Origin of the sequence: Pseudomonas sp. B6002 (assembly GCF_013385985.1) — a bacterium.
Taxonomy (GTDB): domain Bacteria; phylum Pseudomonadota; class Gammaproteobacteria; order Pseudomonadales; family Pseudomonadaceae; genus Aquipseudomonas.
The window spans coordinates 49,893-103,690 of the sequence record NZ_JACAOY010000028.1 but is presented as its reverse complement, the minus strand read 5'-3'; the positions used below and the strand labels follow the sequence as shown (position 1 = coordinate 103,690).

45 protein-coding genes are annotated in these 53,798 nt (G+C 60.8%); 16 read left to right on the top strand and 29 right to left on the bottom strand.

All coding sequences use genetic code 11. The annotated features are described in order from the left end of the window. From HX792_RS27685 to HX792_RS27670, 4 genes are all read left to right on the top strand, one after another. Positions 1–2,166 (top strand): RHS repeat-associated core domain-containing protein (locus HX792_RS27685; protein ID WP_176999064.1); only part of this gene is annotated, 2,166 nt, incomplete at its 5' end. After that, positions 2,163–2,549, top strand: a complete 387-nt coding sequence (locus tag HX792_RS27680) for a hypothetical protein (protein ID WP_176999063.1) — start codon at positions 2,163–2,165, stop codon at positions 2,547–2,549. The genes HX792_RS27685 and HX792_RS27680, both read left to right, overlap by 4 nt. 691 nt (positions 2,550–3,240) lie before the next feature. Beyond that, positions 3,241–3,648 carry a hypothetical protein gene (locus HX792_RS27675; RefSeq protein ID WP_176999062.1) on the top strand — a complete coding sequence of 136 codons (408 nt, stop codon included), beginning with the start codon at positions 3,241–3,243 and terminating at the stop codon, positions 3,646–3,648. Positions 3,649–3,813: 165 nt separating this feature from the next. Further along, positions 3,814–4,197: a hypothetical protein gene (locus tag HX792_RS27670; protein ID WP_176999061.1), complete on the top strand. Its 384-nt coding sequence runs from the start codon at positions 3,814–3,816 to the stop codon at positions 4,195–4,197. Between the two features lie 3 nt (positions 4,198–4,200). Here HX792_RS27670 and HX792_RS27665 read toward each other — a convergent pair whose 3' ends face one another. Continuing rightward, positions 4,201–4,638: a DUF3995 domain-containing protein gene (locus HX792_RS27665; RefSeq protein ID WP_176999060.1), complete on the bottom strand. Its 438-nt coding sequence runs from the start codon at positions 4,636–4,638 to the stop codon at positions 4,201–4,203. A 93-nt stretch (positions 4,639–4,731) separates the two neighbouring features. Here HX792_RS27665 and HX792_RS27660 point away from each other — a divergent pair, with 93 nt between their 5' ends. Both HX792_RS27660 and HX792_RS27655 read left to right on the top strand, forming a co-directional pair. Further along, entirely contained in the window at positions 4,732–5,121 is a 390-nt protein-coding gene (locus tag HX792_RS27660) for a DUF2946 domain-containing protein (RefSeq protein ID WP_176999059.1), read from the top strand. 95 nt (positions 5,122–5,216) lie between these two features. Next, on the top strand, positions 5,217–7,343 hold the full coding sequence (locus tag HX792_RS27655) for a TonB-dependent siderophore receptor (protein WP_176999058.1): 2,127 nt from the start codon (positions 5,217–5,219) through the stop codon (positions 7,341–7,343). A gap of 141 nt (positions 7,344–7,484) precedes the next feature. Here HX792_RS27655 and HX792_RS27650 read toward each other — a convergent pair whose 3' ends face one another. Together HX792_RS27650 and HX792_RS27645 are read right to left on the bottom strand one after the other, a co-directional pair. Beyond that, positions 7,485–8,501 carry an ABC transporter substrate-binding protein gene (locus HX792_RS27650; protein WP_176999057.1) on the bottom strand — a complete coding sequence of 339 codons (1,017 nt, stop codon included), beginning with the start codon at positions 8,499–8,501 and terminating at the stop codon, positions 7,485–7,487. A gap of 132 nt (positions 8,502–8,633) precedes the next feature. Then, the gene (locus HX792_RS27645) at positions 8,634–9,083 is read right to left on the bottom strand and encodes a hypothetical protein (RefSeq protein WP_174244875.1); all 450 of its coding nucleotides are present in this window, start codon (positions 9,081–9,083) and stop codon (positions 8,634–8,636) included. 414 nt (positions 9,084–9,497) lie between these two features. Here HX792_RS27645 and HX792_RS27640 point away from each other — a divergent pair, with 414 nt between their 5' ends. The 3 genes from HX792_RS27640 (at position 9,498) to HX792_RS27630 (ending at position 10,422) form a co-directional block, all read left to right on the top strand. Continuing rightward, entirely contained in the window at positions 9,498–9,773 is a 276-nt protein-coding gene (locus tag HX792_RS27640; RefSeq protein ID WP_176999056.1) for a hypothetical protein, read from the top strand. A gap of 110 nt (positions 9,774–9,883) precedes the next feature. Further along, on the top strand, positions 9,884–10,114 hold the full coding sequence (locus HX792_RS27635) for a hypothetical protein (protein WP_176999055.1): 231 nt from the start codon (positions 9,884–9,886) through the stop codon (positions 10,112–10,114). Between the two features lie 71 nt (positions 10,115–10,185). After that, the gene (locus HX792_RS27630; protein ID WP_176999054.1) at positions 10,186–10,422 is read left to right on the top strand and encodes a DUF2789 domain-containing protein; all 237 of its coding nucleotides are present in this window, start codon (positions 10,186–10,188) and stop codon (positions 10,420–10,422) included. A 6-nt stretch (positions 10,423–10,428) separates the two neighbouring features. Here HX792_RS27630 and HX792_RS27625 read toward each other — a convergent pair whose 3' ends face one another. From HX792_RS27625 to HX792_RS27615, 3 genes are all read right to left on the bottom strand, one after another. After that, positions 10,429–10,632 carry a hypothetical protein gene (locus HX792_RS27625; RefSeq protein WP_176999053.1) on the bottom strand — a complete coding sequence of 68 codons (204 nt, stop codon included), beginning with the start codon at positions 10,630–10,632 and terminating at the stop codon, positions 10,429–10,431. Positions 10,633–10,747: 115 nt separating this feature from the next. After that, complete coding sequence (locus tag HX792_RS27620; protein ID WP_371319388.1) at positions 10,748–11,980, bottom strand: methyl-accepting chemotaxis protein; 1,233 nt, start codon at positions 11,978–11,980, stop codon at positions 10,748–10,750. A 544-nt stretch (positions 11,981–12,524) separates the two neighbouring features. Continuing rightward, entirely contained in the window at positions 12,525–12,929 is a 405-nt protein-coding gene (locus HX792_RS27615; protein WP_010564800.1) for a TraR/DksA C4-type zinc finger protein, read from the bottom strand. 373 nt (positions 12,930–13,302) lie between these two features. On the opposite strand from HX792_RS27615, the gene HX792_RS27610 reads away from it, so the two are divergent. Then, positions 13,303–18,054 carry a hypothetical protein gene (locus HX792_RS27610; protein ID WP_176999051.1) on the top strand — a complete coding sequence of 1,584 codons (4,752 nt, stop codon included), beginning with the start codon at positions 13,303–13,305 and terminating at the stop codon, positions 18,052–18,054. Between the two features lie 169 nt (positions 18,055–18,223). On the opposite strand, the gene HX792_RS27605 is transcribed toward HX792_RS27610, so the two are convergent. The 11 genes from HX792_RS27605 to iolC form a co-directional block, all read right to left on the bottom strand. Next, positions 18,224–19,246: an ABC transporter permease gene (locus HX792_RS27605; protein WP_026083090.1), complete on the bottom strand. Its 1,023-nt coding sequence runs from the start codon at positions 19,244–19,246 to the stop codon at positions 18,224–18,226. A gap of 25 nt (positions 19,247–19,271) precedes the next feature. After that, positions 19,272–20,825 (bottom strand): sugar ABC transporter ATP-binding protein, encoded by a 1,554-nt coding sequence (locus tag HX792_RS27600; RefSeq protein WP_176999050.1) that lies wholly within the window; start codon positions 20,823–20,825, stop codon positions 19,272–19,274. A 64-nt stretch (positions 20,826–20,889) separates the two neighbouring features. Further along, positions 20,890–21,819: a sugar ABC transporter substrate-binding protein gene (locus HX792_RS27595; protein WP_176999049.1), complete on the bottom strand. Its 930-nt coding sequence runs from the start codon at positions 21,817–21,819 to the stop codon at positions 20,890–20,892. A 48-nt stretch (positions 21,820–21,867) separates the two neighbouring features. Beyond that, the gene (locus HX792_RS27590; RefSeq protein ID WP_176999048.1) at positions 21,868–22,053 is read right to left on the bottom strand and encodes a hypothetical protein; all 186 of its coding nucleotides are present in this window, start codon (positions 22,051–22,053) and stop codon (positions 21,868–21,870) included. Positions 22,054–22,204: 151 nt separating this feature from the next. Beyond that, positions 22,205–23,233 carry a Gfo/Idh/MocA family oxidoreductase gene (locus HX792_RS27585; RefSeq protein ID WP_176999047.1) on the bottom strand — a complete coding sequence of 343 codons (1,029 nt, stop codon included), beginning with the start codon at positions 23,231–23,233 and terminating at the stop codon, positions 22,205–22,207. Between the two features lie 150 nt (positions 23,234–23,383). Beyond that, a complete protein-coding gene (locus tag HX792_RS27580; RefSeq protein WP_176999046.1) occupies positions 23,384–24,394 on the bottom strand; it encodes a Gfo/Idh/MocA family protein in 1,011 nt (336 codons plus the stop codon). A gap of 18 nt (positions 24,395–24,412) precedes the next feature. Continuing rightward, positions 24,413–26,344, bottom strand: coding sequence for a 3D-(3,5/4)-trihydroxycyclohexane-1,2-dione acylhydrolase (decyclizing) (iolD, locus tag HX792_RS27575; RefSeq protein WP_176999045.1), 1,932 nt, complete (start codon positions 26,342–26,344; stop codon positions 24,413–24,415). 148 nt (positions 26,345–26,492) lie between these two features. Beyond that, positions 26,493–27,314, bottom strand: a complete 822-nt coding sequence (locus HX792_RS27570) for a TIM barrel protein (protein WP_176999044.1) — start codon at positions 27,312–27,314, stop codon at positions 26,493–26,495. Between the two features lie 22 nt (positions 27,315–27,336). Further along, complete coding sequence (gene iolB / locus HX792_RS27565) at positions 27,337–28,125, bottom strand: 5-deoxy-glucuronate isomerase (protein WP_078742045.1); 789 nt, start codon at positions 28,123–28,125, stop codon at positions 27,337–27,339. Beyond that, positions 28,122–29,015: a myo-inosose-2 dehydratase gene (iolE, locus tag HX792_RS27560; RefSeq protein WP_176999043.1), complete on the bottom strand. Its 894-nt coding sequence runs from the start codon at positions 29,013–29,015 to the stop codon at positions 28,122–28,124. Before iolE ends, iolB begins: the two co-directional genes overlap by 4 nt. A 163-nt stretch (positions 29,016–29,178) precedes the next feature. Then, positions 29,179–31,116: a 5-dehydro-2-deoxygluconokinase gene (iolC, locus tag HX792_RS27555; protein ID WP_176999042.1), complete on the bottom strand. Its 1,938-nt coding sequence runs from the start codon at positions 31,114–31,116 to the stop codon at positions 29,179–29,181. Positions 31,117–31,400: 284 nt separating this feature from the next. Here iolC and HX792_RS27550 point away from each other — a divergent pair, with 284 nt between their 5' ends. Further along, positions 31,401–32,309, top strand: a complete 909-nt coding sequence (locus tag HX792_RS27550; RefSeq protein ID WP_176999041.1) for a MurR/RpiR family transcriptional regulator — start codon at positions 31,401–31,403, stop codon at positions 32,307–32,309. 120 nt (positions 32,310–32,429) lie between these two features. Here the strand turns inward: HX792_RS27550 and HX792_RS27545 are convergent, their stop codons facing one another. The 5 genes from HX792_RS27545 to HX792_RS27525 all read right to left on the bottom strand — a co-directional run bounded on the left by HX792_RS27545 (position 32,430) and on the right by HX792_RS27525 (position 39,578). Then, on the bottom strand, positions 32,430–35,534 hold the full coding sequence (locus HX792_RS27545) for an efflux RND transporter permease subunit (RefSeq protein WP_176999040.1): 3,105 nt from the start codon (positions 35,532–35,534) through the stop codon (positions 32,430–32,432). Beyond that, positions 35,531–36,757, bottom strand: a complete 1,227-nt coding sequence (locus HX792_RS27540; protein WP_176999039.1) for an efflux RND transporter periplasmic adaptor subunit — start codon at positions 36,755–36,757, stop codon at positions 35,531–35,533. Before HX792_RS27540 ends, HX792_RS27545 begins: the two co-directional genes overlap by 4 nt. Beyond that, complete coding sequence (locus HX792_RS27535) at positions 36,750–37,988, bottom strand: TolC family protein (protein WP_176999038.1); 1,239 nt, start codon at positions 37,986–37,988, stop codon at positions 36,750–36,752. The genes HX792_RS27540 and HX792_RS27535 overlap by 8 nt, the downstream gene beginning before the upstream one ends. A gap of 96 nt (positions 37,989–38,084) precedes the next feature. Beyond that, entirely contained in the window at positions 38,085–38,423 is a 339-nt protein-coding gene (locus HX792_RS27530) for a hypothetical protein (RefSeq protein WP_176999037.1), read from the bottom strand. Between the two features lie 261 nt (positions 38,424–38,684). After that, positions 38,685–39,578 carry a hypothetical protein gene (locus HX792_RS27525; protein ID WP_176999036.1) on the bottom strand — a complete coding sequence of 298 codons (894 nt, stop codon included), beginning with the start codon at positions 39,576–39,578 and terminating at the stop codon, positions 38,685–38,687. Between the two features lie 404 nt (positions 39,579–39,982). Between HX792_RS27525 and HX792_RS27520 the strand changes: the two genes are divergently transcribed. After that, positions 39,983–40,666 (top strand): response regulator transcription factor, encoded by a 684-nt coding sequence (locus tag HX792_RS27520; protein ID WP_003219726.1) that lies wholly within the window; start codon positions 39,983–39,985, stop codon positions 40,664–40,666. Then, entirely contained in the window at positions 40,644–42,035 is a 1,392-nt protein-coding gene (locus HX792_RS27515; RefSeq protein WP_176999035.1) for a HAMP domain-containing sensor histidine kinase, read from the top strand. Before HX792_RS27520 ends, HX792_RS27515 begins: the two co-directional genes overlap by 23 nt. 137 nt (positions 42,036–42,172) lie before the next feature. Here HX792_RS27515 and HX792_RS27510 read toward each other — a convergent pair whose 3' ends face one another. The 3 genes from HX792_RS27510 to HX792_RS27500 are packed head-to-tail and all read right to left on the bottom strand — an operon-like array spanning position 42,173 to position 44,430. Further along, positions 42,173–42,583 (bottom strand): SRPBCC family protein, encoded by a 411-nt coding sequence (locus HX792_RS27510; RefSeq protein ID WP_176999034.1) that lies wholly within the window; start codon positions 42,581–42,583, stop codon positions 42,173–42,175. Between the two features lie 28 nt (positions 42,584–42,611). Further along, on the bottom strand, positions 42,612–43,409 hold the full coding sequence (locus tag HX792_RS27505) for an SDR family NAD(P)-dependent oxidoreductase (RefSeq protein WP_176999033.1): 798 nt from the start codon (positions 43,407–43,409) through the stop codon (positions 42,612–42,614). 16 nt (positions 43,410–43,425) lie between these two features. After that, positions 43,426–44,430 carry an aldo/keto reductase gene (locus tag HX792_RS27500; RefSeq protein ID WP_176999032.1) on the bottom strand — a complete coding sequence of 335 codons (1,005 nt, stop codon included), beginning with the start codon at positions 44,428–44,430 and terminating at the stop codon, positions 43,426–43,428. 112 nt (positions 44,431–44,542) lie between these two features. Between HX792_RS27500 and HX792_RS27495 the strand changes: the two genes are divergently transcribed. Next, entirely contained in the window at positions 44,543–45,436 is an 894-nt protein-coding gene (locus HX792_RS27495; RefSeq protein WP_176999031.1) for a LysR substrate-binding domain-containing protein, read from the top strand. A gap of 377 nt (positions 45,437–45,813) precedes the next feature. Here the strand turns inward: HX792_RS27495 and HX792_RS27490 are convergent, their stop codons facing one another. From HX792_RS27490 to HX792_RS27480, 3 genes are read right to left on the bottom strand one after another with little or no spacing between them, the layout of a single operon-like run. Then, positions 45,814–47,106 carry an FAD-binding oxidoreductase gene (locus tag HX792_RS27490; protein WP_176999030.1) on the bottom strand — a complete coding sequence of 431 codons (1,293 nt, stop codon included), beginning with the start codon at positions 47,104–47,106 and terminating at the stop codon, positions 45,814–45,816. Continuing rightward, positions 47,103–48,191: a polyamine ABC transporter substrate-binding protein gene (locus HX792_RS27485; RefSeq protein ID WP_176999029.1), complete on the bottom strand. Its 1,089-nt coding sequence runs from the start codon at positions 48,189–48,191 to the stop codon at positions 47,103–47,105. Before HX792_RS27485 ends, HX792_RS27490 begins: the two co-directional genes overlap by 4 nt. 24 nt (positions 48,192–48,215) lie before the next feature. Continuing rightward, entirely contained in the window at positions 48,216–49,574 is a 1,359-nt protein-coding gene (locus HX792_RS27480; protein WP_176999028.1) for a glutamine synthetase family protein, read from the bottom strand. Between the two features lie 139 nt (positions 49,575–49,713). On the opposite strand from HX792_RS27480, the gene HX792_RS27475 reads away from it, so the two are divergent. Beyond that, positions 49,714–50,610 carry a helix-turn-helix domain-containing protein gene (locus HX792_RS27475; protein ID WP_176999027.1) on the top strand — a complete coding sequence of 299 codons (897 nt, stop codon included), beginning with the start codon at positions 49,714–49,716 and terminating at the stop codon, positions 50,608–50,610. A gap of 173 nt (positions 50,611–50,783) precedes the next feature. Next, the gene (locus HX792_RS27470) at positions 50,784–52,937 is read left to right on the top strand and encodes a TonB-dependent siderophore receptor (RefSeq protein WP_176999026.1); all 2,154 of its coding nucleotides are present in this window, start codon (positions 50,784–50,786) and stop codon (positions 52,935–52,937) included. A 258-nt stretch (positions 52,938–53,195) separates the two neighbouring features. On the opposite strand, the gene HX792_RS27465 is transcribed toward HX792_RS27470, so the two are convergent. Further along, positions 53,196–53,633, bottom strand: a complete 438-nt coding sequence (locus HX792_RS27465) for a carboxymuconolactone decarboxylase family protein (RefSeq protein WP_176999025.1) — start codon at positions 53,631–53,633, stop codon at positions 53,196–53,198. Positions 53,634–53,798 lie beyond the last annotated feature (165 nt).

Here is a 53,798-nt window from a genome sequence, read left to right as displayed (position 1 = left end):
CGCTATGACGACCTTGGCCGCCAGGTGGCGCGGGAGGATGAGCATGGCGCGCTGACCCAGTATCAGTGGGACAGCGTGGGGCGGTTGATTCGGGTAGTTCTGCCGGGCGGATCTTTTAGGGAATACAGCTACAACCCTTATGGAAAAATCACTTCTGAGCGGGATGAGTTAGGCCGCGTTACCCGCTACGAGTATGCGGATGGGCTGCATCTGATCAGTCGGCGCATCAATGCGGATGGCACCCAGGTCAAGTATCGCTACGACAACGCGCGGTTATTGCTGACTGAGATCGAAAACGAGGTTGGCGAGACCTACAAACTCGATTACCACCTAAACGGTCTGATCCAGCAGGAAGTTGGGTTCGATGGACAGCGCACGGCCTACGTCTACGACCTCAACGGCAATCTGCAGGAAAAGACCGAACACGGCGACGACGGCAGTCAGTTGGTTACTAAATACCAGCGCGATCCTGCCGGGCGCCTCGTAAGAAAAACCCTCCCCGACGGCAAAACCGTCGACTACACCTACGACCGCCAAGGCAACCTCCTCGGTGTCGAAGACGGTCACTGGGCGCTGGCCTACGAATACGACAGCCAAAACCGCCTCACCGCCGAACACCAGGGCTGGGGCACCTTGCGCTACGGCTACGACGCCTGCGGCCAACTCCAGCACCTGCGCCTGCCCGACAACAACCGTCTTGTTTTTAATCATGCCAAGGGCGGTCACCTCGCCACCATCGAACTCAATGGCGAAGTCCTCACCTCCCACCTGTTCAACGCCGGCCAGGAACACCAACGCCAACAAGGCCAACTGCTCAGCCACTACCACTACGACGACCAACAACGCCTGCACGCCCACACCGTCACCCAGCAGGAACACCACCTCTACGCACGCCACTACACCTACGACAAATCCGGCAACCTCACCCGCCTGCTCGACACCCGCAAGGGCCAACACGACTACGCCCACGACCCACTGAACTGCCTCACCCGCGCCGACCACTCCCAAGACCTGCAAGAACGCTTCTCCCACGACCCGGCCGGCAACCTGCTCATGCAAAACCGCCCCGGCCCGGACATCGTCGCGGGCAATCGGTTGATGATTCAGGGGGATAGGCATTACGACTATGACGCTTTTGGCAATCTGATCCGTGAGCGGCGTGGCAAAGGTCACCTGCTCGTCACCGAGTACCGCTACGACTGCCAGCATCGGCTGATTGGCATCACCCAACCCAACGGGCAGACCGCCAGCTATCGATACGATCCGTTTGGGCGGCGGATCAGCAAAACCGTTGATGCAATAACGACCGAGTTCTTTTGGCAAGGCGACAAGCTGATTGCCGAGCATCACAAGGACCGGCATCGCAGCTACCTCTACGAACCCGGTAGCTTCAGGCCGCTGGCTTTGCTGGAAGGCTTCGGCCCCAAACAAACCAAGCCCTTCCACTACCAACTGGATCACCTTGGAACACCACAGGAGTTGACCGCCCCCAACGGTGAAATCGTCTGGTCCGCCCACTACCGCGCCTATGGCGAAATCAGCCGTCTGGACGTCGGAAAAATCGACAACCCGCTGCGCTTTCAGGGCCAATACTTCGATCAGGAAAGCGGGCTGCACTACAACCGGCATCGCTACTACAATCCGCATATTGGTCGTTACCTGACGCCCGATCCGGTGAAGCTGGCGGGTGGGATCAATGCGTACCGGTACGTGCCGAATCCTACGGGGTGGGTGGATCCACTAGGATTGGCATGTGCTCCGTATGATTGCCCAAACCCTGTAGCGGGCACTAGGTGGATATTCAATCCAGACGTAGATATTGATAGACGTCATGAAATGGGTAACGCCTACGAGCAAATGCACCGAGGGGTTAAAGAAGCAATGCAAAGAACAGGCGCAGCCAAGGAAGAATTTGAAGTAACTAAATGGGGAAAAGACCAATATGGAAAATCTTTCCCGACTGAATGGCGTGTTTCGGAAGGACCAAATAAAGGCGCTGAAGTAAACATAGACGACCCAGCACTAGCTCACAGTACAAATGGCCCTCGCACACCTCACATTGGATACCAGGCAGCAGGTAAGCGCCGAACAGGCGGAACTACAAGAGGGCATATATTGCTGACACTAGTTCCCGTCAGCCGATCCCGAATTGGAGCCCCCAAATGAGTTATCTAGAAACAGAAATCGATGAAACCTTAGAAAATCTACAAATTAAAAATACAAAGTTCAACACCGATGAACTGAAGACGTTGATCACGTCCCTTTGCAAAATTTTTTTTGGAGGCGCTCAATATCTAGACCCAAACAGCCTAAAAATCAAACACGCCGAATATAATCCTAAATTTTGGCAAGAGGTCTCAAAACGCATATACAACGATCAGTTGATCCTCATTGTCGTCGACACTGCGTACAGGGCATGGGCGATTGAAAAAGCAGAACACATCGAGAACATCTTGTCGGAAACTACTGGATATCCTTTTTGGATAACCGATAAAAAGCTTTCGTTCTTGATCTACATGGACGATCATGACTGCGTGAGCTTTGCCTAGACCGAGCATTACAGGACCAATATTTCATATTCGCCAGAGCGCGCTCACCACAAAAATGTGCAATTTAACTTTTCACAACTCACCGAACCCTTCTAACAAGACGACCACCTGATTACCTAGCACTACTTAAGCCACATTCACAACCAGAACTGAAAAACAGGCAAAAAAAAAAGCAAATACAACAAATCTGCTGCGCCAACAAAAAAACATGAAGACAATCTGCGTCCCACTCACCTCGAAAGCCATGCACTTATTGGATACAGACTCCTGCCCTGACTCATTACTCGAAACAATCAACCTCACCTCCGAAGAATATTATCGACTCTTAAAATCCGGCGCAATAGACACTATAAATACTTCGCTTGGCAAAATAATCGATGAATACGAAGATGAAAAAATCGACACGCCTGAAGATCTCAAAAAGACACTAAGCATCTTAGAGGCACGAAAGACAGCTACCAACTCAGACATCATAAACAAAATAATAAGTTTAAATACCTTAGCAATACACAACCATACAGGGCTATTTTTCTTCTTTTAGCCCCCTACAACATCCATTTTACAACCACCTCAAAGCATCATCATTCGAACCATCAAACCACAAAATCAAAAATCGCTCAAAGGACTACGAACAAACTCACAATCGCCGGACCACTTAAAAAAACAATCTAATCAGCGACGAGATTTTACAATGAATTATTTCGACGAAGAAGTTATTAAGGACTTCCAAAACCACAATACAGAACTTATTATATTGACTGAGGCCGAATGCGACCTATTAATAAATGCAATCAGCAGCCTCCCTTTTTCCGGAATCCAGATCGCATGGAACTCCTTAAAAGGAAGCACCTATCTCGGAACAATGGAATCACCAGAAGCGCAAAACTCGCTTGTGGAAAAAATAATTTCGGCCAGCAATGACGATATTCTTATAATCGGGGACACTGCTGACAACGCCTATTCAATAGACGTCAAAAACCTGGCTCTAGCAGTCGAAATATTTTCGCAATTACCTCAGCACACCTTTATCACTCAAAAAAATCTCAGCTGGATAGCTTGCATATCATTTAGAGGCCACATCGATTTTTCGACGCTATAAGTTTTATAGCCACGTTACTTACTTAATTACTCTAAAAACACCTTAGACGTTTTAAGCCAGGTTAATCGCGAAAGGGTCACCATAAAAAACATGATATCCAAATTTTCAAACCAATTAAAAACCACGAACAACACTTTTAGAGCGCTCAACTATCGAAGAACTAAAGTGAACATACTAATCACTGCAGCAATACCGGCCGACGACGGTCTATCCGTGAGCTTCCACTCGCCTGCCGGAAGTGGCACAGGCACATGGATGGGCATCACACCCAAGATCGGCGATGAACTGGATGTAGAGTTCGACCTAGAGGAAGTCTTCTCATTGGGGAAAAACCTCATGCCCTCATCCCGAAAGACTCCCTCCATCACGGTCGAAAACAAAGTCACATACATAACCGCTGAACTTATCCAAGATGAAGACGGCGAGTACACCGCGCTAAAATTCGGCGACTCAATAATCCTTATCGAACTTGACGAACCACTCACTCAAAAAGTCGGCTTTGTTGAGGTGACGGCATCAAGAATCCGCCTCTACCCCACAAACACCTGAGCCTCACCCCCACGCCACCACCAACAACCCCACCCCCAACACCAAACACAACGGCGAATAAAAATACGTATCCAACTTCGCAAACCTGGACCCACTCACCTTCTTGAAAAACCCCACCAGCTCCGAATCCCCGATCGCCCTGGCAAACATGATCACGGCTATCGCGCTGATCCCCCACTGCAACGCGCCATGGGACACCGCCGAGAAATACAATCCAGCGCGCAGGCACACCAATAGCGCTATCGCCACCAGCCCCATCGCCACCAGAAAGGTGCCCAACGCCGAAGGCTTGAACGCTGGCCGTGGCCCTCGGGCGAATTCGCCGGGCAACTGGGGGATGGCAGCCAGGCTGCCGAGTTTGCCGCCTGCGGCCCAATACAGGTGCACCATGCTGATGCAGGTGAAAATCCCGACGATCCATCGTGCAATGACAAAGCTCATGGCTGGCTCTCCCTGAAAACGTGCGAATGAGGATAGTCGGCCTGAGATTTTTTGTAGGCATTTCGTCGGCCGCTGATGGTAAAGTGCCGCCCCATGAAAATCGCCCGTGCCGACCGCCCGCTCATTGCCTGGATGCTCTATTGCTGCGTCCTGTTCAATGTGTTCGCGTGCAGTATTGGTCATGGGCAGATGCTGGGGATGCAGCTCAATGGCATCGGCGGGCAGTTCTGTACGGTGGACCCGCGCACCCAGGCGCCGGTACAAAAGAACTCGACCGACGAGAACCTGCCGACGTTGTCGAAGGCGTTCGGTTGCCCGCTGTGTTCATCGGGTGGAATGGGCCCGGCGCTCAATACCAGCCTCAATGTGGCGGTGCTGCCACAACCCCACGCGCCACCACCTGCGGTGGTTGTGGCTGCCGACATCCCTGCCCGCTTCACCTGGCCCACGGCTCACCCGCGCGCGCCGCCTGTTTTTGCCTGACACCTTCGCTTTCTGATCAGCACTGACCACCGTTCCCGTTGGGGATTACGGCCGGCTGTGCGTTGTTTTCAAGCCAAGTTTTTCAGGATTCAACCATGAAACATCTCCCCCTGTTGGCGGGCCTGTTCGGCTGCCTGCCTGTTTGCGCCGTGGCCATCGAGTTGGCCCCCACGACCATTGATGGCGATCAAGCCACCGAACCCGGCCTGACCCTGGATCAATCCAGCGGCATGGCGTCGCGCCTCGGATTGAGCGTGCGGGAAACCCCAGCGTCAGTGGCTATCGCCAATCGAAATGACATCGAGCGCCATGGCGCCAAGACCTTCCGCGATGCGGCCAACACCCTGCCCGGCGTCAACGCGAGTGCGCCGCCGGGGTTTGGCGGGTTCGTGTCATACCGTGGCTTTACCAGCAGCCAGATCACCCAGATGTTCAACGGCATCAACGTCGCCACCGGCCTGGCACGTCCGGTGGATGCGTGGATCTACGACCGCGTCGAACTGGTCGGCGGCCCGTCCTCGCTGATCAACGGCGCCGGCTCTGTGGGCGGCTCGCTGAACTACGTGACCAAACTGGCCACCCGTGAAGAGCAAGCTGCCGAGGGCCAACTCACCTATGGCAGCTACGACACGGCCGGCATGGCCTTCGGCGTCAATCATGCCCTGACCGAACCGGGCGCCGAGGTGCAGCACTACGCGCGCCTGGATGTAAGCCGCAACACCAACCACAGCTACATTGATCGCGATCAGCGTGATGCCTGGAGCGTGGCGTTTTCCCTGCTCAGTGACTTGACCCCCGACCTGTCCCATACCCTGGCCCTGGAATACCAGGACGAGCACGAAGACAGCCCCTACTGGGGCACGCCGGTACTCAACCCCAAGGCCGGCGAGCTGAAGATCGACCGGCATAACCGCTTCAACAACTACAACGTCGCCGATGGCCGTTACGAACAACGCACTATCTGGGCGCGTTCGATCATCGATTACCGGATCAACGACAGCACCACCCTGAAGAACACCCTGTATCACCTGGACAGCCAGCGCGACTACCGCAACCTGGAAACCTACCAGTACAACGCCGACAACAGCGCGGTGAACCGCTCCACCGCCTACCAGGTGCGCCATCAGGGCGAGCAGAACGGCAACCAGTTCGAACTGCGTCACGACAGCAGCCTGTTCGGGCTGTCGACCACCTGGTCCGGTGGCTTTGAATACAAGGTCAACAGCACCACCAACAACCCGCTCAACGTACCGGGCAACAGCACGGTGGACCCGAACAATTACAACCCGGGGCACTTCTATGACATCCCGGGCACCAAGCCGGGCTTTGTCAGCGACAAGACCAACGAGGTCACCACCCGTGCGCTGTTCGTGGAAAATCGCCTGGGCCTGACCGATAAACTCTCCCTGCTCACCGGCCTGCGCTACGACGCCATCGACCTGGATGTGACCAATCACCGAACCGTAACCGCAACCAACCCACGGCACTTCACCCGCAGTTGGGAACCGGTAACCGGCCGCGTGGGCCTGACCTACCAATTCATCCCGACGGCCAATGTGTATGTGCAATACAGCACCGCCGCCGAACAGCCGAACACCACCACGCAAGTGTTCGACGTCTCGACGGGAAAACAGTGGGAAGTGGGCAGCAAGTTCGACTACCTGGACGGTCGTGGTTCGGCCACCGTTGCCGCCTACAAGATCGAGCGAAAGGACTTTGCTGTCACCGACCCACTGGACCCGACCAACAGCATTCCGGTGGGCGCGCAATCGTCCAAGGGCATTGAGTTGGCCAGCTCGCTGCGCATCACCCCGAGGCTATTGGCCGAAGGCAACTTCGCCTGGGTCGACGCCGAATACGATGACTTCAACGAGAAAATCGCCAGCGGCGCCGTGGTCTCGCGCAAAGGCAATACGCCGACCAATGTGCCCAAGCAGGTGGGCAACCTGTGGCTGACTTATGACTTTGCCGAGGACTGGCAAGGGGGTGTGGATGCGAGGTATGTGGCGCAGGTGTATGCAGACAATGCCAACACACAGACGGTGCCGGCCTACACGTTGTTCGGGACATTCCTGCGCTACAAGGTGGACTCGCACACTTCGGTGACCGGGCGCGTGCGCAACCTGACCAACGAGGTGTATGCCGAGTTTGCCCATGTGTCGCCGGCGTATTACCTGGGGTCGCCGAGGACCTTTGAATTGGCCGTGCAAACCAAGTTCTAAAACATACCACCCGGTCAATGTGGAAGCCGGGCTTGCCCGCGATGGCGGTATGTCAGGTAACAAATTTGTTGCCTGACTCACCGCCATCGCAGGCAAGCCAGCTCCCACAGTTGGAGCTCCACTGGGTGGTAATACCTGCAATTACTTCAAACTTGCTTCCACCTTCTGCGCCACATCCTCAGTCAACCACGCCTTCCACACCTCGGGATGCTCCTTGAGAAACACCTGGGCGACATCCCGCGGCGGTGTGTGATTTTCGCTCATCGCGGCCAACGCTTTATTCAACGGCCCGATGGGAAACTGAACCTTGGTAAAAAACTCGGCGATCTGCGGATGTTCCTTCTGAAACGGCGTCGACACACCAATGCTCAGCTTGGACGCCAACGAACGCGTCGGCCTCGGGTTGGGGTTGTCTGCATCGGTGAGCGTCTTCCAGGCATCGGCATCAAACGGTGGCTCTTCCAGCTGGATCAGCTTGAAGCGGCCCATCAGGGGAGTCGGTGACCAGTAGTAGAACAGCACCGGCTTGCCACGACGAATCGACGAGGCGATTTCGGCATCCAAGGCTGCGCCCGAACCGCTGCGAAAATTCACATAGCTGTCGTCCAGGCCATAGGCCTTGAGCTTCTGGGCGTTGACCACTTCCGAAGTCCAGCCGATGGGGCTGTTGAGAAAGCGCCCTTTGCCAGGGGACTCGGGGTCCTTGAACACGTCCTTGTAGCGCGCCAGGTCCTGCACGCGCTTGAGGTCGGGCGCCAGGGGCTTGAGGCCTTTGGCGGGATCACCCTTGACCACGTACTCCGGCACCCACCAACCTTCGGTCGCGCCTTTGACCGTATCGCCCAGGCCCACCACCTTACCTTCGGCTTCGGCCTTGATCCACACGGGGCTGCGGCCAGCCCACTCTTCGCCGATCACCTGGATGTCATTCTTGGCGAGGGCGGTTTCCAGGGTGATGGTGGTGCCGGGCAAGGTATCGGTGGGCAGGTCATAGCCCTTCTCCACGATAAACCTCAGCACCTCAGTGATGAGGCTGCCGCTTTCCCAGTTCAGGTCGGCGAAATGCACCGGCGCCTCGGCAGCGGTCACAGGCGACGCAGCCATCGACAGGCCCAGTGTGGTCAGCGATGCAGCCAACAGCGTTCTCAATCCTTTCATGCCTTTGCACCTCGCGATGTCGCAGCCAATAGCGGATGGCTTTGCTGCCTATGCGCGAAGCCTCTGAATAGTTAAGTCAACTCAACTGTAGTAGAGGTTCCGGGAGAGAACGGTACACGCGGTGTTTATGGACTACTCGCTGGCCTTGAAGGTCACCAGCTCGCCCTTGCGCCACTTGGCGGCCTTGCCGGTCACGGCCTTGAGGGTCTTGGTCAGCCCTTCCTGCAATTGTTCGTTGGCGGCGAATACCAGCATCACACTGTGGCCTTCCTTGAACACGATGCCCTGCCCTTCGGCAGAGGACACAAAGGCGTAATCGCCCAGGCCATACACGGTCAACTTGATATCGCGGAACTTCAGTTCGAACTTGCCACCTTCGCGACTGGGCAATACCGCCGCACGAAAGTGATCGCCTACCTTGAGTTCCAGGCGTGGCTTGTCATCCACGACCATCGCTGTTTCGGTATCGATCTCAGCGATATAGATGCCTTCCGGCGTCTGTTCAGTGATGTAAACAAAACGTGATTGGAACTGCTTGACCAACTTTGCGCGCAAATCACCCAGCACGAATAACGCGTGCATATCCAGATTACTGACTGCCAAGGAAACGCCCCCACATCGAAAAGAGCGCTGACCGCCTGAGCGGGCAGCACAAAAAAAGGCCGTTACGGCTCGATCACACAACGCATTTGTAAAAAAGCTGAAGTAGAGCCTGCTGCTGCGCCGTAAGACTAGTACAGACGTACGCGATGGACCCTTTGCAAGGTCATCCGGCACCACAGGAGATCACAGGTTCAACGACCAGAGAACACGGGTCGGCCAACTTCAGAGAATAACCCAATTAAAAATGCAGTTTTCCGACAGCCTAAACAAATGTAACGATCTGGCTTGGAACTCGACCAAGGCTGCCGCCAACAATACTAAAACAGCAACACGGGTCAAAACCACCCGAAACGCTGCTGGTGGGTCAACAAGATCGATCAACGGGAGCTGGCCATGCAACACCCTCGACACGATACACTCTATTCCACTACTCGTTCATCTTGCCAGGACGAGAGCCCATATTACCGCCTGCACGGCCATGACGGGTATCCGGATTCAGTCCTTTACCAAGTCATTCCTGCCGGCAGGAATTTTTTCCATATCCGTGAAGTCACCAGTGGCCGGGTCAAAGGCTTTCGCAGCAATCACGACAAAGCCTGTGAACTGGCCAAAAAGCTTGAAGCGATCCTGCACGCCCCTTACGGCGCAGTCGTTTCATCAGCTGGGTGAGTTTACTGCGCCCTCGCCCGCCAACAACTGCCATACTGGCCCGTCCATTGAAGTTTGTCCCTAGCGGGTCAAGTTTCATCAGTGCAGTTACCTTGAAGGGAAGGCTATACGTGACGGAATTTGATATTGGCGAATTTTTCATCCATGGCGATGCCAGGGAAGTAGACGGTGAGTTTCAGGCAGTCATTATCATGCGCGCCAAGCCACCGCTGACCACGGTCACCACGCACCAGGTCGAAAAAGATCGCTGGTTCAAAACCGTCGACGCCGCGGCCATCGCGGCCAAGGAAGCCGCAAAGGCGTTGAAGGCTGCGGTGGATTGCGGCGCACTCAATTCCTGATAATCCGATAGAACTCTGAAGCGCGGCAGGCCTCCCATGCACAACGACCATCACCTTGCAGGGAGATCGATATGGATGCGCCACTACCCACGCTGGAAACACTGTTCGAACAACTGGGCCTGGACTCTACGCCCGAGGCGATTGACGCCTTCATTGTCGCGCACCCGCTGCCTGAAGACGTGAAGCTGATCGACGCGCCCTTCTGGACGCCCCAGCAAGCGCAGTTCCTGAAAGAAGAGTTGCGCGAAGACGCTGAATGGGCGATTCCCGTGGACGAGTTGAACCAGCGCCTGCACCAACCTCAATAAGGCTGCTCAATGCAGGCTGTCTGATTGTTCCAGGCGCAACAGCGCTTGCCAGGCAGCCTGGCATTCCTGCGCTTCTTCACGGCTGGCGAACGCCGTGCCGCGCTGCTCCCCATTCAGCAGCACCACCCAGCAAGCTTTCTGGCCCAGCGCACGCAGGGTTTCAGGTACGCCACTGCCGATCATCACGGCGACATCGACTTTGTTTTGCATGGAGCTTCTCCGCAGCATTAGTTAGCTGGCTAACAATGTTCGCCATGCTACGGTTTTCTGCCAGTAGGAAAAAGCTATCCCCGGAATAGCTGCGTTGCATAAACAGCAACAATCACTAGCCCGTGACCTTCGCCCCCTCCGGTTTATAGCCCAGACGCAACCCACCCCAATGGCGGCCCTTGACCATGATCGGCACGGACAAGTCGTGCATCAGCTCCCCGGTATCACGGGTGTAAGTCTGCAACAACACCGCCTGTTGATGGCTGCCACAACGAATGCCAGTACGGTCCTCGAACTTGCGTTTGGTGCGGTTCTGCACGGAGTCGACCTGCGCATCGCCGGTCAGGGCGTGAGAAAACGCTTTGTTATGGGTCGGTACATAGCCTTGGGGCGTGCAGGCAATTGCAAATACCAGCCCCTCATGACGGGGCAGCAAGGCTTCCTGGATCGCCGGCAAGACCTGGTCGGTATAACCGTCAAAACGCGAGTGGTATTTGGTGGGGCTGGTATTGGGAATGGCGGTGTAGCTGCGATCGAACAAGTCTTCCAAGCTGATGCGGCTTTGCTGCACATCGGCCTCGAACTGCTCGGCAATACGATTGGCACCTTCGCGGGCCAAGTCGTAGATCCGCTGGTGATAGTCATCCAGGCCAACTTCGGCCAGGCGCTCGCTGATGGTCTCGGCCTGCCCTTCCATTTGCACGGCTGCGTCAGCGAGCTGACGGGTTTGCTGGTCGCTGACGGTAAGGTCGCTGCGCATCTGCTCCACGGCGTGGAACAGGCTGTCGAGCTGGGTGCGGTTGGTATCGGCGCCCTCGGCGATCGCATTGACCTGCCCTTCCACGTCCGCCGCCAGGCTGGCGATGCTCTCGAGTTGCCCGCCAGCATGCTCCACCTGTTCGACGCCAGTGTGCAGGTCCGCCGAAAGCTGGCGAATCTGCTCCACCACCTGGGCCGTGCGTTGCTGGATGTCGGCGACCATAACCCCGACTTCATCGGTGGCCGTGGCGGTGCGCCCGGCCAGGCCGCGCACTTCATCAGCCACCACGGCAAACCCGCGCCCATGCTCGCCAGCCCGCGCGGCTTCAATGGCGGCGTTCAGCGCCAACAGGTTGGTCTGGCTGGCGATGGACTGAATCACCAGGGTAACCCGCTGGATTTCTTCGCTGCGCTGGCTCAGGGCTTCGATCAGCTCGCGGCTGGCGTTCGCGCGCTGACTGAGCTGGTGCATGCGGGTGATCGATTGGGCCAACACTTCGCGGCCTTCGGTGCTGCGCTGATGGGCCTGGCTGGCTGCGCCCAGCGCTTGACGGCTAAGTTCAGAGGTGACCTTTTCGGTGCCGATCATCACCTCGGCGCTGCTGACAATTTGCTTGGCGGCGCTCAACTGCGACTGCAAGCGTGCAGCCAGTTGCTTGACCGAATAGGCCACGCCGGCAGCGGACAATGCGTTATGACTTGTTGTGTAGGAAAGATCGCGGGTTAGCTCGCCAATCGCATCGGCGCCTTCAGAAGGAGCGATCACCGGAGTACGACTTTTAAGGCGAGGCAGCCAGATCACCAGCAAGGCCAGTGGCAGGCACAGATATATCGGCAAGCTGGCAAACGCCAGGCTAAGCAGCACGAGCACCAGGGCAGCGCTCTGCAAGAACGGCGTCAGCCAGCCGGGCAGCGTGCGCGCCACCGAATGCGGTGGCACTGCTGCGCCCATCAGAGATCCGTCTCCAGCCATCGTTGTTACCCCACTGCTTGTCGTTATTGTGTCTGCATTAAACGCCACTATCGGGCCATTATCCATGGGCCTTTAGTGGGGTGGCTTGCAGCAGATCAATAGACGGGGCGTAACAGGTGTTTCTCGGGGCACCGACGGCTCGGCCCCCCGTTTCACCGCATCAGGCTTGACGCTGGTGCTTGTCGATCTGCTCGTGGCGCTCTTGCGCTTCGATGCAGTACTTGGTGGTCGGGCTGATCAGCAGGCGCTTGAGGCCGATAGGCTCGCCGCTGTCATCACACCAGCCAAAGGAATCTTCCTTGATGCGCTCCAGCGCGCGTTCAAGTTGCGGCAGCATGCGCTGGTCGCGATCAATGGCGTTCACCAGCCAGGTGCGCTCTTCTTCAACGGAAGCGGCGTCGGCCGGGTCAGCCGGGGTGTCCAGGCTTTCAATGGCGATACGGTTCTGCTCAATGCGCTCGTGGTGTTCCACTTTCATGTCTTGCAGCAACTGCTCGAAAAAAGCGTGCTGTTCGGCATTCATGTAGTCATCCGCCGGCATGGCCAGCAACTTTTCCTTTGTCATTGATTTCTCTATAAAAAATACGTGCATTAAGGCGAATAAGGGAGCGTTCCGGCCGACCTCTGCAGGTCTCGGAAGGGCGCCGTCCATTCCAAGCGCCACCCGGCACTCAATTTACGAGGGGCGGCAGTCTAAGGCCGACTTGAGGGCGCAGCAACTGAAAAGACAGGCAATTTTTCCCAAACAACCCCCAAAAGCACCAGGACGGGCTCGGCGAATGGTCATCGGAGTGCGTTTATAGCAAGAAATTCAGGGTTGTGGAGCTATATGAAAGACGAATGGTTGATTTAGGGCCCAGCAATAGCTACCGCCAGGCCGAGGGCCAATGGGCATTAGCTAAGGCCTGTTTCCATTATCGACCCGAAAAGGCCCCGTTATGCCCCTCAGTTCTCCCCCATCGCCTGCCGGTGAACCTCTCAGCGGCGCGGTCAACGCGCAGTTCGCCTCCCGCCCGACACTGGCTGCAGTCACTCAGCATTTGCTGGCGACATTCATCGCCCAAGCCTATCCCACGCTCAACATCGACCTGAACCGCACTCAATTGCTCATCCCCACGTCCCGGGGTGGATGGGCCCGGCAGTCACTCATGGCGCTGACGCTCGATTATCTCGCCAACGGCAAGGCGCCGGACTTCAGCGACCGCCACGGTCGTCCTTGCCACCTCAGTGACGAAACGACCACGCCCTTGCGGGCCAATGATCAGCCACTGGACATGACGCTGATCCAGGCACTGATCGAATCTCTCCCCCAGACCCTGCCGACCGCCCTGCAAAATGCCCTCGCCGCTTACTGGAACAGCCCAGGCGACGCTGGCGTAACGCGCTGGCACTGGTTCAGCGAGGCGCTCAGAGACACCTTGCGCATGACGCTCATCCAAAAGAATGACCTAATGCCCGAGGAGCGCGAGATGCTCGATCAACTGGTTGAATGCCCCGACCACGACCAGCGCATTGCACGCTTTGGTGATGCCGCCGTCCATGCTTACTTTCCGATGGCGACGTTCACCGCTGGCAAGCGAGCTCAGCAACGCCTGGGTGCGGACTTGATACTGATACCGGTTTATAAAGGCCAGCCGCATATTTTAAGGTGCTCCGTGGCGGGCGGTTACGAGCGTGACTACACCATGGATTCGGCGCTATCGGACTGGGCCGCGCCCCTGGAACGGGACGCCGCATTCGAACGTATCACCACCCAACGCTTCGAGGCAGACGGTCACCTGTTTGATGCCCAAACGGCCATCATCCTCAATCGCCAACTGCAACAGTTGCAGGGGCTGAGATTGGGCACCCCATTCGGGCTCCAGGCGTTGCAGGCTGTGTATTGGCAGATCACCGATCCGGTGGCGAGCTTTGACAACGCCGCGCTCTACAGCTCTCGCACACTGACCACGTTGCGCCGCGACCTGCCTGAATGGCTGAGCCGGGCCACCCCTGGCGAGCGCATGCAATACCGGCATTACAGCCTGAAACTGGCCAGCGCGAAAAAGCGCAGCGAGGGCGAGACGTTTCTCAGCGATATACCGGATATCCGTACCTACACCCAAACCGCCTTGCTCAATCAACTGCTCAAGGATGAAGCCCGCCTGGGCACTGCCCACTCCGGGCCGGAACACGCCGCGCAATGGGATCCCGATGACCTGCAACTGACCTTTCATGTGGCTGCCGGCTACCCAGGCGGCGCGGGCTACGTCGAAAAAATCCACATGAGCCTGACGGACCTGGCCATCAACAACCTGCAAAGCCAGCCACGGGGGCAACTCACCGTGGCCCATCGCAACAACCTGCCCCTGCCCGCCTGGCTCACGGCCGACTATATCAATGGCAGCGGTGGTCTGATCCAGCAGGTCAACATTGGCAAGAACTACCCTGAAATGCTCAAGGCCCATCTACTTGAGGGTAACGAAGCAGTACAGCAACGAGAACGTCGATTTGCCGAACAAACCGAAGCGCAACTCCCCTTGCTTGCACTGGAGTCGAGCCTCAGGCAAATCAATGGCTTTACGGCACAGGGCGCCGCCTATGTCACCGCATTGGTGGCTCGTCAGGCAGATGAACGACGAGTAGACGGCCGCGCCGTCGTCATTCGCCAACTCGCCCTGATGCGCAAACCCGGCGCTTCGGCCGATGCGGTCACCAACATGTACATCATCGAAAGCGAAGCCGGCGAAACCGGGCCTCATATCCTGTATCGCCCGCTGTATACCGACATGCTGCTGCAGTTCAATAGCCGCGAACAGTTGATGAGCGCCATTGCCACACCGGGCGAGCTGCAAACCAGCGTCCTGACCTGGCTGTCTGACGGTGCGCGGCCGATCTACGACAACGGTGGCTTTCAGCAGCCGCACTACGTCAGGTTTGGTGCCGGCAGCGAGTTCGACCTGCCCGAAATCCCAGTACCGGCTACGCTTGCCGCGAACGGTATCAATGATGAGCTGTTGCAGTTTTTAGCCAATGGCCAGCTGATGCAGTACCTGTACGGCGCTAATGCGCGAGCGTTGGTCGATCAGGCTGAACGTGAGTCCGTGTCCAATGCCGAGAGTCGCTGGCAAGTGCTCCTCGAGGGTGCCGGGCTGCTGTTCAGTACGTTGCTGCTACCGCTGGCGCGTGGGCCGCTGATGCTGACCGGCTGGTTGTTGAGCCTGGCAGGCAGCGCCAGCCGGGACATCCCGGCACTCAACAGTGCAGACGCCGAGACGCGAGAACTCGCATGGGCAGACCTGCTGCTGAACGTCGGCCTGCTGATGTTCGAACTGGCACCGACACTCGTGTCACCCAAACGCAGTTCGTCGGACGCCCACACATGGCAGATCCAGCGCTCACCGCTGGAACGGCGCGCACCGGAACAATGGCCGCCGCTTCCGGCCCCGGTTATTGAACATGGCACCGTCCTGTTGGGCGGCGGTAGCTCGGGGTTGGAAAGCTGTGTGTTCGACTTCAGCTTTGCCAGCGCGCGCCAGCGGCTGACAGCCGACCAGCAGCAGCGCCTTTCACTGCTCCAGGCGCCCAAACCCGAAGTGCTACCTGACCCCGTGTCGAGCGGGCCGCATCGCGGCCTCTACCACCATCTACGGGACTGGTACGCACTCATTGACTCGCGCTGGTATCAGGTTCGCCTGGAAACCGATGGCGTGGTGATCGTCGATCCTTTCAATACCCGACGCGAAGGCCCTTACCTTAAATCAGACGGCCAGGGTAACTGGTCGATCGACTTGCAGTTGCGCCTACGCGGCGGCATGCCCCCCAAGCGCATTGCGGCCGAACGCGAACGCAAAGCCTTGCGCAAGCAGCAACTGGGCGAAGAACAGACACGGTTCACCAACAGCCCTCAAGTCATGCAACAAGGTCGCCTGGTGAGCCTCAAAAGCCCGCAACAATTGCTGCAAGAAAAGGTAGACATGGCGCAAATGCTGATGGAAAAAGCCGCCACCGACCCCAAGTACAGCGACCAGGCCCGCGCCAACACACGCAAGAATTTCGACAATGCCCTCCATGAACAAATGAATGTTTTCATGGGGTTTCTCGACAGCCGTAAGGAACGTAGCGAACTGGGGATTGCGATGCCCGCCAACGTCGCCGCCATCTTTCTGGAAAACACTGTGAACAATGCGCGCAAGTCGGTGGTGGTCGCCGACATGGATCGCCAGGCGCTGTACGCCGAAAACCCAGACTTGAAAGCGCCCTACGAGCAGGCGCTGCCGGCAATTCTTCTGAACCCGCCGCGCTACGCGCAGTTTCTAAAGGATATAAGCCTGATCAATGAGCGCCAGATCAACGCTCTGGAAATCAAGGATCGCTCCTTGCTGGAGCTATTCAACCTTGGCAAGCCCGGCCCAGAGGCCTACAACCGCCTGACAGAAGGGCGTCCGGATGAAATCAGCGCCCTCGCCCTCAAATACTCGCAATTACAGAACTTCAAATACCTGAGCAAAAAGAACTGGCGCGACGGTTTGCTCCACAACGAGCTGGATCTGATCCTCGACCCACTGGGCCGACACCTACGCACCCATAGCGAACTCAATACCCTCAACCTCGGCCCTGCCGACCGAATCGCCGTACTGGACAGCCTCTTCCAACATTACGCCCCCGCAGTGGATGCCTTACAGGGCCTCACCATCGTGCACGCCGAGAGCCTGGATATGGCCCATTTCCAGCCTTTGCAGGCACTGGTGAACTCGCTGTATCAAGACGTCATGCAACAGTTGGCCGCCGAGGTCAAGCCATTGCCCGAAACGGCGAAGCGCCCGCCCAAGCGCGCACTGAGCGCTCCCGATAGAATCCAGAAAAAAGTGATCAAGACCCGCAGGCAAGGCATTTTGATCGGCAACATGAAGCCCGCCGACAACGTCTTACCTATCGATACGGTGGAGGTTCGTTCCGAGCAAACAGACCAGTTGTTGGCCACTTACTCGGAGCACGAAAGTGGTTGGGATGAGGTCGAGTTCCAGCATCGGCCCTCCGCGTCGGGGTCGCAGCCGAAAACCCGCGCGCTCAGTATCGTCAAGGGGGAGGCACGCCAGCGTCTAAACGCCTTGGAGCCGACAATCAAACGCCAGGAACGCTATGCGCAGATGTCGCGGTTCCCGATCGAAATACAGGAGAGCCTGGATGTCGAAGCATCGCGTTACGCAGAGCTGGCCAATGAGCTGGATCGCGCCATTTCAGCCCAGCCCAAAGAAGAGCAGGCCAGCGCCGACCTAAACCTGGTCAGCCAATTACGCAACGCGGTGGATACCTTGAAGGGCAAAGGCCGCGCTCTGCGCATTGAGCGCACCCTTGCCCTTGTGCCGACCGACAGCCATGTGGCCTACCTGCTTGAGCAGGATCAGGTCCAGTTGGCCAGCCTCGGGTCGCGCATTCCCCTGCGTGGGGAACGTTGCGACTTTATCCAGGAATATGCCATCAACGACAAACGCGGCTCCCCGTTGTGGTATGCGCACTTTCACTACCCGCAGAAGGCAGCCCCCAAGCTTGAGTACACCGTGGCCCATCTCAAGACCAAAGCCCAGCGCACCGAGAGCTATTACTCGCTGCTAAGCAAGGCACAAAACCCGCAAAACGTGGTGGATGTGCATCGAGGGAGCATCAGCCGAGGGCTGGCTGAACGATGGTTCCTCCCGCTGGCGCCTTGAATCCCCCGCGGCGCACCTGAAGCAGTAGTTAGCAGGCTTGCCCTGCGCCAGGCGCACCACCTATCCCAACCCAACCACTGTGTTCCATCTATTGATATTCGGAGCCCGGTTGGGGACCGCGTTGCGGCTGGCGCGGGGCAAGCCCGCTCACTACAGGACCTGCGTGTGATCAGCGTTTGAGTTTGCGCTTGTTACGGTATTGGTCGATCACCACCGCGATGACGATGATCAGGCCCTTGATGATGTCCTGGATGTACGCATCCACGCCGACAAAGGTAAACCCGCTGGCCATCACCCCGAGGATCAGCGCGCCGATCACGGTGCCGGTGATGCGCCCTACCCCGCCCGCCAGGCTGGTGCCGCCGATCACGGCCGCCGCAATCGCGTCCAGCTCATAGGACATGCCCATGCCCGCCTGCCCGGTCGCGGCACGTGCCGAGGCCACCACACCGGCCAAACCTGCCAAGAGGCCTGCGATGCTGTACACGATGATCAAATGGCGCTTGACGTTGATACCCGAAGTCCGCGCCGCCTGCATGTTGCCGCCGATGGCGTAGGTGTATTTGCCGTACTTGGTGTAGCGCAAGGCAATGTGGAAGATCACCGCCACCACCAGGAAGATGATCACCGGCATCGCGCCATGGCCGATGGCCGTGTACGAGTCCGAGAGCATGCTCACCGGCTGGCCTTCGGTGTAGTAACGCGCCAGGCCACGGGCCGACACCATCATGCCGAGGGTTGCAATAAAAGGTGGAATCCCCGTGACGGCAATGATGCTGCCGTTGATTGCCCCGGCCAACAGCCCCACACCCAATCCCATCGCCACCGGTATCCACACCGGCAAGTCAGTCAGGCTGGGGAACACCGCCCGGGAAAAGTCCGAGGTCTGCGCCAGGCTCGCGGCGATCATCGCCGACAGCGCCAGCACTGAGCCCGAGGACAGGTCGATCCCGGTGGTGATGATCACTTGCGTCACACCGATGGCCAGCAGGCCGATGATCGACACCTGCAGGATCATCAGCACCAGGCGCTGGGAGTTCATCAAAAAGCTCTGGTCGCGCACGATCCAGCCGAACAGTTCAAACACCAGGCCGATGCCGATCAGCACCAGGAAAATGCTCAGTTCGGTCGGCATGCGTCGACGGTGCTTGACCGGTGCCGTGGCGGGCTTGTTGTCTGTTATTGCGTTCATAGCCAATCACCTTCTTATTCTGTAGTCAGTGGACTGCGGTCATACCGGAAGCCAACTGCATGACTTTTTCCTGGGTCGCTTCGCTGCGGTCCAGGGTGCCCATCAGGTCGCCCTCGTGCATCACCATCACCCGGTCGCTCATGCCCAACACTTCGGGCAGCTCGGAGGAAATCATGATCACTGCCATGCCTTCACTGGCGAGGAAGGAAATCAAACGGTAAATCTCGGCCTTGGCGCCCACGTCGATACCACGGGTGGGTTCATCGAGAATCAGCAAGCGCGGGTTGGTCATCAGCCAGCGCGCCAGCAAGGCCTTCTGTTGGTTGCCGCCCGAGAGGGTATCGATGCACTGCTCCAGGGATGGCGTCTTCACCCGCAGCTTCTTGCACATGTCTTCGCACAAGGCGCGCAGGGCTTTCTGCTGGATAAAACCGTTGCCGGTGTAGTGCGGCAGCACCGCCATTTCCATGTTCTCCAGCACCGACAGGCACGGGAACAGGCCACTGAGCTTGCGGTCCTCGGTCAACAGCGCAAAGCCCTTCTCGATGGCCATGTGCGGGTCGGTGATGCGCACCGGCTTGCCGTCCAGGGTGATCTGCCCGCCAGAGCTTGGGGTGATGCCAAAAATGGTTTCCGCCACGTTGGTGCGACCCGAGCCCATCAGCCCGGCAATGCCAAGGATTTCACCGGCATGCAGGTCGAACGACACGTCCTTGAACACGCCATCCAGGCGCAGGTCACGCACCGACAACAGCAGGTCGCCAATCGGCGTCTCGCGCACCGGGAACAGCTGGCTCAGTTCACGGCCGACCATCATCGAGATCAGACTGTCACTGTTCATGCTGTCGGCGCGTTGCAGGCCGATGTAATGGCCGTCACGGAACACCGCCACTTCATCGGCGATGGCGAACACTTCGTTCATTTTATGGGTGATGTAGACGATGCCTTTGCCCTGGGACTTGAGGTCGGCAATGATCGAAAACAGGTGGGCCACTTCCTTTTCGGTAATAGCCGAGGTCGGCTCATCCATGATCAGGATGTCGGAGTCGTAGGACACGGCCTTGGCAATCTCGACCATCTGCCGTTCGGCGATGCTCAGGTTGCCCACGTGTTCCTCCGGGTCCAGGTTGATGCGCAAGCGCGCCAGCAATTCGGCGGTGCAGCGGTGCATTTCGCGGTGGTTGACCATGTGCAGGCTGTTGAGCTGCTCGCGGCCGATCCAGATGTTCTCGGCGATGCTCATGTGCGGCATCAGGTTGAGTTCCTGGTGGATCATCGCGATCCCGGCCTTCTGCGCTGCCAGGGGCGTTTCAAACACAATCGGCTTGCCGCGCAGGCGGATCTCGCCGGCGTCGGGCTGGTAGATGCCGGCGATGATCTTCATCAACGTCGACTTGCCCGCACCGTTCTCGCCCATCAGCGCCAGCACCGTGCCGGGACGCACCCGCAGTTGCACGTCGGCCAGGGCCACGACGCCGGGAAAGCCTTTGCTGATGTTGACGATTTCCAGCAGGTAGGGTTCTTCCAACGGCTGGGGCTGGATACCAGGAGGCTGCGAGACAGTCGCTTGAGCGAGCATAGAAGGTACTCCATCTGCGGGGCGACCGAGGCCGCCCCGCCGGCTTATTGTTGTTATGTCAGGGCTATTTGAAGTCTTTGACGTTGTCCGGGGTGATCAGCTGGAACGGGATCACCACGTTCTGCTCGATAGGCTCGTTCTTGGCCATCTTGCGCGCCGTCTCCACCGATTTGTCGGCCTGGCCCTTGGCGTCCTGGAAGGCCGACACGGTCATGTCGCCCTTGGTGATCGCGTTCAGGCCGTCTGGCGTGCCGTCGACACCGGCGATCAACACGCCCTTCTTGCCCGCCGACTTCAGGGCCATGGAGGCACCAATCGCCATCTCGTCGTTGTTAGCCAGCACCGCCTGGAAGTCGCGCCCCTGGGTCAGCCAGTCGTTGACCAGGGTCATGCCCTTGTCACGCAGCCAGATGCCGGTCTGCTCCTGTTCCACCTTGATGCCCGGGTACTTGGTGAGCACTTCCTTCACGCCCTTGGTGCGGTTGGTGGTGGAATTGTTCGCCAAGTCACCCAGCAGGATCACGATATTGCCCTTGCCGCCGAGTTTTTCGGCGATGTACTGCATTTGCAGCTTGCCGGCCTCGACGTCGTCGGAGGTCACGGCCGCCACGCCGGGGGCCAGAGTCGGGCTGTCAGGACGACGGTTGACGAACACCAACGGGATTTTTGCCGCGGTAGCCGCCTTGATGATGTTGGCGGTCGATGCCGTGTCCACCGGGTTGACGATGATCGCGTCGACCTTCTGGCTGATGAAGTTCTCCACCTGGCTCAGTTGCTTGACCACGTCGGCGCGGGCGTCTTCGAACTGCAGTTGCACGCCGTCCCCCTTGGGGTAGGACTTGGCTTGCTTGTCCATGTCTTCGCGCAGGTAAGTCAGGAAGGTGTCATCGAACGCGGACATGCTCACACCTATCTTGAGGTCGGCAGCCGAGGCAAAGCCGCTGGCAAGCAGCATGGACAGGGCCAGCGCGGTAAAACGGATCGGGGTCTTCATGAACGGTCTGTCTCCAATTTCTTGTTGGTTTTGTGGACGTTGCGTTTTTCAGAGCGGTACGGGCGAAGACGGCAGTCGAACCACCGGCGCACCGGGAATGCAGCACACCAGCGCGTCTTTGTTTTCGACGATCAGCACATTGAGAAAGGAGAAGTAGAACGGCCGGGCGCGGGGCAGGCCGCGTGGCGTGTGGGCAGGGCGTAAAACTCGCAGTACAGCGTTGAAGATTTTCATCTGACGGTACCTGGTTGTTTTTGATCTTGTTTTTGTTGAGCCGCCCGAATCGAGTCCGAACGTACTTTATGCAACCTGGAAAAGACTTTATTGGAAAATAATTTCCATATCAACATGTTTTAGAATTTTATTCTATTTTTCTGGAAAAGCCCTACAGCGCCTTCGTTTCGACCACCTGACGACGCTCATGACTGAGGCGTGCGGCGTCCAAAATACGCGTGGTTTCCAGCGCATCCGCGGCCTCCACCGGCAACGGCCCCTGCCCTTGCACAGCACTGTGCAACTGGCGATAGAACTGCGTCCAGCAGCCTTTTTCCGAAGGCACCCGCTCACGCTCCTCGCCCTGCTCAAACCAGCCCCAGCGCCGGTGTTCTTCCGCGCCCCAGTGCTCGCCTTCGGTTTTCGGCGACTTGCCAGCCATCAGCAACGCCTCCTGGCCGTCCAGCCCGTCGACGGTGTAGCACCCGGCGGTGCCGCTGACCCGAAAGCGCGGCGCCTGGCTGTTTTGCAACGCGCTGCCCCACAGGTGCGAAATCACCCCGTTGGCATGAGTCAACGAGACAAAGAAGCCGTGATCGAGGGTGGGGTATTCAGGGCTGAACTGCAGTTGCGCAAACACCCGGTCGACCGGGCCGAACAGTTGCAGCGCCTGGTCCACCAGGTGGCTGCCCAAGTCGCGCAACCAGCCGCCACCGCTGGCGTTACCCACGGCCTCGGGGGTGTAGCGTTCCACACGGGATTCGAAACGGGTGACAGTGCCCAGGGCGCCGGCATCGATCAGCTTGCGCAGGGTCAGGTAATCCGAGTCCCAACGCCGATTCTGGTAGACGCTGAGCAGCGAGCCCTGGCGCTCGGCCGCCGTGATCAGGGCCTGGGCCTGCTCGGCGTTGGCGGCAAAGGGTTTGTCACTGACCACGGCAACACCGTGCTCGATGGCTTCCAGCACCAGCGCCGGGCGGCCTTTGAGGGTGGTGGAAATCACCAGGGCGTCGACGCCGGCCTCGACGATCTGGCCGATGGAGTCAAAGGCCTTCACGCCCGGATGATCAGTGTTCAATTGCTGACGGCGCTCGGCGGAGCGCGTGACCACGCCGACAAACGTGGCGCCTGGCAGCGTGGCAATTAGCGGCGCATGAAAGAAGCGCCCGCCGTGGCCGTAGCCAACCAATCCAATTCTCATGAGTCGATTCCTTCTTGAATTGGAAACCCGGTCAAATGTGGGAGCTGGCTTGCCTGCGATGGCGGTGTATCAGGCACTCCATTGTTAAATGAAAGACCGCTATCGCAGGCAAGCCAGCTCCCACATTTTTGACCGAACTTCTTCAGTGGTTCAGCCGTAGAAGTGCGGACGCTCCGGCAAGCTCACCTTCACGATCTGTTCACTGCCCTGCGCCTCAATGCACGCATCCGCCGCCACAGCCGCCGCAAACCCATCCCACGCCGACGGCCCGCCGACTTGCCCGGCCCGTACGCTGTCGATAAAGGCCTGCAACTCCACGTCGTAGGCACCGATGAACCGGTCCTTCCAGTCCATCAGAATCGCGTTGGACAGCTTCGCGCCACTGCGCAGTTGCACTTGCGACGGCTCCGGCAGCTTGGCGATGCCGGTCTCCCCCACCACTTCGCACTGGATGTCGTAGCCGTACTGGCAGTTCACGAACACTTCCACGTCGATGCGCGTGCCCTTGGCGGTTTCCAGCAGCACGATCTGCGGGTCACGCAGGTGGGCCAGGGCCTTGCTGGATTTGCGCGGGAACACCACCTGCACCGACACGTAGTCGTCGTTGAGCAACCAGCGCAGCACATCCAGCTCGTGGATCAGGGTGTCGGTGATCGCCATGTCGGTCTTGTAGTTCTCGCCCACCGTCGGGTTGCGGTGCGCGCAGTGCAGCATCAAGGGCTCGCCGATCTGGCCGCTGTCGATCACGGCTTTCAGGGCGCGATAGCCTTCGTCATAAGGGCGCATAAAGCCGACTTGCACCAGGCGTTTGCCAAAGGCCACTTCGGCGTCGACGATCTTGCGGCAGCCTTCTGCGGTGACCGCCAGGGGTTTTTCGCAGAACACCGGCTTGCCGGCCGCAATGGCGGCAAGCACGAACTCTTCGTGGCTCGGGCCCCAGGAGGTGACGAGCACCGCTTCCACTTCAGGCGAGCGGATCAGCGCATGGCCGTCGGCGTACACTTCGGCGCTGATATTCAGGTCGGCCACCACCTTGGCAGCCTGTTCCAGGTTGATGTCGGTCACCGCCACCACCTGGCTGTTGAGCAGGGTCTGGCTGCAACGGCGAATATGGTCCCGGCCGATGGCGCCCGTACCGATGACTCCAAGCTTCAAAGACATACAAACCTCCTCTTGTTATTAGTACTGCCGGGCCTTCGCCAGGTGTTCGTTGAGTTTTTTCGCCGCCGCATTCGTGCGTTCGCTGGTGGACACCTGCGCCACGCCCACCCGCCACCACGACAGGTAGCCGTGGACCATGGTCTTGGGCAGCACTTTGATGTCGATCAGCGTCGAGACGGTTTGCGTGCGCGCATCCGCCAGGGCCGCTTCCAGTTGCTCCACGGTGCTGACCTTGTAGGTCTTGCAGCCATAGGCCGCCGCGCTCATGGCGAAGTCCACCGGCACCAGGCCGCCGTCGAGCTTGCCGCTCTCGGGGTTGCGGAAGCGGAATTCGGTGCCGAAGCTGTCCATGCCATTGCCGATCTGCAGGTTGTTGATGCAACCGAAGGCCATGTTGTCCAGCAGCACCACGTTGATCTTGCGTCGCTCCTGAATCGAGGTGGCCAGCTCCGAATGCAGCATCATGTAGGAGCCATCGCCGACCAGGGCGTAGACCTCTTTTGCCGGCTCGGCGAGCTTCACGCCCAACGCCGCGTTGATCTCGTAGCCCATGCACGAATAGCCGTACTCGACGTGGTAGGTGTTCACACCCTTGCTGCGCCAGGCGCGCTGCAAGTCACCCGGCAGGCTACCGGCTGCGGCGACGATGATGGCGTCGTCAGCCAGGGTTTCGTTGAGCACGCCCAGCACGCGGCTTTGGGTCAGGCAGGAGCCGGTCAGCTCGATGAATTCACGCAGCACCGCGCGGTCCAGGCGGTCATCCACCTCGGGCACAAAGCCGTCGCCGGCATATTCCACCTGGTGCACACGGTCCACTTCGGCGTCCAGCTGCGCCTTGGCCTCGGCGACCTGCCCGCCCCAACCGGCACGGTAGTCGCCCAGGGCATCGGCGAGGGCGTCGAGGGCCACCTGCGCGTCGGCCAGCACCTGCACGCCGTCCAGTTTCAACGCATCGCAGGGGCTGATATTGAGGTTGAGGAATGTCACATCCGGGTGCTTGAACAGCGACTTGGACGAGGTAGTGAAGTCGGTGTAGCGCGTACCCACACCAATGATCAGGTCCGCCTCGGGCGCCAGCAGGTTGGCCGCCAGGCAGCCGGTCTCGCCAATGCCGCCGACGTTTAGCGGGTGGCTGGAGACGACAGCACTCTTGCCCGCCTGGGTTTCTGCGAAGGGAATATCAAAGCGCTCGGCGAAGGCTTGCAGCGCGGCATTCGCGCCGGAGTACTTCACCCCGCCGCCACAAATGATCAACGGTTTGCGCTTGCCCCGGAACGCGGCCAGCGCGTCGCCGATCATCGCGGCCGTGGCCGGGCGACGCTCGATACGGTGTACGCGTTTTTGCAGGAAATAATCCGGGTAGTCCCAGGCCTCGGCCTGCACGTCCTGGGGCAGTGCCAGGGTTACGGCGCCGGTTTCAGCCGGGTCGGTGAGCACACGCATGGCGTGGATCGCCGCCGTCATCAGTTGCTCGGGGCGGTTGATGCGGTCCCAGTATTTGCTCACGGAACGGAACGCATCGTTGGTGCTGATGCTCAAGTCGTGGAATTGCTCGATCTGTTGCAACACCGGGTCCGGCTGGCGACTGGCGTAGACGTCACCGGGCAGCAACAGCAACGGAATGCGGTTGGCCGTGGCGGTGGCCGCCGCGGTCAGCATGTTGGCGGCACCGGGGCCGACCGACGCGGTGCAGGCGTAGATCTTGCGGCGCAGGTGCTGCTTGGCAAAACCGATGGCCGCGTGGGCCATGCCTTGCTCGTTGCGGCCCTGATGCACCACCAGGTCGCCGGCGTCCTGCTCAAGGGCCTGTCCCAGGCCCAGCACGTTGCCGTGGCCGAAAATGGTGAACACCCCGGCGACGAATTTGCTCTGTACGCCATCGACTTCGATGTATTGGTTATCCAGGAACTTCACCAGGGCCTGGGCCATGGTCAATCGTGTTGTACTCATGTCTTACACCCTGTGGAAATGCGGTCCATTGATCAACAGAGATCCAATGTGGGAGCTGGCTTGCCTGCGATGGCGGCGTGGCAGGCACTTTATTTGCTACTGACAGACCGCTATCGCAGGCAAGCCAGCTCCCACAGGTTGATCGGTGTCAGGTTCGGGATTTCTGTAGGTGGGCAATACTCGCGCCCAACGCATGCTGGATATCCGCCAACTCATGCACGCTCTCGGCAAACGGTTCGAACGACAGGTAACCGCTGTAACCCGTGCTGAGCAACGTGTCGATCTGCGCGGCATTACCCAGAATGTCGCCCTCGCCCACCAGCACGCGGTGGCCGTCGCGGATCGCGTTGAGCGGCGCCTCGGCATCGTCCACGCCGGAGATATGCACCAGCCCGGTCAGCTCCGGGAAGAACTCATGCTCGCTGGCCAGGTGATGGTGGAAGGTGTCGTGCACCAGACGGAACACATCCAGGCCACCAATGGACTGGATCGCATCCACCGCCACGCGTTTGCGCCGCAGTGCGCATTCTTCAAAACCCAGGGGCTCGATAAATCCAAGAATCCCGTAGTCACGCAGGATCAACGCCAGCTCGCTCAGGGCCGTACGCAAGCCCGCCGCACGCTGGGCTTCGGTGCGGGTGTCGCCGCGCTCATTGAGCGGGCACATCACCAGGCCCCGGGCCCCGCATTCACGGGCGTAGGTGGCGAGCTGGAGGGCCTGGGCACGGCGCTCGTCGTTCCACACATCGAACGGGTACAGCGCGTTGATCGACAGCACCGTGATGCCCTGCACCGCGCACAGTTCACGCACGCGGCTGGCCGGGGTGCCGAATTCAATCTTTTTGTCCCCGAGATCATTGCGGATTTCGATGGCATCGCATTTCAACGCCGCCGCCAACTGGATGAAGTCCGGCAGGGACAGGTTGGGGGCGACCATGCGGTTAAGGGCAAAACGTAACGGCAACTTCATTGTTGTTCTCCGTCCAAACCGGTTAAAGGTCCAACAGCCAACTGTGCTGCGGGTCGTTATGGAAATGCCAGGCGCGCTTGGGGCCGGCCATCACGTTCAGGTAGTACGACTCGTAGCCGTACGGCACGCTGACGGGGTGGTAACCCTTGGGCACCACCACCAGGTCGCTGTTTTCCACGGCCATGGCCTGGTCGATGCTGCGATCGTCGGTATAGACGCGCTGAAACACAAAGCCCTGGGGCGGGTTGATCTGGTGGTAATAGGTTTCTTCAAGAAAGCTCTGGTGCGGCAGGTCGTCGGTGTCGTGCTTGTGCGGCGGGTAGCTGGACGAGTGCCCGGACGGCGTGCGCACTTCCACCACCAGCAGCGAATGCGCCGGCTCGCTGTCGGGCAGGATGTCGCACACATAGCGGGTGTTGGCGCCTTTGCCGCGCACACTGCGCTTGCACTGCTCGGGCCGAATCAGCCGGGGTTCGTAGCCGCTGGCACCCGGCGCGGCGCAGACGGCAATCTGCACATCGCTCAAGGCGGTGACCTGGGCATCGGTGCCGGGCGGCAGGTAGGCGGCAAACGGTGATTTGTCTTCAAACACCGACTGGCGATCACCGAGGTTCTGCCAGTTGAAGCCCTCGCCCTCGATGTTCACGCGACCGCTGAGCAGCACCAGGCAGAGCTCTTGATCGCCGGCGGTCACCGGCAGGGTTTCGCCCAGGCTCAGGCGATACGCGGCAAAACCTACGTACTCCAGGCGCCCGTCTTCCAGGGCGACCATGGTTTGCCCGCGTTTGCTGCTTTTGACCAACAGGCTCATTGTCCAACCCTCTCAGTGAGAAGCGCGCGCAACGTGTCATAACCTTTTTTCGCATAGATGTAGCTGGGTGCCACAGCCGGGTCCTGTTCGGCTTCTACCACCAGCCAGCCTTCATATCTGGCGGCCAGCAGCACATCGAGCAGTTCGGCAAAATCGATATCGCCGTCGCCAGGCACGGTGAAGGTGCCGTTGACGATGCAATCGGGAAAGCTCCACATCTGGTTGCGTGCCAGCTGCACCACCGGTTTGCGCACGTCCTTGAAATGCACATGGCAGACGCGGTCGATGTGTTTGCGCAGCACGTCGATAGGCTCGCCACCGCCCATGTAGCAATGGCCGGAATCAAACAGCAGGCCGACTTCCGGGCCGGTGCGGCTCATCAACTGGTCGATGTCTTCCGGGGATTCGACGTAGGCGCCCATGTGGTGGTGGTAGGCCAGGCGCACGCCCTGGGACAGGGTGAAGCGCGCCAGTTCAGTGAGCTTGTCGGCATAGTCCTGCCAGGCCTGTTCACTGTGAAAACGCGGGCGTTCGATCAGACGGATTTTCGAGCCCTGGATCGAATCGGCGACCTCGCCGTATACCAGCACGGTGGCGCCGTTTTGCTTGAGCAGCTCGACATGCCCGGCGATGGCTTCGATTTCTTCCGCCACCGAGCGGCGCGCCAGGCGGCTGGAGTACCAGCCGGAGACAAGGGCCAGGTCATAGGGGCGCAACACATCGCCCACGCCCTTGGCGTCCTTGGGGAACTTGCCATTGAGTTCAAAACCTTCGTAGCCGATGTCCTTGCCTTCGCTCAAGGCAGTGCTCAGGGGCGTCTCGCCGCCCAGGGCCGGCAGGTCGTCGTTGCTCCAGGAGATCGGGTTGATGCCAATTCGGATTGCGGGCATGGCTGCACCTTTTATTGTTTTCAGATATCACTGAGATCTGGCTTCTGTGGGAGCTGGCTTGCCTGCGATGGCAGTGTGTCAGCCAATGAATCTGTGACTGGAAGACCGCAATCGCAGGCAAGCCAGCTCCCACATTGGATTGCATTTCAGGTTGAGCGCTTTTTCAGTCTCTGGCTTGGCGCCAGGCGTTAATAAGCTGTTCGAAGGTGGCCTGCACTTGCTGGATCAGCTCCTCGTCATCGATCTCCCCCGCCAGCCACGCACGGCTCGGTTCCTGGAAGATCGTGCGGCCTACGGCAAACCCTCGGCAAGTGGTGCTCTGGGCGGCCTGTTGGAAGCCATCGGCGAGGCATTCGGCCGACGCATTCAGGCCCAGCAGCACCACGCCTCGGCAGTACGGATCGCGTTCCTGGATCAGCTCGTCGAGCTTCTTCCAGTCTTCGGCCGACTGCGCCTCGATCTTCCACCACGCCGGGTAGATGCCCAGGTTGTACAAACGCTTGAGGCTGCGGTAGAGCACATCCGGGTAGGTGGACGGGTGATCCTTGGGCGGGATGACTTCCAGCAACAGTTCATGGCCACTGACTATCGACGCCTCATACACCGCCTTCAGCTGGGCTTCCTGCTCCAGGCGCAGCATCGGCTCGTCATCGGGATGGAATTGCACCAGGCACTTGATGATCTGTTCCTGCGGCCAGGCGATCAGGTTGCTGCCCACCGAGCGGCCGTGTTCGAACGCCAGGGGCCGCGAGTTCTGCACTTCCACCGGGCGCGCGATCCACCAGCCACGGCCGCTGGCGGCGTTGAGCGCATCCTGGCCGAAGCGCTGGTCGGCCAGCAGGCCCACGTCGGCTTCAACGCCTTGCTCGGCGAGTTTTTTCTCGACGCGTTCGATGGCCTGGATAAACAGTTGCTTGGCATGGCTGATGCGCGCCGGGTCCTGGCCGCCCCTCTGCGCCAGGTCCACCAGTTGCCAGCGATGGTCGAAGGCAAACACGAACAGCTGCTTCCAGGCCTTGCGCGGCACCGTCACCCGGTGCAGGCGTTGCAGGGTCACGTCCTGATCGGGCCGGGTGATCGGCACCGGGCTGTTGAACAGGTAGTCCAGTTCAGCGGGCGTCGGCATGGCCGGTGCACAGGCGTGACGCGACACCACCAGGCCGCCACAGGCGTTGGCCAACTGGCTGCAGCGTTCGTCACTGGCATCGTTGAGCCAGCCGCTGAGGAAGCCCGACATAAAGGCATCGCCGGCGCCGAGCACATTGAGCACCTCGACACGCACGCCGGGGTAGATGGCGCCGTCTTCCAGGCGGTCCGGGATCGCGCCGTGGATCACCGTGCAACCCTGCGGGCCGAGCTTGACCACCAGGGTGGCCGGGGTCAGTTCGCGCACGGTACGCAGCGCGGTGAGCAAGTCTTCGCTGCCACCGGCGATCAAAAATTCCTCTTCGGTGCCGACGATCAGGTCAAAGCGCGGCAGGATGGTTTGCACGTGCTGGCTGACATTCTGGTCGGCGACAAAGCGCGTCTCGCCGTCGGCCTTGCCCGCCAGGCCCCACAGCACCGGGCGGTAGTCGATATCGAGGACGCGCTTGACGTTGTGCTTGGCGGCGTAATCCAGCGCCTGGAGGCTGGCCTTGTACACGCCCTCGGTGGAGAAATGCGTGCCGGTGATCAACAGGGCTTTGCTGGAGGCGATGAAGGCTTCGTTGATGTCTTCGGCGCGCAGGGCCATGTCGGCGCAGTTTTCGCGGTAGAACACCAGGGGGAAGGTTTCGCGGTCCTTGAGACCCAGCAGTACCAGGGCGGTGAGGCGCTCCGGGTCGACCTTGATGCCGCTGACATCGCAGCCTTCGCGGGCCAGGGATTCCACCAGGAAACGCCCCATGTGGTCGTCCCCCACCCGGCTCAGCATGGCCGACTTGAGCCCCAGCCGGGCGGTGCCGAAGGCAATGTTGGCGGAGGACCCGCCGAGGTACTTGGCGAAGCTGGACACGTCCTCAAGCCGCGCACCCACTTGCTGTGCGTAGAGGTCGACGCCCAGGCGCCCGAGGCAAATCAGATCCAATTGACGCCCACTGGCAAAACGAGTCTGGCCCATGCTGGCTCCTGTTATTTTTATCAGCCTGCGTTGTGCCGCCGTGGCGACGGCAAACGCTCTTGGTGGGAGCAGACTAGAACGTCCGGCGACGGCAATCAATATTTATTCCATAATTATTTTTAGTGGAATATTTTTTCCAATACGTCACCCTGAAGGCTCTGCCCCGACACTGCATCGTTTCAGCAGGCCAGGCACGCCGTGATGCCGGGGTATTTTTTTGCGCCTACCCTGTAGACTTGCGCCACCCATCAGCGCATCAGACGAACAAGCCAGAAGGATTGCCCATGTCCAGCACCGATCACGAGACCACCCTGGAAGGAACCATCGCCAGCCCTCCGATCAATGCCGAGCGCCTGTTGCAGCTGATCACCGACGAATACGAAAGCCTGCCGCGCCAGCTCAAGCGCATCGCCAGCTACATGAGCCAACAGAGCGACCGGATCATGGTCGACCGCATCAGCGACATCGCCCGCGAATGCGAGGTGCACCCTTCTGCCATCGTGCGGTTCTCCCAGCGTTTCGGGTTCAGTGGCTTCAGCGAAATGCAGGCGCTGTTTCGCGAGGCCTACACCCACAAGACCACGCCGGTACAGAATTACCAGCAGCGCATCCGCAGCATGATCGCCAACAAGTCGCAGAAAGCCAGCGGCGGCGACCTGGCCCGGGAATGTGTGAACGCCACCCTGTCCGGCATCGAGCGCCTGGGCCTGGAACTGGACGACGCAGCCTTTGAAAAAGCCGTGGACCTGGTGGTCAATGCCGACAACATCTACGTGGTCGGCGTGCGCCGGTCCTTTGCGGTGGCCGATTACCTGGTCTACAACCTGCAGCACACCAACAAGCGCATTCACCTGATCTCGGGCCTGGGCGGCAGCTACCGCGAGCAGATGCGCAGCGTGCGCGCCAACGACCTGGTGATCGCCATCAGCTTCACGCCCTACGGCAAAGAGACCCAGCACTGCCTGCGCATCGCCCAGCACCATCAGGCCAAGACCCTGATCATCACCGACAGCAACCTGTCGCCCCTGGCCAAGCGGGCGAACGCGGTGCTGCTGGTGAACGAAGGTTCCTCGTTTGCCTTCCGCTCGTTGAGCGCCACCTTGTGCCTGTGCCAGGCGCTGTTCATCGCCGTGGCCTACCGCCTGGAACTGAAGGTGGACGAGATCCACGAGCAGGTCGGGTTCGACGACTGATCTTGGGTGTTTGAAGATCCCCTGTGGGAGCTGGCTTGCCTGCGATGGCGGTGGGTCAGCTTACATCTTCGCTGACTGACACTCCGCCATCGCAGGCAAGCCAGCTCCCACATTTTTTGGTTAGTGTTTGGCTTTACGCATCAGGTAGTACGCCGCCGGGATGACGAACAGCGACAGCAACGGCGCCGTGAGCATCCCGCCAATCATCGGCGCAGCAATGCGGCTCATCACTTCACTGCCCGTACCGCCCCCCAGCAGAATCGGCAACAGCCCGGCGATGATCACCGCCACCGTCATCGCCTTGGGCCGCACCCGCAGCACCGCGCCTTCGCTGATAGCGGCCAGCAGGTTGCCGTCCTTGCGCTCGGCCCAGGCGTTTTTCAGGTACAGCAGCATGATCACGCCAAACTCCGCCGACACCCCCGCCAACGCGATAAACCCCACACCCGTGGCCACCGACAGGTTGAAGCCCAGCCAGTAGAGCAACCACACCCCGCCCGTCAGGGCAAACGGCAGCGTCGCCAGAATCAACAACGCCTCCTCCACCCGGCGAAAGGTCAGGTACAGCAGCACAAAGATGATCAGCAATGTGGCCGGTACCACCAATTTCAGACGCTGATTGGCGCGCTCCAGGAACTCGAACTGCCCCGAGTAACTCAAGCTCATGCCCGGTTGCAGGTGCACCTGCGCGTTGATAGCCGTGCGTAGGTCTTTCACCACCGACGCCAAGTCACGATCACGCACGTCGATATACACCCAGCCCGAAGGCCGCGCGTTTTCACTCTTGAGCATCGGCGGGCCATCGTTGACCTCGATTTTTGCCACCGTGCCCAAGGTAATCTGGCTGCCCTTCGGTGTGTACACCGGCAGGTCTCGCAGCGCCTGCACCGAGTCGCGCCATTCCTTGGGGTAACGCAGACTGATCGGGAAGCGTGCCAGGCCTTCCACGGTTTCGCCGATGGTCTCGCCGCCCACCGCCCCCGACACAATCGACTGCACATCGGTGATGTTCAGCCCATATTGCGCGGCGGCGGCACGGTCGATGTCCACGTCGATGTAACGCCCGCCGGTCAAGCGTTCAGCCAGGGCCGAACTCACCCCCGGCACGCCTTTGGCGACCTTCTCCACGGCCTGGGTCACGGCGTCGATCTGCATCAGGTTGCTGCCCGCGACCTTCACGCCAATCGGGCTCTTGACCCCGGTGGCGAGCATGTCGATGCGGTTGCGGATCGGCGGGATCCAGATGTTGGTCAGGCCCGGCACCTGCACCACTCGATCCAGCTCCTTCACCAGTTTGTCCGGGGTCATGCCGGGGCGCCATTGGTCCCTGGGCTTGAACTCGATAGTGGTCTCGAACATCTCCAGCGGCGCCGGGTCGGTGGCGGTTTCGGCGCGCCCGGCCTTGCCGAACACATGGGCGACCTCGGGCACGGTCTTGATCAGCCGGTCGGTGCGTTGCAGCAACTCGCCCGCCGTTTGCGTGGACAAGCCCGGCAACGCCGACGGCATGTACAACAAGTCGCCCTCATCCAGCGGCGGCAGGAATTCACCGCCCAGTTTCGAGACGGGCCACAGCGCACTGGCGACCATCAGCAACGCCACCAGCAAGGTCATGCGCGGCCAACGCAGCACGGCGTCCAAGGCCGGCTGGTAGAGCTTGATCAAGCCTCGATTGAGCGGGTTGCGCTGTTCATCGGGAATGCGCCCGCGAATCCAGTAGCCCATCAGTACCGGGATCAAGGTCACCGACAAGCCGGCAGCCGCCGCCATGGCGTAGGTCTTGGTGTAGGCCAGCGGACCGAACAGGCGGCCTTCCTGGGCCTGCAAGGTAAACACCGGAATGAACGACAAGGTGATGATCAGCAGGCAGAAAAACAGCGCCGGGCCAACCTCCACCGCCGCTTCCGTCATCACCTTCCAGTGCGCTTCACCTTTCAGCTCCCGCCCGGGATTGGCGTGGTGCCAGGCTTCGATTTTCTTGTGGGCGTTCTCGATCATCACCACCGCCGCGTCCACCATCGCGCCGATGGCAATCGCGATGCCGCCCAGGGACATCAGGTTGGCGTTGATGCCTTGGAAGCGCATGACGATAAAGGCGATCAGCACCCCCACCGGCAGCGAGATAATCGCCACCAGGGACGAACGCAGGTGCCACAGGAAAATCCCGCACACCAGCGCCACCACCAGGAACTCTTCCAGCAGTTTATGGCTGAGGTTGTCCACGGCGCGGTCGATGAGCTTGCTGCGATCGTAGGTGGTGACGATCTCCACGCCGGGCGGCAGGCTGGCTTTGAGCTGGTCGAGTTTGACCTTGACCGCCGCGATAGCTTCCCGCGCGTTCTTGCCGCTGCGCAGGATCACCACGCCGCCCACCGCCTCGCCCTCACCGTCCAGCTCACTGATGCCCCGGCGCAGGTCCGGGCCCAACTGGATGTTCGCCACATCGCCGAGGGTGACCGGCACGTTGTTCGCGTCCAGGCGTAACGGAATGGCGCGGAAGTCGGCCAGGCTTTTCAGGTAGCCGGAGGCTCGTACCACGTATTCGGATTCGCCCAGGTTGAGCACCGAACCACCGGTTTCCTGATTGGCCTTGTCGATGGCCTCCTTGACCTGCGCCTGGGTGATCCCGCGACTGGCCAGCGCCAACGGGTCGAGTTGCACCTGGTACTGCTTGACCTGGCCGCCGATGGTCGCCACTTCCGCCACGTTGGGCAGGGTCTTGAGCTCGAACTTGAGGAACCAGTCCTGCAAGGCGCGCAATTGCGCCAGGTCATGCTGGCCGGTGCGGTCCACCAAGGCGTACTGATAGATCCAGCCCACCCCCGTGGCGTCAGGCCCCAGCGAGGGTTTGGCCGACGCCGGCAGGCGCGCCTGCAATTGGCTGAGGTATTCCAGCACCCGCGAGCGCGCCCAGTACAGGTCGGTGCCTTCATCAAACAACACGTACACATAGCTGTCGCCGAAGAACGAAAAACCACGCACGGTCTTGGCCCCCGGCACCGAGAGCATGGTGGTAGTCATGGGGTAGGTGACCTGGTTCTCGACAATCTGCGGCGCCTGGCCCGGGTACGGCGTGCGGATAATCACCTGCACATCCGAGAGGTCCGGCAAGGCGTCCACCGGCGTGTTCTGCACCGACCAGACGCCCCACGCCGTGATGAACAGCGTGGCGAGCAACACCAGGAAGCGGTTGGCCACCGACCAGCGAATCAACAAGGCAATCATGGCTGGGCTCCCGGCTGCATGTTCATCGCGGCTTCGGCAGGGGTCGCGGTGATGCCCTTGAGACTGGCCTCGGAATCGAGCAGGAACTGCCCGGACGCGACCACCTGCTGGCCTTCCTGCAAGCCGCTGACGACTGCGGTCTGGTCCTGGCTTTCAGCCCCCACGTGCACCTCGACGGGCCGGTAATGACCGCCCTCCTCGGCCAGCATCACCAGCACCCGCTTGCCGGTGCGGATCAAGGCTTCGCTGGGCACCTGCACCACCGGTTGTGCGCTGCCTTGCGCCAGGCTGACCTGGGCCGTCATGCCGGGGCGCAAGGTGCCGTCGGGGTTGGGCAGCTCGACACGCACCTGCACGGTGCGGCTGTCCAGGGCTGCGGCCGGCAGGATCGCGCTGACCGTGCCGGTGAGCGTTTTGCCCGGCAAACCGACAAAGCGGCTCTGCACGCTTTGCCCCACGTACAAGGCAGCGCCCTGGGCTTCGGGCACGGCGACCTGTAACCACACCTGATCCAGGCCATTGAACCGCGCCAGTGTCTGCCCCGCCGCGACCGTCATGCCCTCGCGCACCTCCAGGGTCTGCAGCGCGCCATTCAACGGGCTGGTGATGGTCAACACCGACTGCACCTGGCCGCTGCGCTCCATCTGTGCGATCAACGTTGCGGGCATGCCACTCAGGCGCAGGCGCTGGCGGGCGGCGCCGATCAGGCTGCCCTCACCGCTGCGGCGCAGTGCCAGGAACTCCTCCTGGGCGGCCGCCCACTCGGGTACCAGAATGTCCGCCAGCGGCGCCCCGGCCTTGAGCACGTCCCCCGGTGCCCGGGCGTAGACCCGCTCGACAAACCCCGCCGCCCGCGCCTGCACCACGGCCACGTCACGGTCGTTGAACGCCAGGGTGCCCGACACGTCCAGCGTCGTGGTCAGTACGCCCCGGGTTACCGGCGCCAGGCGCACCCCGATGTTCTGGGCCTGGCGCGGGTCGATCTGCACCGCAGGCATTGCGGCCGCTGCGCCACCGTCGGCGTAGCGCGGCACCAGCTGCATGTCCATGAAGGGCGACTTGCCAGGCTTGTCGAATTGCTGCTGCGGGTACATCGGGTCGTACCAATACAGCGCTTTTTTGTCGTCTTTAGCCGGTGCCGAAGCGGTGGGATGCAGCTGTGCCAGCCCATAACCTGCGCCCAGCCCCAGCAGCACTAGCGCCGCCACGATTCGATTATTCATTGGCAGGTTCCCCATAGGCAAAATACAGCTGGGCGCCGACCAGGGCGCGTTGTTCCAAGGCATCAATCTGTTTGAAACGGGCTTCGACCAGTTCGCGACGGGCGCTGACCACGCTCATCAGGTCAGCCTTGCCCGCCCGGTAACCGGCCAGGCTCAGGCGCACCTTTTCCTCGGCGAGCGGCACCAGGCTGTCCTGGCTGCGTTGCACCGCCCGGTCCAGGCGCTGGTACTGCGCCAGGTCGTCGTCGAGCATCTGCACATGCTCGCGAGTGGCGGCTTCACGCTCGGCGTCCAGCTGGTCCAGCTCTGCCTGCTTGGCGGCGATGCCGGGGTTCTGACGGCGGCCGGGAAAAATCGGCAGGTCAAAGGTGAACTGCACGTTGACCATGTCACCGAACTCACGGCTGCGATGGCCGTAGTCGACTTCCCAGCTCCAATCCGAGGTCTTTTGCGCCTTGGCTTCCTGCAACCGTGCTTCGGCCTCGCGGGTACGCGGCGCATAGGCTTGCAGCTCGGGGTGTTGGTGCAGGTTGTGGCTCAGGCCGTGGCTGTCGAGGGTCCAGTTGGGCAACGCACCGCTGGGGGCTTGATTGGCGGCCGGGCCGATCCAGCGCTTGAGGGCTGCACGGGCCTGGGCACGTTGCTCGGTCAGTTCGTCTTCGCGCCCGTTCAGGTCGGCGGCTTCCTGCCGGGGGATCACCGCATCCGACGCCTGGCCACGCCCACCCGCCAGTTGCGCGCGCACGCTGTCTTGCAGCAACCGATTTTGCTGGTAGAACGCCGGGAACAGCGCTTGCTTTTGCTCCACCGCATAGGCGCGAATCCATGCCTGGGCGGTGGCCTGGCGCACGTTCAGGCGTTCGATACGCCCTTCGGCGGCCGTGCGTTCGACGGTGGCATCGGCCAGCTCGACCCGTGCCTTGCGCTTGTCGCGGCTGGGCACTTGCTGCTGGATACCGATCATCTGTTGGGTCATGTCATCGCCATACAACGTGCCGCGATTGGGCCCGCCGATGGGGAAGTTCTGCAAGCCGACCACCAGTTTGGGGTCGGGTAACTCGCCGGCCGGGATCGCTGCCTGGGTCGCGGCGTGCAACTTGGCCGACTCGGCCGTCAACGACGGCGCGTTGTTTTGCGCCAGGCGCAGGGCGTCATCCAGGGTCAGCGCGCTCGCCAACGCCGGCCACGCCAGCACGCCCATCATCAGGGCGCGCAGGTAGAGGGCATTCATGGTGAAGATTCCTGATCTGTTCCACTGCGCGCCGCGTTATGCGGCCCACAGCAAGGTCATCCCGAGGGAGGAATGAGGCTTGAGGTGCTACAGGAATCAGGAACGGGGTGGGCGCCAGACGCCGGACGGCGTGCGGTCGGGGATGAAATCCGAGGCGAGGTTTACGGCCAGGGGATGGGCCAGGGTCAGCGGTGCCTTGAGCACCGGCATCGACAATTGCAACACGCCGCCGGTCTTGCATTCCTGCCCGGGTTTGCACGCTTTGCCATGGTCGACGCCGCTCTGGCAGCAGTCGGGGGACATGTCACTCATCAGGCGCATGTCGCTCATCTTCATCGGACAAGGCTCGGTGCTCGACGGCACACCCGCCATCCCGGTGAGGGGAAGCGTGAGGCTCAGTAGCATGACGAGGATGACACGTAGAAGGCGGCTCATGGGGCGCGAGTCTAGCCAAGCGCGCGTTAAGCCGCCATTAACAAATGTGGGAGCGGCGGTGCGACGATTCGACTTGCTCGCGAAAGCGCCGTGTCAGCCAACTCATCAGTCGCTGACACACCGCATTCGCGAGCAAGCCCGCTCCCACAGGGGACCGAGCCAGGCTCGGGATCAGTGCATGAAGATCGCGATCAGGATGATGACCGGGATAGGCACACCGAGGAACCACAGCAGTAATGAGCGCATGATGTTCTCCTTGAATTAACGTACGAAGTGTTCGGTTTCGACATACACCACTGCATCACGGCGGCGACCGCCGTAGGTAGCAGCGAAGCTGGCAAAGAACGCACCGATCAGCAGGGAAATGAAGGTCCACAGCGAGGTATACGCGGCGACTTTCGCAGCCGTATCAGCAGCCTGCTTGGCTTTGAGCTTGGCGTCTTCCACAGCCTTGCGGGCGTCGCCATAGACTTTGTCGATACGTGCTTCGGCGTCGGCCTGGCTGAGGTTGGTGCGCTGGCTGATCAACTGGGCCAGGTAGGCACGATCCTCTGGGGCCAGTTGGCCGTCATTGGCGAGGGTACGGGTGAAGATGCGCGCTACCACGCCGTGGGCCGCGTCATCGCTGACGGCAACCGGGCGGTCGTCGCGGAACAGGCTGTCGACGTAGTAGCCGAAGTCATCGCCTTTCACGCCTTGGGCGGCGCTGCCGACGGCTTGGGCTGCGCCCGAAGCCACACTCGCACCGGCTTTGACGCCGCCACCGACCACACTGCTGACGGAGCCGACCACCAGCATCGCGGTCACCAGGGTAGCCACGGCCCAGGCCAGGAAGCCGTGGGCGGTGTCGCGAAAGTACACCTCATCGCCGTGCATATTGGCCCACTTCACGCGTAACCGACCGGCGATGTAGCCGCCCAGGCCCGACGCGACGATCTGGGTGAAGGCCAGCCAGACAATCGTGGAAATGCCAAGCCCCTTGGCGCTGACACCGCTGTCGGCCCACGGCGACACCGCCGAGAAACCCAGGCCAAAGCCCAGCAAAACGAGGATAAGGGACAATGCCGCCGCCGCAGCGGCCCCGGCAAAGATCGCCCCCCAGGAAACCCCGGAGAGCGTGCTCGACTCTTGCAGCGTGGATGAGGATGTGATCATTGTTGTTGTACTCCAGGCAGAAAAATGGTGTTACAAGTCTCAAAAGGGACAGTGCAGGCACCATGCCAGTCGTCGCGAAAATAAAATGCCTTGTTTTTCAATGCGTTAAATAACTTGAACTTCCTAGGACCGTGCAACTTGCAAGAACTGATCGATTGCGGCGGGCGTTATGCACTCCCGCCAAACGTGTAGGAGCCGGCTTGCCGGCGATGGCGGCCTACCTGCTGCCCCGTGCGGTGCCTGATAGACCGCTATCGCAGGCAAGCCAGCTCCCACAGAAGGAAGTGTTGCAACATGAAAATGTGTCGGTTTTGCCAAGATGAAGTTTAATTTAGGAAGCGTTCAGGCATTTCTTGGCAAAATGGCCCCACCTCTGTCGTGTGAACCGCTCACCAGGTAATCCTATGACCCGTATTTTGACAATCGAGGATGACGCCGTAACAGCCCGCGAGATCGTCGCCGAGCTGAGTAGCCATGGACTGGATGTGGATTGGGTGGACAACGGCCGCGAAGGCCTGGTCCGTGCTGTCAGTGGTGATTACGATCTGATCACCCTCGACCGGATGCTGCCGGAACTCGATGGCCTGGCCATCGTGACCACCCTGCGCACCATCGGCGTGTCGACGCCGATCTTGATGATCAGCGCCCTCTCCGATGTCGACGAGCGAGTCCGTGGCCTGCGCGCCGGGGGCGACGACTACCTGACCAAGCCGTTCGCCTCCGACGAAATGGCCGCCCGCGTCGAAGTGCTGCTGCGCCGCAAAAGCACCGTGAAGGAGTTCGAGACCGCCCTGCGCGTGGCCGACCTGGAACTGAACCTGATCAGCCGCGAAGCCAGCCGTGCCGAGCAACCCCTGAGCCTGCTGCCCACCGAGTACAAGTTGCTCGAATTCCTGATGCGCAACACCGGCCAGATCCTGTCGCGGATGATGATTTTCGAGGAAGTCTGGGGCTACCACTTCGACCCGGGCACCAACCTGATCGACGTGCACATCGGTCGCCTGCGCAAGAAAATCGATCCCCCGGGCCTCACGCCGCTGATCCGCACGGTACGAGGCTCCGGCTATGTCATTGCTGAACCCCTCTAAGGGCTGGCGTTCCTCCAGCAGCCGCTTGCTGGCGCTCTACAGTTCGTTGTTCGTGGCGTGGAGCTGCATCCTCATGGGGGTGCTGTACTACGAAGTGTCGGGCTACCTGGGCGACCTGTCGCGCCATTCCCTGATGCAGCGCCAGCACCTGTTCCAGCGTTTCGACGGCGAAGAGCTGGTCGAAGCGCTGACCACCAGCATGACCTTCGACATGAAGGGCGTGGACGCCTACGGCCTGTTCGATGAACAGTTCCGCCCCCTGAGCGGGCCGATTCGCGCCGTGCCGCCGGACCTGCCGCTGGACGGCAAGATCCACGCCCTGGCCAACTGCGTCGACTCCGACGACCCAAAACTGCCCAAGGACAGCTGCGACGCCGTGGCCACCCACACCGAAGACGGCCGCTGGCTGGTGCTGGTGCGGGCCAACGGTTCGCTGTTCGGCGTGACCCGGATCATCTGGCATGCGCTGTTGTGGGCACTGTCCCTGACCATCATCCCCGGTGCGGCCGGCTGGCATCTGTTGCGGCGTCGCCCGCTGCGGCGTATCCGCGGGATCCAGGCGAGCGCCGAAGCCATCGTGGCTGGCGACCTCACTCACCGCTTGCCGCTGTCGAACCGGCGTGATGAGCTGGACATGCTCGCGGCCATCGTCAACGCCATGCTCGACCGCATCGAGAAGCTGATGAACGAGGTCAAGGGCGTGTGCGACAACATCGCCCACGACCTGCGCACCCCGCTGACACGCCTGCGGGCGCAGTTGTACCGCATCAAGCAAGAAGCTGAAGAGGACTCGGGCTACGCGGTAAAACTCGATGATGCCATTGCCGAAACCGACACCTTGATGGCGCGCTTTCGCGGGCTGTTGCGCATCTCGGAGCTGGAAGACCACCAGCGCCGTTCAGGCTTCCTGGTGATGGACCCGTTGCCGCTGTTGCGCGAACTGCACGACTTCTACCTGCCGTTGGCCGAGGAAGGTGAATTGCAACTGCGGCTCGAAACCCCGGAATCCCTGCCGTGGATCACCGGCGACCGCGCCCTGTTGTTCGAAGCCCTGGCCAACCTGCTGAGCAACTCGATCAAGTTCTCCCCACCGGGCGGCGAGGTGATTTTGCGCGGGGTCAATGATGCGGGCAGCACGCGCATTGAAGTGCACGACTCCGGCCCCGGCATACCGGTGGCGGAACGCGATGCGGTGTTCCAGCGCTTCTATCGCGTGGATGAAAGCGACCAGCAAGGCGGGTTCGGGTTGGGCTTGTCGATTGTGGCGGCGATCATCAACTTGCATGGGTTCAAGTTGGAGGTGGGCACCAGCAAGCAAGGCGGTGCCCGCTTGATCCTCGAGTGCCGCCAACAACTCATGCCCGAATAACACAACCCCCACACAACCCTGTGGGAGCTGGCTTGCCTGCGATAGCGGTGGATCAGTCAATAATTCCGGTGACTGATACACAGCTTTCGCAGGCAAGCCAGCTCCCACATTGGATTTGTGTTGTCTGGCGAGTCGGGTTAGAAGTTGGCGCGCAGGGCCTCAAGGCCGCCGCTGTAGACGCCGGCAAACAACTCTTCCACCGCCGCATCGGTAGTGCCCGCGACCGGCGTGAACACACCGGACCAGGTCACTTTCGCCGACGAGTCGGTCAACGCCTCAACCTGCAAGGTCGCCAGGTACGCGCTCACCGGGAACGGCGATTGCTCGATGGTGTAGCTGTAGGTGCGAGCCACGTTGTCAAACGTCTGCAAACGCTCGACCACCACCCCGCCGTCAGCGGTTTGCAAATGGCGTACGCGGCCGCCGTCACTTGGCTCGCTCTTGACGATAAACGGCAGCCAGTCCGGCAGCGCGTTGAAGCCGCCCACCAATTGCCAGACCTGATCGGCCGATACCGGAACTTCGATTACAGAAGAGGCTGTTGCCACGATAAATACTCCACGCAATTAAAAGAATTCAGATCGCCATGCTGTCGACAACGCCACCGTCGACCCGCAGTGCAGCGCCTGTGGTTGCCGACGACAGCGGTGAGGCAATGTACGCCACCAGGTTCGCCACTTCATCCACATTGGCCGCACGCTGGATGATCGACGTAGGGCGCGCCTGGCGCACAAACACATCGGCCTCGTCCCGCGCACTGCGCCCCGACTTGGCGGTGGCGTCCTTGAGCATATGCTCCAGGCCATCGGTAAACGTCGGCCCCGGCAACACCGCATTGACCGTCACCCCGGTGCCCGCCAAGCGCTTGGCCAGGCCGTGGGACACCGCCAGGTTAGCGCTCTTGGTCACGCCGTAGTTGATCATGTCGGCCGGGGTCGCCACGCCGGACTCCGACGACAGGAAGATCACCCGCCCCCAGCCCTGCTCGACCATACCCGGCACATAGTGCCTCGCCAGGCGCACGCCGGAGATCACATTGACCTCATAGAAGCGCGTCCACTCACTGTCGGGCGCCTCGAAGAAGTCCACATCGTTGAAGATGCCCAGGTTGTTGACCAGGATGTCGGCGCGGGGTTCGGCGGCGAACAGCGTTTGCGCGCCGTCGGCCGTGCCCAGGTCGGCCACCAGGCCACGCAGGTCGGCGCCCGGCACCGCCTGGCGGATACTGGCCAGGGCCTCGTCGACCTTACTCTTTTCACGCCCGATTACCACCACGGTCGCGCCGGATTGCGCCAGGGCCTGGCTGATACCCAGGCCGATCCCGGCGGTGCTGCCGCTGACAATGGCAACCTTTCCACTTACATCAATGTTCATCGCAAGAGTCCTTGAGTTAGAGCGGCAGAGGTGCGCGGTCCGAAATCAGTCGGGCGTCGCGCAGGGCCAGCCAGAAGGCTGCCGGAATGGTTTCTGACAACGCCGCGACGTCTTCGGCAATCCGCCCCGGACGACTGGCACCCGGAATTACAGCAGCCACGGCCGGATGCGCCAGGGAGAATTGCAGTGCAGCGGCTTTCACGCTGACGCCGAAGGCCTGGGCAATCGCCTTGATCTGCTCGACTTTGCTGATGATCGCCGGGCTGGCCTTCTGGTATTCGAAGTGCGCGCCACCGGCCAGGATGCCCGAGCTGTAGGGGCCGCCGACGACAAATTCGACGTTCTGTGCGTGGGCAGCGTCCATCAGGCGTTGCAGGGCGCGGTCGTGGTCCAGCAAGGTGTAGCGGCCAGCCAACAGGAAACCGTCGGGCTGCGCCTCGCTCAGGTCCAGGGTCAATTCGCACGGCTCCACGCGGTTGACGCCCAGGCCCCAGGCCTTGATCACACCTTCTTCACGCAAGCGGGTCAGCACCTTGAAGGCGCCGGTGCGGGCCTGGTTGAAGTACTCCAGCCATTGGTCGCCGTAGAAGTCCTGGGCGATGTCGTGGATCCACACAATGTCCAGTCGGTCGGTTTTCAGGCGGGTCAGGCTGTCTTCAATCGAACGCAGCGTGGCGTCGGTGCTGTAGTCGTTGAGCATCTTGTTGGGGCGGCCGTGTTCGAATACGCCGCTCTTTTCGCCGAGGTCACGGGCGCTTTCCTCGACTTCATCGAGAATCACCCGGCCTACTTTGGTGCTGAGCACGAAGTCGTCGCGGTTGTACTGCGCCAGGGCCTGGCCCAGGCGGATCTCGGAAAGGCCCGAGCCGTAGAACGGCGCGGTATCGAAGTAACGCACGCCCTGGTTCCAGGCCGCCTCGACGGTGGCCTGGGCCTCGTCTTCGGGAATGGCGCGGAACATGTTGCCCAGTGGCGCGGTGCCAAAGCCCAGTGGCCCGGGCAGTTTGTCTTTCAAGCTCATTGTGGTTCCTCAATCGGTTCGTGGTCGCGGTGACCGTTGAGCAGATCCTAGATTGCCAAGATCGGACCGTCCAAGACATACTCCGACCGACTTGAGTCCCACGAGGTCTAACATGATCGACCTACGCCAACTGCGCTATTTCGAAGTGGTCGCCGAAGAAGAACACGTCGGCCGCGCCGCCGAGCGCTTGCACATCTCCCAGTCGCCGTTGAGCCGGCAGATCGCCCAGCTCGAAGAACGCCTTGGCCTGACCCTGTTCGAACGCAGCCAGCAGCGCATCCGCCTGACCCGTGACGGCCAGACCTTTCTTGCCGAAACCAAGGCGTTGCTCACCCATGCCAATCGCCTGGAATCCCTCGGCAAGCGCCTGGGACGCGGTGAAGAAGGCGGCTTGTGCATCGGCTATATCGAGAACGCCATGCATGCCGGTGTGCTGCCCAATGCCTTGCGGGTATTGCGCGACGACCGCCCGACCGTGCACATCAAGCTGTACAACCTGCCTTCACTGGAACAGCTCGAAGGTTTGCGTCAGCGCAGCCTGGATATTGCACTGGTGGGCGAACCACCGGCTGCTGATGACCCGGACCTGACCGCGTTGCAAGTATTGGACGACCCGATGTTGCTGGCCTTGCCCGAGCACCATCCCCTCGCCCACCAAAAAACGCTGCTGCCCGAGCACCTGGCGGAGCAGGAGTGGATCGGCGTACAACGCAAACCCGGCGCCAGCCCCACCGATGACTTCGTGGCCGCCTGCATCCGCGCCGGCTTCACCCCGCAGATCCCCATGGAAGCCAGCGAGCCGTTCACCGCCCTGGGCCTGGTGGCCTCGGGGCTGGGCGTGGCCATGGTGCAAAAAGGCCTGAGCCGCAACGCGCCGCCCGGCGTGGTCCTGCGCGAACTGCCATGGCTGACCTACACCACCCCGCTGTGGGCAGCATGGCACCGGATCAACCTGCGGCCATTGGTAGAAACTTTCCGCAAAGTGCTCACCGAACCCAAGGATTGACCGATCCCCTGTAGGAGCCGGCTTGCCGGCGATGGCGGTGTATCAGCCACCGCACAAGTCGACTGGACCACCGCGATCGCCGGCAAGCCGGCTCCTACAGGGGATCAGTGGCGCACCCAGCTTCCCGGCCAGGCATAGATCCAAATGTAGGAGCTGGCTTGCCGGCGATGGCGATGTATCAGACACCGCATAAGTCGACTGAACCATCGCGATCGCCGGCAAGCCGGCTCCTACAGGGGATCAGTGGCGCACCCAGCTTCCCGGCCAGGCATAGATCCAAATGTGGGAGCTGGCTTGCCGGCGATGGCGATGTATCAGCCACCGCATCAGTCAACTGGACCACCGCGATCGCCGGCAAGCCGGCTCCTACAGGGGTTTCAGGCCAATTCCTTCAGGCGATACCAGAGCATGCCCAGCGCCAGCAGCGGCGAGCGCAGGGCCTTGCCACCCGGGAAAGTCATGTGTGGCACCTGGCTGAAGATATCCAGGCCAGTGCTGTGGCCGGCGTGAATCCCTTCGGCCAGCAATTTTGCACACCAGTGCGTCACGTTCAGCCCATGCCCGGAATAGCCCTGGGCGTAGAACACGTTGGGGTACTGCTTCAACCGCCCCACCTGGGGAAAGCGGTTGGCGGTGATGCCGATCTTGCCGCCCCATTGAAACTCGATGGCGGCATTGGCCAACTGCGGGAACACCTTGAGCATCTTCGGTTGCATGTAGGCCGCGATGTCCGCCGGATCGCGCCCGGAGTAATGGCAGGCGCCGCCGAACAACAGGCGACGGTCAGCAGAGAGCCGGTAGTAATCCAGCCCGACCTTCTGGTCGCACAACGCCAGGTTCTGCGGGATCAACTGGTTGGCCAGTTCCGTTGACAACGGCTCGGTGGCGATGATGTAGCTGCCCGCTGGCAGCACCTTCCCGCTCAGGCGCGGCTCCAGTTCCTCAAGATGGGCATTGCAGGCCAACACCAGCGTGTCAGCGCGCACCGTGCCACCCGCGCAGCGCACTTGCACCCTGTCGCCATGGATCAGCTCCAGCACTTCGGTGTTCTCATAGATCAGCACCCCGAGGGACTCGGCCACCTGGGCCTCGCCCAGCACCAGGTTCAGCGGGTGCAGGTGCCCAGAGCCCATGTCCACCAGGCCACCGGCGTACACCGTCGAGCCGACCACTTGCTGGATGTCCTGCGGGCCAACCAGGCGGGTTTGATGGGCATAGCCCAGGGCGGCAAGGTGCTCTTGCTCAGCGTTGAACGCAGCGAATTGCGCCGCCGTGTTCGCCAGCTCGCAGAAGCCCCAGCGCAGGTCGCAGTCGATCTGATGATCGCGAATGCGCTGCCCCACCAGTTCCACCGACTCGATCCCGGCCCGCTCCAGGTAACGCACGCCCTCCTCGCCCACGTACTTGGCGAACCCCGACACGTCATGGCCAATCCCGCGGATCAATTGCCCGCCATTGCGCCCACTGGCGCCCCAGCCAATGCGCCGGGCCTCCAGCAGGATCACCGACAGCCCGCGCTGGGCCAGTTCGATGGCGGTATTCACCCCGGTGAACCCGCCGCCGATCACGCACACATCGGCGCTCAGATCAGCGCCCAGTGACAGGCGCTGCTGCATGGCGTTGGCCGTGGCCCGGTAATAGGAACGGGCGTGGTCGTTGGACGCGATCATTTGTTGGTCTTCACTTTGCTCCAGGCGCGGGTCATCAGGCGCATGGTCGCCGGGGTGGGCGTGGTGGAAATGTAGAGTTTGTCGAGCACTTCCTGGGACGGGTACACCTCAGGGTTGTTCACCAGTTCCGGGGCCATGAACGGTTTGGCCGCCGGGTTAGCGTTGGCATAACCCACCGAGGCGCTGACCTTGGCGATCACCTCAGGGTCGAGCAGGTAGTTGATAAACGCATGAGCTTCTTTTGGGTTGCTGGCATCGGCGGGAATCGCCAGCAGGTCGAACCACAGGTTGGAGCCTTCCTTGGGGATCGAGTAGGCGATGTTCACGCCGTTCTTGGCTTCCTTGGCGCGGTTGGCCGCCTGGAACACGTCGCCGGAATAACCGAAGGCCACGCAGATGTCACCGTTGGCCAGGTCGGAGATGTACTTGGAAGAATGGAAATAGGTGATGTACGGCCGCAGCGTCAGCAGCTTGGCTTCGGCCTGCTTGTAGTCCTCGGGGTTCTCGCTGCGCGGGTCCTTGCCCATGTAGTTGAGGATCGCCGGGAACAGCTCATCGGCCGAGTCGAGGAACGCCACGCCGCATTGGTTCAGCTTCTTGATGTTCTCCGGCTCGAACAACACCGCCCACGAGTCGATATGGTCGATGCCCAGCACTTGCTTGACCTTGTCGACGTTGTAGCCGATGCCGTTGGTGCCCCACAGGTAGGGCACCGAGTGGGCGTTGCCGGGGTCATTCTTTTCCAGCAGCTTGAGCAGCTTGGGGTCCAGGTTCTTGAAGTTGGGCAACTGCGAACGGTCCAGCTTGAGGAACGCTCCGGCCTTTACCTGGCGTGCCAGGAAGTGGTTGGACGGCACCACCACGTCATAGCCGGTGCGCCCCGCGAGCAGCTTGCCCTCCAGGGTTTCATTGGAGTCGAACACGTCGTAGATCACCTTGATCCCGGTCTTGGCCTGGAAGTCGGCCAAGGTGGTCTCGCCGATGTAGTCGGTCCAGTTATAGACGCTTACCGTCTGCGCGGCCTGACTGGTGCTGCTGAACGCTGCGACGAGAGCCAGCGGAAGAAGCTTTTTCACAAGACGCATATCGACACCCCTTTATTGGTTTTTTTAGACGCTCAACAGCAGGAACTCACGCTCCCAGGAACTGATCACGCGCTTGAAGTTTTCATGCTCAGCGCGCTTCACCGCGACGTAGCCGCGCACGAACTTGTCGCCCAGGTAGCGCTTGACCGTGTCGCAGTCCTCCATGCGCGCCAACGCATCTTCGAGGGTGAACGGCAGGCGCAGGTTGCGGCGCTCGTAGGCGCGGCCTTCCACCGGCGCACTCGGTTCGATCTGCTCAATCATCCCCAGGTAGCCACACAGCAGACTAGCCGCAATGGCCAGGTAGGGATTGGCATCGGCACCCGGCAGGCGGTTTTCCACGCGCATGGCATCGGGGCTGGAAGTGGGCACGCGCAGGCCGACGGTGCGGTTCTCTTCGCCCCACTCCACGTTGACCGGCGCCGAGGTGTCCGGCAGGAAGCGGCGGAACGAGTTCACGTTGGGTGCGAACATCGGCAGCAGCTTGGGGATGTACTTCTGCAAGCCGCCGATGTGGTGCAAAAACAGCTGGCTTTTGTTGCCGTCGGCATCGACGAACACCGGCTTGCCGGTGGCAATGTCCACCACGCTCTGGTGCAGGTGCATGGCGCTGCCCGGCTCGTCGGCCACCGGCTTGGCCATGAAGGTGGCGGCCACGTTGTGCTTGAGCGCGGCCTCACGCAGGGTGCGCTTGAACACGGTGATCTGGTCGGCGAGGTCGAGGGCGTCACCATGGCGGAAGTTGATTTCCATCTGCGCCGGGCCGTCTTCGTGGATCAGCGTGTCGAGGTCCAGGCCCTGTGCCTCGCACCAGTCATAGACATCTTCAAACAGCGGGTCGAACTCGTTGGCGGCGTCGATGGAGAACGACTGACGCCCGGTTTCGGCGCGGCCGGAGCGGCCCACCGGGGTTTTCAGCGGCAGGTCCGGGTCTTCGCAACGCTGGGTCAGGTAGAACTCCATTTCCGGCGCGACAATCGGCTGCCAGCCTTGATCGGTGTAGAGCTGCAAGACCTTTTTGAGCACGTTGCGCGGCGACAGCTCGATGGGGTTGCCCTGTTTGTCGAAGGTGTCGTGGATCACAATCGCGGTGGGCTCGATGGCCCACGGCACCACGTAGGTCGCGTTGGACACCGGGCGGCAGACCATGTCGATGTCGGCCGGGTCCAGCAGGTCGTAGTAGATATCGTCGTCGACAAAGTCCCCGGTCACCGTTTGCAGCAGCACACTTTCCGGCAGGCGCATGCCTCGCTCATGCAGGAACTTGTTGGTGGGTGCAATCTTGCCGCGTGCGATGCCAGTCAGATCACTGATCACGCATTCGACTTCGGTAATCTTGTGTTCTTTCAGCCAGGCGGACAGCTGATCGAAGGGGGCGTTCATAAGGACCTCGTCATGGGTTGGGTGCATGCGCCGGCTTGTACTCCTGGCGCATTGAGGTCTATCTTGGGCCGGCCTTCAAACGGCATCTATCCACTTTGCACGAACCACAACGCACCAATAGAGTGCGCACGGATCACCCATGACACAGGCAACAGCCTTGCGCGTACAGGCCTTCACCACCGGTGATGTAGCCGCCCAATGCAATGCGACACCCGGTTGGGTGCAGCAGTACCAGCAGATGTCCCCGGGGCATTTCGCCGGGCAGATCCGCTACCTCGACCTGCAGGGCGTGGAGGTGTACGAAGAGTGCATGAACACCCGCGTCGAGCAGCATTTCAATGCCCCGCCCGGTGCCCTGGCGTTCTGTTTCGACGGCAGCGACAACGCGCTGTACATGCTCAATGGCGAAAGCCGCAACACCTGGATCACCCCCGAGAACTACCGCGAAGTGGCGGTGGTGTTCGGCCCGCAATTCGTGCAGCGCCAAGGCCTGGACGTGGCGAAACTCGAAGGCCTGTTCATGGCGCCGCTGACCTGCCAGCAGAACGCATTGTTCACCCGCTGGCTCAGTGGGACGTTGACGCGCTTGTCCACGGTGATCGACCCCGTCAGCCGCGACACCCTCACCCAGCAACTGCTCGACGACTGCCTGTTTATCCTCGACAACGCCTGTGTGTGCCTGGACCGCAGCTCATTGCAAAAGCGCAGTGAAGAACGCCGGCTGATGGCGCGCATCGGCGAATGGGCGGCGGATGCGCCGGACGAGACCGTCAACCTGCTGGAGCTGGCACAAATTGCCGGGGTGCCGCTGCGTCAACTGCAGCAGGGCTTCAAGACCTACACCGGCATGAGCCCGGCACAGTGGTTGAGGTTGCGCCGGCTGAACGGGGCGCGGCGCGAACTGCTCAGTGCCAGTGACACCACCGTGGCCGAAGTGGCGATGAACTGGTCGTTCTGGCACCTGGGGCGGTTTTCCAACAGCTACCGGGCGCTGTTCCAGGAACTGCCGAGCGAAACCCTCAAGCGCTCCACCTGAACCGCAACCCTCACTCTGTGGGAGCTGGCTTGCCTGCGATGGCGCCCTTGAAATCACTGCATTATTCAAGGGCCTCATCACCAGCAAGCCGGCGCCTACGGAAGGCTTGTAAAAGACCACGCTTATGCCTAGCTTATGCGCCCCCCTGCCCTGCGCTTTAAGGCCCTGCCCCCATGGTTTTGCGTTTTCGTCCCGTTGTCACCTCACGTTTCGCCCTCGGCCTGCTGCTCACAGGCGGTATCGGCAGCAGCTTCGCCGCAGAACTGGAATTACCGGCGGTAAACGTCCAGGGCCAGGATGAATCCGGCTACCGCAACTCAACCGCCTCGGTGGCCGGCTTCGACGAGGCGCCGCTGCTGGACACCCCGGCCTCGATCACGGTGATCAACGCGGCCATGCTCAAGGACCAGCAAGCGCGCCTGCTCAGTGAAGTGCTGCGCAACGACGCCTCGGTGGGCGACAGCTACGCGCCCATCGGCTACTACGAAAACTTCGTGGTGCGCGGTTTCTCGCTGAACGCCGCGAGCAGCTACAAGATCAATGGGCGCACCATCACCGGGGAGCAGAACGTCGCCCTGGAAAACAAGCAGCAAGTGGAAGTGCTCAAAGGCCTGGCCGGCCTGCAAAGCGGGATTTCCGAGCCCAGCGGCGTGATCAACTACGTGACCAAGCGCCCCGAAGATGTGCGCTCGGTAACGGTGTCCACCGACGACCGGGGCAGCGGTTATGTGGCGACCGACGTCGGCGGCTGGTTTGGCAGCGAACAGCAGTTCGGCCTGCGCGCCAACGTGGCCCATGAAGACCTCAATTCCTATGTGGAACACGCCAACGGCCAGCGTGACTTCGCGTCCCTGGCCTTCGACTGGAACATCAGCCCCGACGCCTTGCTGCAACTGGACGCCGAATACCAGAACAAAAACCAGCGTTCGGTGCCGGGCTATCAACTGCTCGGCGGCACCGAAGTGCCCCATGACGCCTCGCCGAAAAAACTGCTCGGTCACCAGACTGGCTCCCATCAGGTGGGTATCGACTCGCTGAACCTGAACGGCAAGTTTGAGTACCGCTTCAGTGACCAGTGGAAAGGCAGCGTGAGTGCGGCGCGCAGCAAGGTGGTGATTGATGATTACAGTTCGTTTGCCTGGGGCTGTTATTACGTAGGGACTTGCAACGCCAACACCTTCAGCCCCGAAGGTGACTACGACATCTACGACTACCGCAGCCCCGACGACACACGCCGGGACGATGAAGTGCAGGCGGCCATGACCGGGCTGTTCGACACAGCAGGCCTGGGCCACGAACTGACCTTTGGTACCAGCGCGTTTCGCCGGGTGGTCGACAAGCGCGAAGCAGTCAACGAGTACATCGGCAGCGGCAATATCAACGAAGATGCACCGAGCTTCACGCCAACCGACAAACCGTTGAACGACAGCCATCGCAACCTCGACAGCCGCCAATACGGGTTGTTTATCACCGACCGCATCACATTCAACGAGCAATGGCAAACCATCGTGGGTGGCCGCGAAGTGCGCCTGGATGAAAAGGCCTTCGACGGCACCACTGGCGATCAGACGCGTCACACCCAGCAATACGTGTTCCTGCCCCAGGCCGCGTTGATCTACAAGCCAGTGGAAAATATCTCGCTGTACACCAGCTACAGCAAAGGTTTGTCGTTGGGCGGCACCGCCCCCTGGTTCGCGACCAACAACAGCACAACCTTGGCCCCGACCACCTCACGCCAGATCGAAACCGGCGTGAAATACGACTGGCGCCGCATCAGCTTCGCCGCCGCCCTGTTCCAGACCCGCCAGGCCTACCAGTACGCCAAGCCCGACGGCGCCGGTCTCTTCACCTACGTGCAACAGGGTGAGCAGAAAAACACCGGGCTGGAATTGTCGGCCAACGGCTGGGCCACCGACCGCTTGCAGATCGCAACCAGTGTGGCCGCGATTCGCGCACGGGTGACCGGCAGCGGCACGCCTGAATATGAAGGCCACCAGGCGATCAACGTGCCCAAGCTGCGTGCGAGTGTGTATGCCGACTATGCGTTGCCGTGGGTCAACGGGTTGGCGGTGCTGGGCGGTGTGCAATACAGCGCAAAGAAGTACGCCAACCGCACCGGCACTGTGGAAGTGGGGGATTACGCGGTGGTCAATGTGGGCAGCCGCTACACCACAAAAGTGGACGGCTATGAAACGGTGTTTCGCCTGAGTGTCGACAACCTCTTCGACAAGCGCTACTGGCGCGATGCGGGCGAATACCTTGGCGATGACTACCTGTTCCAGGGTGCACCGCTGACGGCACGCCTGAGTGCTTCGGTGAACTTCTGACGCTATCGCCGGCAAGCCGGCTCCTACAAAGGTTATGGCGACCTCGACATGTTGCTCGGCCTACCGACGAACTGTAGGAGCCCGCTTGCGGGCGATAGCGGCTCCGGCCTCTGCACCGTATTCAAGGGCGCCATCGCCGGCAAGCCGGCTCCTACAACGGTTGTGGCGACCTCGACATGTTGCTCGGCCCGCCGACACACTGTAGGAGCCCGCTTGCGGGCGATAGCGGTGCCGAGGTTGGCGCCGTGTATGCGGGGGTTATTTAGGCATTTTGCGAAAACCGATGGCCAGGCGGTTCCAGCTGTTGATGGTGGCGATGGCTACGCTCAGGTCGACCTGTTCCTGAGCACTGAATTCGGCGGCCAGGGCATTGAAGTCTTCGTCCGGGGCGTGGGTCTGGCTGATCAGGGTCAGGCTTTCGGCCCAGGCCAGTGCAGCGCGTTCACGCGGGGTGAAGAACGGAGTTTCGCGCCAGGCGGACAGGGTGTAGAGGCGACGTTCGGTTTCGCCGCCTTTACGGGCGTCGGCGGTGTGCATGTCGAGGCAGAAGGCGCAGCCGTTGATCTGCGATACGCGCAGGCGGATCAGTTCCAGCAGGGGCAGTTCGATGGACAGTTTGCTGGTGGCGGCTTCCAGGGCGAGCATGGCTTTCATGGCGTCTGGGGAGGCAGTGTAGAAATCGGTACGGGTTTGCATGGTGGTGCTCCAGGACAGTGGGGGTTGATGGCTAGGTTAGTCATCGGGGCCTGGGGGAGGAATATCCAATTTGGGGGAAGAATGGGTGACCAATTTTTTGCTGGGGTTTTGGGTACATATCCGTTTTTTGGGTTACGGCGGCTTATGGTTCCGCCCTTACGGCGG

Coding starts and splice junctions, on each gene's coding strand:
- HX792_RS27680 (WP_176999063.1), top strand. CDS start 2,163: ATGAGTTATCTAGAAACAGAAATCGATGAAACCTTAGAAAATCTACAA.
- HX792_RS27675 (WP_176999062.1), top strand. CDS start 3,241: ATGAATTATTTCGACGAAGAAGTTATTAAGGACTTCCAAAACCACAAT.
- HX792_RS27665 (WP_176999060.1), bottom strand. CDS start 4,638: ATGAGCTTTGTCATTGCACGATGGATCGTCGGGATTTTCACCTGCATC.
- HX792_RS27660 (WP_176999059.1), top strand. CDS start 4,732: ATGAAAATCGCCCGTGCCGACCGCCCGCTCATTGCCTGGATGCTCTAT.
- HX792_RS27655 (WP_176999058.1), top strand. CDS start 5,217: ATGAAACATCTCCCCCTGTTGGCGGGCCTGTTCGGCTGCCTGCCTGTT.
- HX792_RS27650 (WP_176999057.1), bottom strand. CDS start 8,501: ATGAAAGGATTGAGAACGCTGTTGGCTGCATCGCTGACCACACTGGGC.
- HX792_RS27645 (WP_174244875.1), bottom strand. CDS start 9,083: ATGCACGCGTTATTCGTGCTGGGTGATTTGCGCGCAAAGTTGGTCAAG.
- HX792_RS27640 (WP_176999056.1), top strand. CDS start 9,498: ATGCAACACCCTCGACACGATACACTCTATTCCACTACTCGTTCATCT.
- HX792_RS27630 (WP_176999054.1), top strand. CDS start 10,186: ATGGATGCGCCACTACCCACGCTGGAAACACTGTTCGAACAACTGGGC.
- HX792_RS27625 (WP_176999053.1), bottom strand. CDS start 10,632: ATGCAAAACAAAGTCGATGTCGCCGTGATGATCGGCAGTGGCGTACCT.
- HX792_RS27620 (WP_371319388.1), bottom strand. CDS start 11,980: ATGATCGGCACCGAAAAGGTCACCTCTGAACTTAGCCGTCAAGCGCTG.
- HX792_RS27615 (WP_010564800.1), bottom strand. CDS start 12,929: ATGACAAAGGAAAAGTTGCTGGCCATGCCGGCGGATGACTACATGAAT.
- HX792_RS27610 (WP_176999051.1), top strand. CDS start 13,303: ATGCCCCTCAGTTCTCCCCCATCGCCTGCCGGTGAACCTCTCAGCGGC.
- HX792_RS27605 (WP_026083090.1), bottom strand. CDS start 19,246: ATGAACGCAATAACAGACAACAAGCCCGCCACGGCACCGGTCAAGCAC.
- HX792_RS27600 (WP_176999050.1), bottom strand. CDS start 20,825: ATGCTCGCTCAAGCGACTGTCTCGCAGCCTCCTGGTATCCAGCCCCAG.
- HX792_RS27595 (WP_176999049.1), bottom strand. CDS start 21,819: ATGAAGACCCCGATCCGTTTTACCGCGCTGGCCCTGTCCATGCTGCTT.
- HX792_RS27590 (WP_176999048.1), bottom strand. CDS start 22,053: ATGAAAATCTTCAACGCTGTACTGCGAGTTTTACGCCCTGCCCACACG.
- HX792_RS27585 (WP_176999047.1), bottom strand. CDS start 23,233: ATGAGAATTGGATTGGTTGGCTACGGCCACGGCGGGCGCTTCTTTCAT.
- HX792_RS27580 (WP_176999046.1), bottom strand. CDS start 24,394: ATGTCTTTGAAGCTTGGAGTCATCGGTACGGGCGCCATCGGCCGGGAC.
- iolD (WP_176999045.1), bottom strand. CDS start 26,344: ATGAGTACAACACGATTGACCATGGCCCAGGCCCTGGTGAAGTTCCTG.
- HX792_RS27570 (WP_176999044.1), bottom strand. CDS start 27,314: ATGAAGTTGCCGTTACGTTTTGCCCTTAACCGCATGGTCGCCCCCAAC.
- iolB (WP_078742045.1), bottom strand. CDS start 28,125: ATGAGCCTGTTGGTCAAAAGCAGCAAACGCGGGCAAACCATGGTCGCC.
- iolE (WP_176999043.1), bottom strand. CDS start 29,015: ATGCCCGCAATCCGAATTGGCATCAACCCGATCTCCTGGAGCAACGAC.
- iolC (WP_176999042.1), bottom strand. CDS start 31,116: ATGGGCCAGACTCGTTTTGCCAGTGGGCGTCAATTGGATCTGATTTGC.
- HX792_RS27550 (WP_176999041.1), top strand. CDS start 31,401: ATGTCCAGCACCGATCACGAGACCACCCTGGAAGGAACCATCGCCAGC.
- HX792_RS27545 (WP_176999040.1), bottom strand. CDS start 35,534: ATGATTGCCTTGTTGATTCGCTGGTCGGTGGCCAACCGCTTCCTGGTG.
- HX792_RS27540 (WP_176999039.1), bottom strand. CDS start 36,757: ATGAATAATCGAATCGTGGCGGCGCTAGTGCTGCTGGGGCTGGGCGCA.
- HX792_RS27535 (WP_176999038.1), bottom strand. CDS start 37,988: ATGAATGCCCTCTACCTGCGCGCCCTGATGATGGGCGTGCTGGCGTGG.
- HX792_RS27530 (WP_176999037.1), bottom strand. CDS start 38,423: ATGAGCCGCCTTCTACGTGTCATCCTCGTCATGCTACTGAGCCTCACG.
- HX792_RS27525 (WP_176999036.1), bottom strand. CDS start 39,578: ATGATCACATCCTCATCCACGCTGCAAGAGTCGAGCACGCTCTCCGGG.
- HX792_RS27520 (WP_003219726.1), top strand. CDS start 39,983: ATGACCCGTATTTTGACAATCGAGGATGACGCCGTAACAGCCCGCGAG.
- HX792_RS27515 (WP_176999035.1), top strand. CDS start 40,644: ATGTCATTGCTGAACCCCTCTAAGGGCTGGCGTTCCTCCAGCAGCCGC.
- HX792_RS27505 (WP_176999033.1), bottom strand. CDS start 43,409: ATGAACATTGATGTAAGTGGAAAGGTTGCCATTGTCAGCGGCAGCACC.
- HX792_RS27500 (WP_176999032.1), bottom strand. CDS start 44,430: ATGAGCTTGAAAGACAAACTGCCCGGGCCACTGGGCTTTGGCACCGCG.
- HX792_RS27495 (WP_176999031.1), top strand. CDS start 44,543: ATGATCGACCTACGCCAACTGCGCTATTTCGAAGTGGTCGCCGAAGAA.
- HX792_RS27490 (WP_176999030.1), bottom strand. CDS start 47,106: ATGATCGCGTCCAACGACCACGCCCGTTCCTATTACCGGGCCACGGCC.
- HX792_RS27485 (WP_176999029.1), bottom strand. CDS start 48,191: ATGCGTCTTGTGAAAAAGCTTCTTCCGCTGGCTCTCGTCGCAGCGTTC.
- HX792_RS27480 (WP_176999028.1), bottom strand. CDS start 49,574: ATGAACGCCCCCTTCGATCAGCTGTCCGCCTGGCTGAAAGAACACAAG.
- HX792_RS27475 (WP_176999027.1), top strand. CDS start 49,714: ATGACACAGGCAACAGCCTTGCGCGTACAGGCCTTCACCACCGGTGAT.
- HX792_RS27470 (WP_176999026.1), top strand. CDS start 50,784: ATGGTTTTGCGTTTTCGTCCCGTTGTCACCTCACGTTTCGCCCTCGGC.
- HX792_RS27465 (WP_176999025.1), bottom strand. CDS start 53,633: ATGCAAACCCGTACCGATTTCTACACTGCCTCCCCAGACGCCATGAAA.